Origin of the sequence: Paraburkholderia sp. UCT70 (assembly GCF_050434085.1) — a bacterium.
Taxonomy (GTDB): domain Bacteria; phylum Pseudomonadota; class Gammaproteobacteria; order Burkholderiales; family Burkholderiaceae; genus Paraburkholderia; species Paraburkholderia tuberum.
This window is the reverse complement of sequence record NZ_JBNPVZ010000003.1, coordinates 917,351-975,021: the sequence shown is the minus strand read 5'-3', so window position 1 is coordinate 975,021 and position 57,671 is coordinate 917,351. Positions and strand designations below refer to the sequence as shown.

The following is a 57,671-nucleotide window of genomic DNA, read 5'->3' as shown; positions in this document are numbered from 1 at the left end:
CCTGTTCAGCTCATATCAGATTGACGCTCAGGAAGCCTCTGCACGCTATGCGCAGGAGCCCATGTTCGACGATGAAATCCGCGCCGCGGTTGTCGACGATATCCGGCGTATCTACGCGGGCGCGCGCGAGCAACTGTCGCTGTACGATTTCAGTGTGCTTTACGGCTTGCCCACTCCGTTGCTCATCAACGAGGCGCCGTTCATCGACTGGCGCGTGCGCGCTAGTCCGGCCCTTCCGTTCGTCTCGCTTCCTCTTGGACCTTACTGCCTGCTGGTGGGTGCGCCCTCGGGCCGGAGCAGCCGAATTGGCCCAGTGGCCTGGAAGTCCGCTGCCACAATGGGACCGTTGAAGGACCACAACCGCCAAATCGCGGAGCACTCGCGTTTGTGGCTGGTGGCGACCACCGATGACCAACTCGTCGCTATACAAAGCCGCTTGGCTGCGGCCTGGAGCCCCAAGCCGGAGGATGCGAAACCCTGACGAAGTCGGCGGGAAACGCGCGGCCGGCAGTGGCCGAATCATGAGGGCCCAGGCGTTAGCGAGACAACAACCTTGCTGTAGGAAGACCCATGAAGAAAGGAAAGACAAAACTTACCCGCCATGATGCTGAGCGCCTTTTCGAGGGATTGCCCGGCGGCAACGTGAGAGTATCGGGCCGGCCCGAGAACCCATTCGAAGCAGGAGCATTCGACGTGGTCGAGCGCGTCGACGACGAAACCAAACTCTGGAAAGACAACCTCATTACGCTTCCGATGGCGATCGAGTTGCCTGTTGGCTATGAGTCGGTGTCTCGCATGCGCGAGGCGATGGTCCGGGCATGGCGCGTGAAGTGGGTGAGGGAAGGTAAAAACGAGGTTGTCACCGAGTTTCCCGAAGGATGGACAGCCGTTCGCCCGGAAAGCGGCCCCATAGAGCTGAGAGATCCGTCTGGCGTCGTCCGCGCCTTATACGGTTGGGCCGCGGATGCTGAACTCAAAATTCTGCCGCGGTATCTTATTGAGTCACAAGCGAACAGTTCAAGCGGACTAGGCAGCCTGCTTGTCCGTGATCGCGGGAACGGTCAAATTCTTGAGCGGTCATCGCGATCTGGTCCGCTCAGACCGGTACCAATCATCCAGATTGGACCAGGCTGTCAGCGTGGCTCAACTTACGCTATCCACAACATCGCGACCCGCTGCGGTACTGGAACGATTGCGAGGAAAACATCCAGAATTGAGCCGCTTTGGCGGCGCCGTTCCCGAGGCAAACTACTGCACCCGGCTTGACGGAGGCGAAAGCAGGGCTCACCGCTTGATTGCGGCCTCCGCGATCGGCCATGAAAGGTCATTCGCCAATTCTGTCCCGCGGACGTTCAGGTGACGGCTCCGAACAATATTCGGTCATTGAAAGCGCGCTGCCGCTGCCTTGGCGCGAATGGTACAACCGCGCCGATAGGTTAGTAATGCGTTCCTTAATTGGGGTCTGACAGACGGCCGTTGTCATGCTTGGACCGGTCTATCCCCGATAAAGCACGCTGAAACCAATAGTCCTTATGGAGAAGCCTGTCGTCGGCCAACTGACGACATCGAGCGCGAAAAAAGCATTGAAGTCATGAAAGTCATGAACTATATTGGTCTCCATGAAACGTTCACGCGATCTCCCGCCCGATTTCTCCTCCGACTCCGCCCGCGACAAGTTGCAGGAACCGGGGGCACATCAGCGGCCTGGCAAAATGTCCCGAAAGCTGCTGTCGACTCACAATCTCCAGAAGTGGGGCGCCGCGGCTTCGAATCCGGCGGCAGCGAAAGCCCTGCGCCGCGCCGTGCGGAGGGCGATGACGACAGCACGCCGCGCGGCCGTGGATCTCGACAAGGTTCTGGCCGAACCGTCGCAGGCGGGGCGTGCTAGTCAAGATGCCGAAGTCGGCTCGGATGAAAGGAGTTTCGCCGACTTGGTCTTCGTGTATGAGCCGGCCACCCGACGTACACCACTCGTGGTGAAGGTGAGGTTGCCTAGGGGCTCGTCGCCGCCATTGGGCAACGTCACCATCCCGATCGAGTCGCTGCGTTCACGCTCATCCACGCTGGCACACTACGTGATTCGAACACTTGGTCTCGAAGAGCACAAGGAGGCTGAGGACTATCTGGCCTTACTCTTCAGGCTGGTGTCGTTGGGCGTAAGAATGGATGAAATTTCGCTGCCCGAGCGCGAGCCAGAGGTTCGAGTGATCACCCCTGAGACGGCACACGGCGGGGCACCGGGTAGCGCGATTGATCCCCTTGCCGGCGCGCGAGAACGGGGGCGCCGATTTGCAGCCGAGGCCTATGCAAGCCCGGACAATCTCCCGCTGCTCCAGGCGAAGGTCTATGCTGGGCGAAATGAGCGGAGCATCAACGAACAGCGAAAAGCCGGCGAACTATATGCCTTGCTACCACCTGGCATCACGCGGGGTTTTCGATATCCGAAGTGGCAGTTCGATGCTGATCCGGTCAGACTGGCAGCCATCCTTCGCCCATTCGTCGACGCTAACGCAAACTGCTGGGTCATCCATTCGTTCATGCTGCGTAGGCGGGCGGAACTTGGCAACCGATCGCCGTCCGCAGTGATCCTCGACCCGCGCGCCGAGTTGGCGCCCTTGGCTTCGCTGGCTGCGCGTGATCTTGCTGGCGAACAGGGCGCATCATGACGAAGCGTGACCCGACAGATCCGGACCCGGCCGATCCGTTGGCGTGCCCGCTGCCGCCACCAAACTTTTGGCTGCGCGAGCTTCAGCTCAGGGAGTTTGACCCGTTGGTTACGCCGTTGTCCATTCCATCTGGGTCGGGTACTGCCGCTCGGCAAAGGACAAAGCGGCTGTTCACCAAGTTTGCTCAACTACGGTCGGTTCGCCTGACGATTCTCGCTATCCGGCCAGTTCACGATGCAAGGCCCGATACTCCTGCGAAAGTTTGTGTCCCGGATCGAGGTGAATGACGGGGGTCGCGTGCTGATGCGATTCGCGGATCTTCACGGACGAAGAAAGCCGCGAAGCCAGCACCACGCCAGTGCCGGATGAAGGTGTGGACGTCGTTGTGAGTGGATGGGCGAGACCCGCCGCGGACAGCAGCGAGACGGTAGCCGCATCGGGCATGCCATTGACGTCAATGGCGCCTGCTGTCGCCAGGGCACCGAGATCGCTGTCGCCCCTGCTTGCCCGACGATAAACGGCGTCGTCAGAAACGCCGGTGCCGTCAGTGTGACCGCATTGCGCTGCTGCAGAATCGTGACGACTGGCGATTGCGCAGCCAGTACATCGGTCTGATTTGCCAGCACCCGCTGGAACTGTGAGTTGCTCGGGAAACCCGCAATCCGAGGTTCCTCACATTGAAAAGTCGCCGATGTTGCTCCGGCATAGAGTAAGGCCGGTCAGATGTCGCCTCTTGCCTGATAGCCGGCGATAACGCTCGAATCGTGCGACTACGTCGCCACAGAGGGAAGCCCCCGGCGAGCAGTGCAAGCTGCTTGCCGGGGCAGGACTCAGGTCAGGTCGAAGCGGTCCAGGTTCATCACCTTGGTCCACGCCGCGACGAAGTCCTCGACGAACCTCTGCCGGGCATCGCTGCTGGCATAGACTTCGGCCAGCGCGCGCAGCACCGCGTTGGAACCGAACACCAGGTCGGCGCGGGTACCGGTGTATTTCACTTCGCCGCTCTTGCGGTCACGCCCCTCGTACAGCTCGGCCGTCGCGTCGGCGGCCCTCCATACGTTACGCATATCCAGCAGGTTGACAAAGAAGTCGTTGCTGAGCACGCCCACCCTTTCCGTGAGCACGCCGTGGCGGCTGCCGTCAAAATTGGCGCCCAGCACGCGCAGACCGCCGATCAGCACGGTCAGTTCCGGCGCAGTCAGCGTGAGCTGCTGGGCCTTGTCGACCAGCAGGGTCTCGGTCGTCGGTCCGTCCTGAACGCGGCGGTAGTTACGGAAGCCATCGGCAACGGGCTCGAGGACGGCGACCGATTCGACATCGGTCTGGTCCTGACGGGCATCGACGCGGCCCGCTGCGAACGACACATCGACCTTGACCCCGGCAGCTGCGACTGCTTGCTCGATGCCCACCACCCCGGCCAGCACAATCACGTCGGCCAGCGAGGCCTTCCCTGACGCTTGCTGGATGGCCTGCAGCTTTGGCAGCACGCCCGCAGCACGCTTGTTGACTTCCCAGTCCTTCTGGGGTGCCAGCGCCAGCCGCGCGCCGTTGGCTCCGCCGCGCTTGTCGCCGCCGCGGAACGTTGACGCCGATGCCCACGCCACCGAAACGAGCTCGCTGACCGACAGTCCGGACTCAGCAATCTCCGCCTTAAGGTGAGCGATGTCGGCGGCGCTCGGGTTGTGAACAGGCGCTGGCAGAGGGTCCTGCCAGAGCAGATCGACCGCTGGCACTTCCGGGCCGAGGTAGCGCGCCTTCGGTCCCATATCGCGGTGAGTGAGCTTGAACCAGGCTCGCGCGAACGCTTCATTGAAGGCCTGCGGATCATTGAGGAAGCGGCGCGAAATCTTCTCGAATTCCGGATCAAAGCGCAGCGTGAGGTCGGTGACCAGCATCGTCGGCTTGCGCTTTTTCGACGGGTCGAACGGGTCGGGGATGAGCTCCGGCGCGTCCTTGGCTTCGAACTGGATGGCGCCAGCCGGGCTGCGCGTCTGCACCCACTCGTACTTGAACAGATTTTCGAAAAAGTGGTTGCTCCACTGCGTCGGCGTCTGAGTCCAGATCACTTCCAGGCCCGACGTGATCGCATCGGCGCCCGCCCCGCTGCCGTGGGTGCTGGCCCAGCCAAGGCCCTGCGTCTCGAGCGCTGCCGTTTCCGGGTCCTTCCCCACATGCTCGGCCGAGCCGGCGCCGTGGGTCTTGCCAAGCGTGTGGCCACCGGCGATCAGCGCGACGATTTCCTCGTCGTCCATCGCCATGTTGCCGAACGTCGCGCGGATGGCCGGTGCGGCCGACATCGGGTCACCGCTGGCATTCGGCCCTTCCGGGTTCACATAGATCAGGCCCATCTCGGTGGCGGACAGCGGGTTCGTCGCCAACGTCTCCGGGTTGCGGTGGGTGAGCCACTGCTTTTCATCGCCCCAGTTCACGTCCTGATCGGGTTCCCACACGTCCTCGCGGCCGGCGGCGAAGCCAAAGGTGCGGAAGCCCGCGTTCTCCAACGCCACGTTGCCGGCCAGCACGATGAGATCGGCCCATGAGATCTTCTGGCCATACTTCTGTTTGAGCGGCCACAGCAGGCGGCGCGCCTTGTCGAGGCTGACGTTGTCGGGCCATGAGTTGAGCGGCGCGAAGCGCTGCTGGCCGCGAGCGGCGCCGCCGCGACCATCGACCATGCGGTAGGTACCGGCGCTATGCCAGGCCATGCGGATGAAAAGGCCAGCATAGCTGCCCCAGTCTGCCGGCCACCACTCCTGCGAATCGGTCAGAACGGTTTTGAGATCGGCCTTGAGCGCGCTGTAGTCGAGTTTCTTGAACTCCTCGCGGTAGTCGAAGCTTTCGCCGAGCGGATTGGAGCGGCTGGAATGCTGATTCAGCAGGTCGACGCGCAACTGATTGGGCCACCAGTCGAGGTTGGCGGTGCCGCCGCCCGCTATCGGCTTGGTGGCGGCGTGGAACGGGCATTTTGCTTCTTCGGGGGTAGGTGTGTCGATTGGCGTGCTCATGTGTATTCCGGGCGAGTTGGGGAAAACCCTAATAACGGTATTAATGACGCATCTCAATTGAACGCGTCAATATGGCCGACAGCTGGCTTCTGGTTGGCGAATGGGCCATGCGATCGTCGGCAAAAGCGGACGGTCGCGGAGGCGTAATTTTCAACCGCTGCGAATGGCTGCTTCGAAATGTAGCGGCAGTAGGTGCAGCCGAACATCGTCCGTTCCGCCGCCTTTGCTAAACTGACTGTGTCAGATCAGCGTTCGGCGGAAAACGTCGAACTTCGTTCTCTCGAGAATGGCTTCGCCACCATCGATGTGCGCTGCGATCTCTTCGAGTCTTGCATATTCTGCCCGGCTACCCCTCCACATCTGCGGCTGTAATACAAAGCGTAAGGATCTAAGTCGCAGTATTGCGATCAGCTTCGAAACCACCAACCCTTGAGTTTCAAATCCATGGTGGTCCTTCTCCTCAGGCGGCCGGTGCGAGATACTTCTTGCTGATCGCTGCGCCGACCGAATACTTCGGGTCGACGAAGTTGCCTAGCCTCACCTGGCCGCACTGGCTAAGCATCATGTAGGCGTCCCAGCGATCAAAGCCGTATTCCTTTTCGAGCCACAAGACCAGTTCGTGGTAGGCGATCCGCGTCGCATCTTCCAGCGGACGCGCACTGCCGATCGTCATCAGCAACGCATCGGTTTCAAGGCGCGGCCACTCGATGTGCCAGGCTTTGATCAGATCGACGTGAATCGTGGTGGTGCTGGAGAACTCGACGGCGGTGCCGCATACTTCGCCGTCGCCCTGGCAGGCGTGCGCATCGCCGATAAAGAGCCGCGCACCGGCTGAGCGCACCGGCAGATACGTGATGCTGCCCGGCCCCATGTCGGGCACGTCCATGTTGCCGCCGTGATTGTCCGGCGTGAGCGAATTGATCGAGTCGATCTCCGGCGACAGGCTTAGCGTTCCGATATGCGGCTTGTACGGGAGTGTGACGCGCTTGCTCCAGTACACCCCGTCTTCATCGACGTCGATCATGCGGGTGATTTCCGGCAACGGTTCGTTGAGCGTGGCCGTGTATTCCGTGCCCGTCAGCGCACCGAAGCGTGGAATCAGGCAGCAGGTGCCACGCGGATTGTCGCCGCGCGGCAGCATCGATTCGATGTACACGGCCACCACATCGCCTTTTTCCGCACCGTCGATCATGATCGGTCCGCTTTGCGGATTGAGAAACGGCACCTTCAGCTTCTGGCTCGGCAGGTCCTGTTCAGTGCGGATCTTGCCGTCGAAGGCATCGCGGGTCTGGACGACCACGCGATCGCCTGGCGCGACACTGAGCACCGGGGCCGAGTACGGTCCGATCGTGTAGTGGAAGGTCCCCTGACGGGCTTCCGTCAGTTCGTGCGTCTCGCGTACCTGGCCGCGTGCGACGCCGCGGGTGTGCATGATCGATTGTTCAAGCCAGTTCATCTGGATGTTCCTGTTGAAGTGTGGGTTTTCAAACTGAAGCGGTGCGCTGCTCGCGCCGCTTCACACCGAAATGAGCGATCTGACGTTATTGGCCTCCATCTGGTCGCCGCGGCCGGCTGACACTACCTGGCCGCGTATCAGCACCACATAGTCGTCAGCCACGGCCTCGGCGAAATCGAAGAACTGTTCGACCAGCAGGATCGACAGCGAGCCCTTTAGCGACCGGATTACCGCTTCAATTTCCATGACGATGGACGGCTGGATGCCTTCGGTGGGTTCGTCCAGAACCAGCAGTTTCGGGTTGGTGAGAAGCGCGCGGCCGATGGCAAGCTGCTGCTGCTGTCCGCCGGAGAGATTGCCTGCGATGCGCCGGCGCATCGTCTTGAGCACCGGAAACGTATGAAAGATATCGTCGAAGGAAAACTGCTTGCCTTGGGCAGTTGAATTGCGCTCACCCGCGTATGCACCAATACTTAGATTTTCTTCGACGCTCAGCAACGAGAAAATGTCGCGTCCCTGCGGCACGTAGCCGAGGCCTGCCTCCACGCGTCGGTGCGGCGGTGTGCGGGTCAGTGGCTGGTCGCCCAGGACGATCTCACCGTCCTTGACGGGCAACAGCCCCATGAGGCACTTCAGCAGGGTGGTCTTGCCCACGCCATTGCGGCCGAGCACCACGGTGCAGGCGCCTTCCTGCACGTTCAGCGACACGTCGCGCAACGTGTGGCTGCTGCCGTAGAACTGATTGAGTGCGGAAATCTTGAGCATGCTTATCGTCCCAGATAGACCTGAATCACGCGCGGATCGTTGCGCACCCTCTCCATCGAGCCCTCGCCGAGCAATTGCCCTTCATGCAGCACGCTGACGAGGTCCGCGATCTCGCCAACAAAATCCATGTCATGTTCGATCACGACCACGGCCCGTTCGGGCGACTTGAGCTTTGCGATCAATTCTGCGGTGCGTGCGGTCTCGTGATCGGTCATGCCGGCTACCGGTTCGTCGAGCAGGATGACGTGGGGATCAGCGACAAGCAGCATGCCGATCTCAAGCCACTGCTTCTGGCCGTGCGACAACGTTCCGGCCACGCGGCTTCCTTCGCTCGCGAGGCCGATCGTTTCCAGCACCTCATCGATACGCTGGTTCTGCTGCGCACCGAGCCGCGAACGCACCATATCGGCATAGCCACGGCCGTTGCGAATCGCGAGCTCGAGGTTTTCGCGCACACGCAATGCCTCGAAGACGCTGGGCTTCTGGAACTTGCGGCCGATGCCGAGACGTGCGATGGACGTTTCATCGAGCGCCGCGAGATTCGTGACCTTGTTCAGGAACACTTCTCCCGCTGCTGGGCGCGTCTTGCCGGTAATCACATCCATCAACGTGGTCTTGCCGGCGCCGTTCGGCCCGATGATTGCGCGGATCTCGCCATAGCGGAACTCCATCGAAAGATTGGTGATCGCAGCAAAACCGGAAAAACGCACGAACAGGCCACTGATATAGATAGCCGTGGCAGACAGGGACGCGTTCATCGGTGTGCCCCCTTGTCATCGCTGCCGGCGGACTTGAGCGTGCCCCACAGGCCGTTGCTGAAATACACCACGATCAGCAAGGTCACGCCGGCAAGAATGAACGGCCACAGAGCGGGAAGTTGCGCGGTCAGCCAGAACTTCAGTCCGTTGACCACGATCGCCCCGACGATTGCGCCGATCAGCGTGCCACGGCCGCCGATGGCGACCCACACCGCAATCTCAACGGATAGCTCCGGTGACACGATGCTCGGGTTGACGATGCCGACCTGCGGCACGTACAGCATGCCGGCAAGCGCCGCGAGCACGGCTGACAGACACCATGCAAACAGCTTCAACGTATGCGTGCGGTAACCGAGAAAGCGCATCCGTGCTTCGTCATCGCGTACAGCGATCAATGCACGGCCAAAGCCGGAGTGCGCAAGAAAGCGTACGCCGACATAAGCCGCGACGAGCAGTAGGCAGGAACACACCGCGAGGCCGATCTGCGTCGGCACATCGGCCAGTTTGTGGCCTGCGATGCTGGTAAATCCAGTCATGCCGTTATTGCCGCCCAGTCCGACATCGTTGATGAACAACAGCAACATTAGCGCGTAAGTCAGGGCCTGCGTGATGATCGACAGGTACACGCCGTTGATCCGGGAGCGGAACGTGACGAAGCCGAACGCGCCCGCCACCACGGCCGTCACGACAACGGTGACCAGTATCGTCACATCGAGACGCGAAAGCATCTTCCACAGGGCAGGGAAGTCGCTCGCGCCCATGAATTGCATGAAATCAGGCAAAACATGGGTCTCGGCGTAGGCACCGTTGAGCAGATAGATGGCCATCAGATAGCCGCCGATGCCAAAGAATATGCCGTGCCCAAGGCTCAGGATGCCGCCGTAACCCCAGACCAGATCGAGCGAGAGCGCAAGCAGCGCAAAGCACATGATCTGGCCGATCAGGTTGATGCCAAACAACGACAGATGCAACGCGTTCGACTCGGGAATCACTAAATACGCAAAGGGCAGATAGACGGCCACCAGCACCAGCATCGGTACGATGCCGATCTCGACGGTCTGGCCCATCCATTTCGTAGCGAGTGCCGACAAGGTGAATCTCCTGCGGGTGCGCGGATCGGGAAGCGTGTTCATACGCGGGTCTTCAATGCAAAGAGTCCTTGCGGGCGCTTCTGAATGATCAGGACAATCAGTAGAAGCACGGCAACCTTGGCGGCGACCGCTCCATAGAACGGTTCGATGAACTGGTTGATTTCGCCAAGCGCGAGCGATGACACGACGGTGCCGACCAGGCTGCCTGCGCCGCCCAGTACGACCACCATGAACGAGTCGACAACGAAGCCCGTGCCCATCGACGGATTGACGCTGGCGATCTGCGTGAGAACCACGCCCGCAAGACCAGCGAGGCCGGCTCCGAGGCCGAACGCGAGACGGTCGACGCGCTCGGACGGCACGCCCAGACAGCGCGCCATATCGCGCAACTGCGTCGTGGCGCGCATCAGCAGTCCAAGTTTCGTGAAGCGGACCACGGCGAAAGTCGCGGCGAAGATCAACATGGCGAGGACGATTGCGAAGACGCGGTTATAGGTCACGAAGAAGCCGGGCGCGACCTGCATGCCGCCGTTGAGGAAGCCCGGCGTGATGAATTCCACGTTCTGCGAGCCGAACAGCACCTGAACCAGCTTGATGAGGGCGATGCTGACGGCCCACGTGGCAAGCAACGTCTCCAGCGGCCGGCGATACAGAAAACGGATCACAAGGAATTCGAGCAACATCCCGCACACCGCGCAGATCACGAACGCCACGGGAATCGCCACGAAAATGTAGGCGTCGAATAATCCCGGCAGATGCGCCTGCATAAAACGTTCGACGAGATACGTCGCATAAGCGCCGATCATGATGAACTCGCCGTGCGCGAGGTTGATCACCCCCATGAGACCGAATACGATCGACAGGCCCAGTGCGGTCAGCAACAGCACGCCGGCATAGCTCAAGCCGCTGAAGAGAATCGATAACACGTTGCCGAACGAAAGCCACGTGTCCATCGAGCGGATGGCACTCTGCACTGCCGCCAGCACTTGAGGATCCGAACGCACCGAGTCTTGCGTCGCGAAGTTGGCGAGTGCGGTGCGAGCGGTCTCGCTTGGCACCTCGGCCACCGCCTTGATGGCGGCGAGCCGCTCGGCCTTCTCGGTGCTGTTCAGGCCGCGCTTGGCCAACGCGAGCGTGAGCACGGTTGCGGTTTCCGGGTCGTGCTGCTGCCTGATCGCGCGGGTAACGATGGCGGGGTCGAGCAACGCAAAGAATTTGTCGACCTGTCGCGCCGCCGCCGCGCGGGTGTCCTGCTGAGGGGCAAACAGGTCCATTTCCGCCGACGCCACCGCAAGCTTGCGCATCATCACGATGCTTGGCACATAGGGCGAATCCGCTGTCGCGTGGGTGCTCGGCTGAAGGGTCGCCGCGTCGAGCGCCGGGCTTCCCTGGAGCGTCGCCTGAGTGCCCGCCCCGCACACCAGTGCGCCGTTGCGTATGGCGTCGACGATCTGGCGAGCCCACGCCCGTTCGTGCGCATCGGCTGACACGCCAACCTCGACGAGCTGTTCCAGCGCAGCGGCCTTATCGCTGTCCGCGGCACAGAACGATGCGAGCGCCGCGGTTCGGCCTGGCGCAGGGACAGGCGCCGCGCGCGTGGAGGTGGCCCCGAGTAGCGCCAGACAAGCAATCGCGAGAAAAATCTGCCTGAAATTGATCATGGTGTTTCCATTCGATGCTGCTGCAGGGACCGGCGAGCGAGCGACCGCCGGTCCCATCTTCCTTGCGGGCGCGTCTATGCCTTACCGATATATGGGCTGAACGGCACGGGCTTCACGATGTCTTTCGACTTCCAGAGAATGTCGAAACCCTGCTTCGCATTGATCGAGCCGATCATGTCGCCGCGCCACAGGTACTGCGTGGAGGCGTCCATCTTCACGGTATAGCCCGCCGGGTCGACCATCGACTGGCCCGCGAGCGCCTTCCGTACGGCGTCGGTGCTGGTCGATTTCGCCTTCGCGGCAGCCTGCGCCCACAGGCTGATACCGAGGTAGGTCGATACCATCGGATCGATCACCATGTCCGGGCGATGCTTCAGGCTATGCGCGCTCACGTAGTTTTTCCAGTCGCTCCTGAACTGGCGGTTCTGTGGCGTATCGACGTTCTGGAAGTAGCACCAGCAGCTGAGGTGGCCGACCAGCGGCCTCGTGTCGAGACCTTCAAGGTCGCTATCCACCACGTCCAGACCGAGGATCGGAATATCGGTCGCGCGGACCCCCTGGTTGATCGCCTCCTTGAACATCGCGGGAATCGAATCGCCGACCACCGTCATCACGACGATGGCTTGACCACCCGGCTGGGCCGCAAAGTCCTTGATTTCGCGCACAATGGTCTGGAAGTTCGATTGCCCGAACGGCACATAATGTTCGCGCCATGCCGAATCCGGAATGTTCTTCGTCTTGAGATAGCCCTTGAGCATCTTGTTGATGGTGCGCGGCCACACGTAATCGCTGCCGATCATGTAGAAACGCTTTGCGCCGCCCCCTTGATCGCTCATCAGGTAGTCCATTGCGGGCAACACCGAACTGCTCGGCGGCGAATTCAGATAGACCACGTTCTTCGACTGCTCTTCGCCTTCGAAGTGAAGCGGATAAAACAGCAAACTGTCCTGCGCCTCGACCACCGGCAATACGGACTTGCGCGACACGGACGTCCAGCAGCCGAACAGCGCTGCGCATTGGTCGCGCAGGATCAGCTGTTTGGCGAGTTGCGCATACATCGGCCAATCCGAAGCCGGATCGACGACCACGCCCTGAAGCTGACGCCCTAGCACGCCGCCCTTGGCGTTGATCTGATCGATCGTCATCAACGCCGTGTCCTTTAGCAGCGATTCGCCATTGGCCATCGTGCCCGACAGCGAAAACAGCAAGCCGAGCTTGATCGGCTCGCCGGTTCCCGCAGCCAGCACAGCCTTAGGCAGAGCAGTGCCCGCAGCGGTCACCAACCCGGAACCGACTGCCGACAGGAAGGTACGTCTTTTCATTTGCTTCACTCCGACAGGGATCAGGCTTGCTAATAAAATCTGTCATCCGAGAGCGAGAAGATCTCAAATGACAAGACAGAGAATTAGTGACAAGTTGTCGCAAACGCTACAGCCCTTTGATTGCGCTGACGGAAAAAGCAACGACCAAACGGGTCTGGCAGAGGGGACATCTCGGCCGCCGGCGCGGAGAACTGCAGGAGGCCAGCCATGATGCACGCCCAGGGGTCAGGGTCTTGCCGAATCCCCCAGATGAGACAGTGGCCAGTCTCAATACGCCGGGCAGGCATGACTGACAACGGTGCGGCAGCATGAACTGGGACAGGGAAGGCGAACACGCCCATCCCCGACTCAACCTCGCAAGAAGAGTCATCAGGCGCTGCCTCCAAAAATGGGTTCAACATCATCTTCCTGTCCTCGGTGTTAAGAGTCGAAGCCGTTATCGAAGGACCAAGTGGCAAAGTCGGCTATGTTCCGCACTGTGCTATTGAATGCAGACCGTGCTCGGGTCCCCCGCTCTTTGATTGCGCCTGGAGAGACGGAGCGGAGTACGCCAGGGATACCGTCAACCGCGGGACTTGCGCGGTTCCCGATGACTGAAGAGTAGGTGCACAAAAGCCGGGAATCTATTACATGGGTGGTTGTAGTGATTCACCGATAGGGTTCGCTTGGATATACAGACGTATAAGCGGTGGTCAGCGAGAAACGGCCCCTAGTGTTCTCTCCCAATGGAATAACTTTGGATGAACGCCTGATCCTGGCGAGGATAGAATCGGCGGTGACGGTCCGTATGAAATGGGCGTTTACGACGGTTGCACACTCGACGTAGCGTTGAATGAAGAAGACCAACTGACGGCACGCTCTCGAACGAGCCGCGGCGAATTGCCTATTGGGTAACCAAGGCAAACCACGCTCGACTTGATTGAGCCAACTCGAATGCGTCGGCGTGAAGTGCATGTGGTAGCGCGAACGTTTGGCCATCGTGAAAAATAGCCGCTGCGCGATATAAAAATTCGCGCAGCGGCGTGGCCTTCGCAACCCCCACGCGTGACCGGAAACTCAGATCGCGCAGCGCGCGATGTCGAAGCGCATTTCCTCATCCGGCGGGTCGTCCGGCTCATTCGCCGGATGCATCACCTTGATCACCGAGCCCGCGTTGAGCGGCGTCAGCGCGACGAAGTACGAGTTATTCGAATCCGAGCCGACGGCGAGTTCCATCGCCGCTTTGATCTTCGGATGCTTGTGGGCACACACTCCTGTGCGTCGAGCCCCGCGGTGTTTCATGCAATACCTTGCTGAGCAACTCCGCAACCGCTTCATCGTCGTGCGTGCGCCGCGTCAAATGAAAAGCCAGTGGCGTCGAAGACGGTTTGGCTTCCTCGAGACCACGCATTCGGCGTACTGCGCCTGTGCAAGTAGTATGACCGCGACGCACCGGAGGGCGTGGCCCCCGCACCGCGGTGATGATGACGTGGAGTCGCCCGGCGACTAAGCGCATGGCCGTTGCCCGCTTAGCGCGCACCCTCGTCAGGCCGTTCGTCGGCATTGCTTGGATACCTGGACTGTCCGTAACGAATCAGCAGCACACCTAGCGCTATCAGCAAGATGGCGCCAGCCGAGGCGACAAGGTGCAGCTCGGTATTTGCGCCAGCGCGCAGGATGACATCGCGGGCGATAGAGACCATGGCTATGTAGAGCGGAAATCGCACCGGCAACTGCCCCGCCTTCAGGTATTGCCCGACCATCGCAAACACTTCGAGGTATAGAAACATGAGGAGCAAATCAGTCAGCGTAACGCCGCCGGAGTCTGTCATCTTCCAGATCAGATGCCCCATCGCCAGCGCGGTCCCGATGCCGATGGCCAGCAAGCCCACCAGTTCGGCCATCTCTATGACTTGTTCGAGCCGCCTTTTGATGCTCCGGTGCAGAGCGCCTTCATACTTCATCTACACTGCTCCTTTGAAACGTTGAAATGATATTTCGACATCGCTGCTCATCGGCGCAACTATGGCTGCACCGATTGCATGCCACGCCCGCAGCGGAGGCAGCGGGACCGGTGCAGGCCGTGCCGTTGAGAAGATGATTGATGGCCAGTGGCGATGAGCGCGGCACGGGTCGCGAGCTTCACACCGGTTCACACGGGCACGCCCATTGATAACTGCCTCCCGCTCGTTTTGAGAACGGCACGCCAGACGCTAGCATATTGGCGATGGCGCATCGATGCGTCACAGCGTCGCCACCGGTTTGTCACCGCGACATTACGAACGCTGCCTCATCTCCTCAATGCGGCCATACACCGGTCACGAAGGGAGCGGCGGCTCATGGTCGCGTGTCGCCGATCGCTGTCAGGCATAGTCCGGCCGTAGCGGCCGTTCGACACCGATGCATACATCGTGGACAACTGGCACTTCTATCAGCCATGCGTTCTCTCACATGATTGCTCAAAGTCATTTCGATGTATCCGCTCGACCTTGGCTGGGTGCGCGATCAGGCTCTCGGCGCCGCCTTCGATGAATATATGAAAGGCGATGCTACGCGCGTTGTCCTGCGAGAGAGAAATTGGCGAGATGGACCGGTTCGTCCGGACCGATCGTTTGGCTACAGCGGCGCAACCGGTCGGTCGCGTTCCCGGCCTATTGCTCGCGCGCTATCCGATCTTTCAAGATGCACTGCGATACGGCGAAACAACGTTTCGGACGCTCCCTGAATGCGCGAAGCTGGTGGCGCTCAACCGCACGACCATCGATGCGGCAGAGCAAGCTATCGCGTCGAAAATACTGGATGAAGTCGGCGTGTCCTATATCGAACTGGGCACGCGCACCGTGGATGAAGCCGTCGAGAGCTATCTTGGCAGGCACGCAGAGGGTGAAAATTTGCACGCCGAGCGCCCCTCCACATCGCTTGAAGACCTGGCCGGACAGATTCCAACTATGAACTATCCGCTGATGGCAAGGCCGCCTTGCGTGCTTCATGCCGGAGGGGGCATCTTTCTCGAGGGCTGGATGCGCTTCTTCGCATACCGTGCGCGCGGCGATCGGACGATTCCGGGTTTTGTCGCATTAACGCGGTCAAGTAAAATCCGTCGACCGCAACGCATGAGAAGCATGATGGCAAAGACGAAGGCGCCACGCAAGACGCTGCCCGCTGGCATTGGCAAGGTACTGAAGCGGCTGCACTACCCGCTGGACGTGATCCTGCTGTGCGTGCGGTGGTACGTGGCGTACTCACTGAGCCTACGTAACCTCGAGGAAATGATGGCCGAGCGGGGTATTGAGGTGGATCATTCGAGCGTGCACCGGTGGGTTATCAAGCTGCTGCCGGTGCTTGAAAAAGCATTCCGCAAACGCAAACGGCCTGTGGGCAAAAGCTGGCGCGTCGATGAGACCTACGTCAAGGTCAAAGGTCAATGGAAATACTTGTACCGTGCCGTCGACAAAACAGGTAACACGGTGGATTTCCTGCTGCGCGCCCATCGGGACAAGGCCGCGGCACGCCGCTACTTCGAGAAGGCGATTGAACAGAACGGCGAGCCCGAGACAATCACCGTGGACTGCAGCGGCGCGAATCTGGCTGCGCTTGAAGCGCTCAATGCCGAGCGTTTAACACCGATCAAGGTCCGTCAAAACAAATACCTGAACAACGTCGTCGAACAGGATCACCGTGCCATCAAACGCATCATCAAACCGATGCTGGGGTTCAAGGCTTTCCGCTGTGCGCGCATCATCCTGTCTGGCATAGAGATCGCACACATGATCCGCAAGGGGCAGTTGTGTGACGATGGCGTCGCCTCGACTACAGCCGAACAATTCTACTCGTTGGCAGTGTAAGTAGTCCTACTGATATCACGCTTTACTCAAGCTGTAATCGTTAGCGCGACAGAACCCTTTTACTTGGTCGAATCCGTGTTACGCCGCCACCCAAAAGAGTTCTCCGATGAAATCCGTCCTCGTGGCCCGCCGTATGAGTTAGATCCGACTACGCGCTCAAATTTCTATTCATGCCGACGAGGCGTCGGTCGGCTGGAGCCGCGCCTCGGCGATGATTGGGCCGGCTGGCGCACCCGAGCTTTCGATCCAGCGCTTTCTCATGGGTGCAAGGATGTACTTCGCAGATACGGCGGCAGCAATCGACACCACAGCTGCCGAGATAAAACCCAACTGGTTGCGGGTTTTCGACGGCCGTGGAATTTGTCTGCAAGCCGCGCCAGGACTGGATTTCAGGTCAGAATAGCCAGATCGGCTAAAGTCCAGATTTCTGGACGCAGCGAATGACCCGAAGCCCATACTGGCAAGAGATTCCAACAAGATTGCGCCTGGAGCAGTTCGAGCAATTTGTCTGGCCGCATCTGAGCCTGGGCCGTCGCGGACCTCCCCCCACGCTGGCCTTGCACAAGGTCTTCAACTACATCCTGCAGGCACTGTACATGGGTTGCCAATGGAAGATGCTGCCGATCGACAGGAATGCAGAAGGTCACCCTGAAATTCACTATACGCGCATCTACCGCACGTTTCGTCGCTGGCAGGCCGATGGTTGCATCGATGCGATCTTTTCGGGCTCGGTGCAGCAACTTCATCAGGACCAGCTGCTTGACCTTTCGGTCATCCACGACGACGGCACCACGACGGCGGCGAAGAAAGGCGGCGACAATCTCGGGTATAGCGGGCACAAGCATCTGAAGGGCGACAAGGTGGTGGCCTTGTGCGATCGCAACTGCAACGTCATTGCTCCATTCATCAGCGCTCCCGGCAACCGCAACGAATCACCGCTGTTGCGCGACGCGTTGCCCAGCCTCACCGCCATGGCCCGCGCCATTAGCGCGGACCTGCACGGTTCAATCGTCAGCCTGGATGGCATTTACGACTGCAGGGCCAACCGCAAGGCGATCTTCAATCGCGGCATGACCCCGAACATCCCCGAGAATCCGCGCGGACGCAAAATACCGAAGCGGGGCCGCAAGCAGCGCTACGATCCGGCCATCTTCGAGGAGCGCTTCAGGACCATTGAACGGGTCTTCGCCTGGGAGGACAAGTTCCGCCGTCTGCTGCTGCGCTTTGAACGCATCAGTGACGTTCACTACGCGTTAAAGACGCTTGCCTATACGATGATTAACCTGCGCCACTACTGCTGAACCAGCGCGGGGCTCGCACTTCACTGATTGCGGCACGCGCCGTGATTGCTCACGCCTGTTGCATTCGCATTCCTGATCATAATGCAAACTCCGATATCGAGATACCAGTCGCTTTTCACAACGATGTTCCTGGCTTCGCACGATTACCAACGGTCATCGTAGTCTTTCCGTTCGCAATGGACGGAAACGCGCAACCAGTTGTAACTAACTAACCGGCTGCCGTTGCAGTCAGCGGAAAGCGGTCACTCGTCGAAGGCAGGAAACGAGGTGGCGCGAACGACAGCAAAGGCCGAGCACGCGCCAGCCGACGTGACTGTCCGAATGGCCGTTGCGGCTTCAAAGCCGCCGGCGAGGCGGCGCTGGGTCGAACGGCGGCAGTGGGTCGGGTGCGGCCGACCGCCCGAAGGGCAGCGCCCGGCCAGGAAGGGACATTCGACATCGTGGTCTAGTTCGTTGACAATCCCCGTGGAATTGAACGATCCAGAGTCTAGGCGTACAACCAAGAATTGAACAAGCGGGTAACGCAAGAATGACATCCCAAGCAGAAATCTATTTAAAAGATTTTCACCGTCGTCGGGCGGGAGCAACGCGCCGGGCCTATGGCAATCATCCTGCGCGATCGACGCAGGCACAATACCCATCTTCCTATCATGCGCTGGCTGAACGTGTGCCGAATGATGAGATGTCGCGCACTGTGCTCGATCTGGCATGCGGTGATGGGCCACTGCTACAAATTCTGAACGACAGGGGCCACGCAGGAACGAAGTTGATCGGCATCGACATGAGCGATGGCGAGTTGGGTGCGGCTCGGGCGGTATTGCCGCAGGATGTACGGTTGATAAATGAGCGCGCACAAGAGGTGTCGCTCGATACCGGTTCCGTGGACTACGTACTGTCGCACATGGCTCTGATGTTGATGGACGACATAGAGCAGGTAATCCGTGAAATTCGCCGAGTACTGCGTAAAGGCGGTAGTTTTTCCGCTGTCGTCGGGCGGGCCTTTCTGACCGGGGAAGTCGGCGAAGTCTTTTTAGACATATTCAGACCGATTGCGAAGGCGAACCTGACACACTTACCACTCGGTGATGCGCGGACACGCAGTGAAGCCGGCTGGAGTGAACTACTCCAGCATGGTTTCGCTAATGTCGTGTTTGAAGACATCGAAATTGACTGGATGCCTACGCCGGAGCAGTTATGGTTGGACATGCTCGACACTTACGATGCCGACAGGATGTCCGAATCGGCGCGCGCGCAGTTCAAGAGCGAACTATTAGCGGCGTTTGCGCCCATGCAACGCGAAGACGGCACGTTAAATACGGGATGGGGACTGCGTCTTATTCAGGCCAGTGCTGCCTAGCGGCCACAACCGGTCACTGGACCGACGCGTCCAGATTGGTGACAATCTGGCCATCGTCGGCTCTCATTCGTTGCTGCTATGAAAATCGCTGCGCTATCTGATATCCACGGAAATCTCGCCGCGCTCGACGCCGTGCTGGAAGATATTCGCTCGGCCGGTGCGGATTTGATTGTTAATCTCGGCGACATTCTTTCTGGCGCGCTTTATCCAAGCGAAACGGCAGACCGGTTAATGTCTCTTGGTCTTCCGACTATCCGGGGCAATCATGAAAGGCAGGTACTTGCCGGCGATCGGGAGCATATGGGTCAATCCGACCGCTGGGCGCTCGACCACCTGCGCCCCGATCAACTGGACTGGATCGCAAGTTTGCCCAGCACGCTCTCTGTTGGCGAAGACGTTTTGCTGGTTCACGGGACGCCCGAAGACGACTTGACCTATTTTCTGGAAACCGTAACCCATTCCGGATGCAGGGAGGCCACGCCGGAGGAAGTCGAATGTCGCGCGGGGAATGCGGCTTCGAAACTGATTCTTTGCGGTCATACTCACTTGCAGCGCTCGATGAAACTCGATGACGGGCGTTTGATTGTGAATCCGGGCAGCGTCGGCATTCAGGCTTATGAAGATGACCGACCGTTTCCTCATCGAATGGAGATGCGCTCGCCTCACGCGCGATACGCATTCGTGACCCAGGTCGGATCGAATTGGACGGTTGAATTTCGCGCCATCGAGTATGACTGGGACGCTGCGTCGGCAATCGCGACGGAGAACGGACGGCACGACTGGGCCGTCGCTCTTCGCAGCGGCCGTTGCTAAAGCAAAGTCTTCACGCCTGATCGTCCATGAAGCGCTGTTCATAGATGAGGCCAAATGCACCGCTTTCCTATCGCGAGTTCGGCATGGATTTCACCAAAACGCTTGTAATCGGTAATTCCGGATCAGGGAAAAAGTTGGTTGTCGGAACGTCTCGCTGACAGCCTCAATGCGACATGGACTGACCTTGATCTGATTCACTGGCAACCCGGAGGCTTTAACGTTGCCCGGCAGCGGGACGAGGCAATTCAGCTTGCTCGCGAAGCAGCTAACGCCGATCGGTGGGTCATCGAAGGTATATACGGCTGGCTAGTCGCTGAGATTCAGCCAGACGCAACGGCATTAATCTGGCTAGACCTTACCGAAACCGAATGCACAGACAATATTCGGAAACGTGGCATCCGCCGCGATGGGAATGATACGTCGTTCGAGGCGCTATTGCGCTGGGCCGAAACATACCGAACCCGTGACGGTTCAAGCTCATACACTGCACACGCACGCATTTTCCAGGAATTTTTCTGGCACAAAGAGGCGCCTCGATAGCCGTGCTGAGATTGGGAGGTTCGCCAGCCTGTGGGCAGATCAGTAGATCAGGCGAATGTCCGCTTCGGCTAGCCGCGACTGTCTCTAGTGGGTCGTGAAGAGCCCGTCGTGTCGCCCGGGAACAGACATCGGTCGGCGCGTGCGCCGTTGGCCAGATCTCGCTTCCTCAACGACGACTTTGCATTGTTTGGCCGGCTCCCTGCGCTGCGCGCTTGATGGAGGCAAAGCTGGGGGGCGCAACGGGCGTGCGCCCGCGGCCAGCAGCTCTGGCAGGTCCGCATGCGTGGGCCTATGATTGCCCCATCCGCTACCGTGAGTGTCTGCGCTCCATGAGCCGTTTCCTGATCGTCGTTGGCCTCGGATGGCACTGGCTCGCGCGCATCCCGTTCGGCCGGCTGCCTGGCGACATTCATATCGTCCACGACGGATTCAACTTCCACTTCCCGATCATCACGTGCATCGTGATTTCGGTCGTGGTATCCGCACTGTTGTGGTTCTGTTCTTGCGGCGTTGAGAGCGGTGCGCGTTGGAGCACACAATGACGCCGATTGTGTAGGCGCGAAGCGGTCGGAAAGTGGATCGCGCGCTCAGTTGTTCGGAAATCTGCGGCGCCAGCGCCGACGGCAAATTCCGAATCACCGATTCGGATTTTTTCGCTCCAGTAACTGGCTGAGACCTTTCCGCTTTCCTGGACGCACTATGTCCACCTGATGCGGCGTACGCGTTCGCCTTAAGAGAATGTTTCAAAAAGAGTCGTCCGAACGCTGAAGCGTTCGCCAGCAGATCAGGCAACAGGCGAGTTTAAGGAGCCCTTCATGGATGTCGGGGTTCTGGTGCAAACGGTGAATGTGATCGGTTAGAGTGCTGCTTCCCCGATCTCATGATTCGATAATGAGCAAGCTTAAAAACATGGGCGATCTGTTCTCAGGCCGTCACTTCAACCGCGATGTGATCATTCAGTGCGTGCGCTGGTATCTACGCTACAAGCTCAGCCTGCGTGATCTCGTCGAGATGATGGCCGAGCGCGGCCTGTCGCTCGCCCACACAACGATCCTTCGTTGGGTGAAGCGTTACACGCCGGAGTTTGTCAAGCGCTGGAACCGTTTCGGCACGCCTGCGGGAACGTCGTGGCGTGTCGACGAAACGTACCTGTGAGTCCGCGGTAAATGGGTCTATCTTTATCGGGCAGTAGATCGGGCGGGTCAGACGGTTGACTTCCTGCTCAGGGCGAAACGCGACGTGAACGCGGCCAAAGCCTTTTTCAACAAGGCAATCAAACATCAGGGGCGGCCGCCGCAAACCATTACACTCGATGGCTATGCCGCCTCACACCGTGCTGTGCGCGAGATGAAGGCCGACGGCCTGATGCCCGAGGGCACGAAGGTTCGATCTTCGAAATATCTCAACAATCTGATCGAACAGGACCATCGCCATATCAAGTCCCGGACCAATGCCATGCTCGGCTTCAAGCGTTTCAGGAACGCCGCGATCACTCTGGCCGGCATTGAGTTGATGCATCGCATTAGCAAAGGCCAATTCAATCTCGCAAAGCTCGGCCTCAAAGATGCCACTGTACCCACCGTATGGAATGCGGTCCTGTCTTATCGATAAGGTATCCTTTTTATCGAGACCTTCTCGTCCAGACAGCCTATTTGCACCAGAACCGTCAAAATCACCACCCAGCATGAAGCGTCACGAAGACCGTACTGCGACATCTGAACTTTGCCTGGATACGACATTACAAGTTAGCCGCTACGGTCAAAATTTTGCTCATGGTGCTTATGTCAACACCTGGCCGCCGTCGACCACCAGGGTCTGGCCGGTGATCCAGCCCGCGTGCGAGCTGGCGAGAAACAGCACCGCGCTCGCGACCTCCGCGGGCGTCCCGAGCCGGCCGAACGGAACCGAACGCTGTATCCGTTCATACAGCTCGGGATCGGAAGTCTTGCGCTGTTCCCACGCTCCGCCGGGAAACTCGATCGAGCCGGGCGCAACCGAGTTGACACGAATCCGATCCGGCGCAAGTGTCAATGCATGGGAAGCCGTGTAGTGCACGACCGCAGCCTTGATCGCCGCGTAAGACTGGGTGCGTGGCGACGGACGCAACGCCGAGATGGACGTCACGTTGACGATGGCAGCGTTGGCCGACTGCCGCAGGAATGGAAGTGCAGCATGACCCGCGCGCACCGTTGCCATGAGGTCGACCTGGATGCCGGCCTCCCAGCCGGCTTCGGTATCCCCGCCTCCGAAACCGGACGCGTTGTTGATCAAAATGTCGATACCGCCGAGCGCATTGCCGGCGCTCGCAATGTAAGCGGTGATCGCCTCGCCGTCAGCGAGATCGCAAGCTGCGGTGTGGACCGGACGGTCATAGACGGACAACTCGGCCTCGACCGCTTTCAATGCTTCCAGGTTGCGTGCACAGACGGACACGGCGGCGCCTGCCTGCGCGAACCCGAGCGCGATGCTGCGGCCGATACCGCGCGAGCCCCCCGCGACGACGACGCGTTTGCCGTTGAAATCGAAACTCATGTTTTTGCCTCCGGGATCGTTAGACCAGCACGTGACCACCGTCGACAACGATGACCTGCCCCGTGCTAAAGCCCTGCTGCATCAGGTAAAGATACGTTTGCGCGACGTCGCTCGCCTCCCCGACCCGCTGTACAGGCATCTTCCCCGCGATATCGTCGTAGAGACTCTCGCGATCGGCTTTGCTCATGTTGTCCCACAGAGCGGTACGCAAGACGCCAGGCGCCACGGCATTCACACGCAGCGGCGCAAGCTCGACGGCCAGTGTCCGTGTGAGCGACTCGATGGCCCCGAGGATACTGGACAGGATCGTCCACGCAGGCAACGGACGCGACGAGGCCACTCCGCTCGTCAGGGTGATGGAGCCGCCCGCGCGAATGAGGGGAGCCGCATATTTAACGGCCTTGAGCGCACCCCAATAGCGCACCTCGAAGGCCCGATGCGCGGCTTCGATACTAAGCTCAGCGAGGGTTTGCAGGAACAATGATTCCCCGGCCGTGTAGACGAGGTGGTCTAGCGCTCCGATGCGTGCAAAAAACGCGCGCACTTGCTCCTCGTCGGTGAAGTCGAGTGACTCGCCGCGCGTGCCTTGAGGCAGGCGCTCAAGCGCGGCCGCGACACGCTCCGGCCTGCTCGAGGCGATGATCACTTCAGCTCCGGCATGCGCCGCAGCTTCGGCTACGGCAAAGCCAATTCCTGACGTGCCCCCGGCCACCACGACCCGGCTTTGCTGAAGAGTAATGCTGGTAGATTGGTTGTTACCCATGCTTGAAGTTTCCCTGAGAGAGCGGTCCACGCGGTGGTGTCCAACGTAACGCAGCACGTGCTGCCGAACCACAGATCGATGCGCTACCGCGGTGGCGTCCGAGTGTACGAGATTTGCCGCAATTGCGTTGAAGGCGCCACGCGGACAGTACATGTGTCCGGATCAACGCATTCGGTGGACCAGGATGACGTGAGCCTTGTCACCGCAAGCGCGACAGTCCGCCGGCGCGCTTAGTCGTGTTGAGCGGGGGGCACGTCGAGGTGTCCAACGAGCAAATCACCCTCGGGCGATGGAACATCGCTCAATCATTGAGTAGCGCCTCGAGTATCGTCACGTCGAGCGGCTGTGCGACCAGCGGTGCCAGTTCGCGAACCAGTTCCTTGAAGTGCTCGGTGCGCTCGTGCTCGGCGAGCGCTGCGCGGCTTGCCCAGCGCTCGAAGAAGACGAAACGCTCGGCGCGATCGAGGTCGCGGTGCGGCGTATAGAGCAGGCAGGGTTCTGTCGCGCTAACGATTACAGCTTGAGTAAAGCGTGATATCAGTAGGACTACTTACACTGCCAACGAGTAGAATTGTTCGGCTGTAGTCGAGGCGACGCCATCGTCACACAACTGCCCCTTGCGGATCATGTGTGCGATCTCTATGCCAGACAGGATGATGCGCGCACAGCGGAAAGCCTTGAACCCCAGCATCGGTTTGATGATGCGTTTGATGGCACGGTGATCCTGTTCGACGACGTTGTTCAGGTATTTGTTTTGACGGACCTTGATCGGTGTTAAACGCTCGGCATTGAGCGCTTCAAGCGCAGCCAGATTCGCGCCGCTGCAGTCCACGGTGATTGTCTCGGGCTCGCCGTTCTGTTCAATCGCCTTCTCGAAGTAGCGGCGTGCCGCGGCCTTGTCCCGATGGGCGCGCAGCAGGAAATCCACCGTGTTACCTGTTTTGTCGACGGCACGGTACAAGTATTTCCATTGACCTTTGACCTTGACGTAGGTCTCATCGACGCGCCAGCTTTTGCCCACAGGCCGTTTGCGTTTGCGGAATGCTTTTTCAAGCACCGGCAGCAGCTTGATAACCCACCGGTGCACGCTCGAATGATCCACCTCAATACCCCGCTCGGCCATCATTTCCTCGAGGTTACGTAGGCTCAGTGAGTACGCCACGTACCACCGCACGCACAGCAGGATCACGTCCAGCGGGTAGTGCAGCCGCTTCAGTACCTTGCCAATGCCAGCGGGCAGCGTCTTGCGTGGCGCCTTCGTCTTTGCCATCATGCTTCTCATGCGTTGCGGTCGACGGATTTTACTTGACCGCGTTAATGCGACAAAACCAGTAAAAGCCGCGATGAGTTCGTCGAACGGGGCGCCTACGTCGGCGAGTGATCGTTTTATTGATTTTTCCGTAAATCATGACAACCGTTGAGTGTCTCAAGCGTTATATTTTCAGGACGGTCCTGGAGACAAGTTGGCATGGCGCAAAGGCGAATGAGCGAAGCAGCAAAGAAGCGATTGAAGGCGGGTCGGCTGCTGCTGGCGGGCAAGGGCTGCGCCGAGGTGGCGTTGGCGGTGGGTGTGGCTCGGCAGACGGTGTACACATGGAAGCGGCTGCTTGATGAAGGCGGCATCGATGCGCTGCGAGAGGTGCGCGAGCGAGGGCGCCCGGCCCAACTCGATGAGCAACAGTTGGCGGCTGTTCGCGCCGCCCTGCTGCAAAGCCCCGTCGAGCATGGATTTGGCACTGAACTGTGGACTCTCAAGCGTGTGGGCGCGGTCATCGAACGCATGCACGGCATTCGCTTTGGCCAGACGCAGGTTTGGCGCATCCTGGGCTCACTGGGCTTTAGCCCGCAAAAGCCCGAGAAGCGGGCCATCGAGCGCAACGAGGATGCCGTGCGCAACTGGAAGCGCCGCACCTGGCCGGCCCTTAAAAAAAAGCCCGACGAGAAGGCCGGCTGATTGTCTTCGTGGACGAGTCCGGCATCAGCGAGCGCCCGACCAGAGTCCGCACCTGGGCGCCCAAGGGACAGACGCCCATCATCCAGTTTCACTTCAACTGGAATCACGTCTCGGTCATCGCCGGGCTCACGCGCACCAACTGTTTGTTCCGGCTGCACGAGGGGAGCATCAAGAAGGAAGAGATCGTCCAATTCCTCAAGGCGCTCAAGGCCCACCTGAAGCAGCCGCTGCTGGTGATCTGGGATGGCCTGAAGGCGCATCGCAGTCGTTTGGTGCGCGAGTACCTGGACCGCCAGGACGGACACATCCAGATCGCGTTCCTGCCGCCGTACGCGCCGGACATGAACCCGGTCGAATACCTGTGGGCCTGGCTGAAGCGCCACGCGCTGGCCAACTACTGCCCCAATGATCTCGGCGAACTGCACGCGAGCGCCCGCAACAAGCTCAAGAGCGCTCAAAAGCGGCCTTCGATCATTGCCGCTTGCTGGATGCAGGCTACGCTGTGGTGACGTCATGAATTATGGAAGTCTCAATAGTACGTCGACATCGGTGTTGCGCCCCTTCACCTTCTCCATATCCGCGCCTCGCTCGATTACGTTGCCGATCCAAGCCCGTTCCCGCACCAGTCGACGGTTTCGAAGACTGGGAAGCCTCGCGGCACTCCTGGAGTGGCTCGCCATCCCCGCTTTCCCGCCGCGCCAGCCGATCGCGCGTCCTGCAATGCGGCCGATCGCCGAGGCGCGTCCTATCGACCGCTTCGACGCCGAGCAAGCTGCACCTATCTGGCCCGCCACGCCGCGCGCCGACATTCCCGACGCAGGTCGCATTGCCCGAGATCGTCGCACCCGTTGCCGCCGCTCCTGCGCATCCCTGCGATGCTCGTCGCACCGATCCTGAAGAAGGCGGCGAAGCGCGCGGCGCATCAGCGGAACAAGCCGGCCGTCCTTCAGCCGTCGAAACTCGCCGTGACATGCGCCGCATACATCAAGGTCATGTACGACGTCGGGGCGGCCAAGTGAAGGCCCTGGGCATCAGCCGATGCCGAAATCTTGCGGCGCATTCCGCAACGGCGCGCAGAGACGGACGCCAAATTCACCGAGCATGAGGTCGCTCGGGCGGTTGCAGACCATGTCGAGGCGATCGGCGTTACGGTCATTGAGCCGCCCAAACAGAAGCCGGTCGTATGGCCCTTCCGCGTGTGTACGCGACCGCAACGGCTCTATGGATGTGTTGCACCTAGTCGACAGTCGATACACGGCTTCACAAAACCGCCTTATTTCGGGTAGCAGTCGCCACGTTGGCGGCGCTGTGAAAGCCCTGGACAGAAAGCGGCACCACTGACCATCGAGCAATTCAGTGTTTCGCGATTTGCGCGCGGACTGCAAACATATACTCGCTCCCTCCCTTAACAGGCAATTGCTGTCAGCCCCACCGGCTACACAACCTCAGTTGTGCTTCTCAAATCTTTGCTGTTTCTCCGATCTCCATTTTCGGAATTGATGCGTCACTCTGAAAGTACGCGGCAAGTGTGCTCTTGCCGCTTGTCCGCGACTTCTCGGCCGGGCCTGCTCACAACCTTTCATCATCGAAGTGCATATGATCCAGAAAAAACTTGTCCTTCTTTCCAGTCTGGTGGCGACGCTCTCCGCATGCGGTGGCAACGGATCCTCGACGACCGCGGCAACACCGGTTCCCGCTTCGGTCACCGCCGCTCAGACGGGCTACAAGATTTCGGTTTTTGCCAAGGCGCCCGGCGCGCTTTTGCCGGATGACCTTGTCCAGCACGGCAGCAACATCTTCGCTGTCGCGCAGGACAGCAATAACAATCCGGACGGAACCAGCGTTGCTGGCACGTCCCCGCAGAGCGAAGTTATCGAATACGATCTGAACGGAAATGTCGTCAAGACTTTCAACGTCCCGGGCCACCCGGACGGCATCATGGAGTTCGATTCACATACGGTGTGGGTCAGCACCAATGAAGACGCGGACCCGCTTCTGATCGTGATCGACACCGCGGCCAATACCCAGACAACGCTCTCTCCCGACGCTCCCACCGCACATGGTGGCGGACTCGATGACATGAAGATGCTCGGTGGGGTCGCGTATGTGAGCGCATCACATCCCACCTTGGGACCCGCTACCGCAACGGCGCCCAAAGGCGTGAGTTCGGTTCCTGCGGCTTACACCATCACCCTGAATTCGGACAAGAAAACGTTTCATCTGACTCCGGTACTCATGGGCAACGCAACGGCGACCAATATCCCGACGAACACGCCAGTCGTGCTTAACATGACGGATCCGGATTCGATGGCGACCGACCCGGCCGGGAATCTGGTTGTCGATAGTCAGGCTGACTCCGAGTTGGTCTTTGTTAAAAATCCAGGAGCAAGCCAGTCGGTGAGCGTGCTGCCGCTCACGTTGTCCAACAACCCTGCGGCGGTGGATGACACGCGCTGGGCGCCTTCAGGCAATTCGTTCATGTTGCTATCGGACAATAAGACGCAGTTCATCTATCGCATCGATGCAACCACGGGCTTTACTGCCGGAACGGCATATAGCGCGGGTTCGGGCACGCTCTTGCAGCTCAACACATCGACGGGAGCAATGACGCCGGTCTATACCGGGATGGGTTCCCCGCACGGAATGATTTTTGTGGGTCAGTAATCAGCCGGTTTCTATTTTTCCGTCGCACACCATCAAGTGCGCGGATAGGCGGCCAGGCGTTAGCAGTCGGCGAATGCCATTGACCGGCCGCTTCTCGCCGATCTGCCTCTGTTTGCGAGGCGTCATTGAATTACGGAGACTTCTAATGAAGCACAAAGTATTGTTTGCAGCGGCGCTTGCAGCACTCGGCACGACTGCAGCCCATGCGCAAAACAGCGTGACACTGTACGGTTTGCTGGATGCCGGCATCAGCTATAGCAACAACACCGGCGGTCATAGCAATGTCGCGTTGAGCAGCGGCATTATGCAAAGCAACCGTTGGGGCCTGAAAGGCGCCGAAGATCTGGGTGACGGCCTGAAGGCCGTATTCGTCCTGGAAAACGGCTTCGCGCTGGGCAACGGAAAGCTCGGCCAGGGCGGTCGCGAATTCGGCCGCAACGCCTATGTCGGCCTGTCGAGCAATACCCTCGGCACTCTGACCGTAGGTCGTCAGAACGAATTCATGTACGACTACGTCAGCCATATGTCGTTTGAAAACTTCAACGGCGCAGGCGGCAATGTCTTCGCGCACGCGATGGACAACGACAATATGATCGGTACGTTCCGCGTCAACAACGCGGTGAAATACCAGAGCCCGAACTACTACGGCCTGACCATCGGCGGCTTGTATGGCTTCTCGAACCAGGCCGGCGGCTTCGCGAACAACCGGGCATACAGTTTCGGCGCCATGTATAACAACGGTCCGATTACGGCAGCGTTGGGTTACACGCAAATCAACAACAACCTCGCTGGCTTGGGCTCGGTCACCAACGGTTCAGTCACCAACACCGGTGGCGCTGTCGATAGCAGTGCCGCCAGCACCAGCGCTGATGCGGCGCTCACCGCAGGGCGTCAGCGCACCTTCGGCGGCGGCTTGAACTACACGTTCGGCCCGGCTAACGTTGGTTTTGTGGTTACGGACACCAGGCTCAACAATGCAACGGGGTTCACCACTGGCGCCACGCCTTTGTCGCTTGCGAACTCCGCAAATGTTCATTTCACGAACTACGAATTGAACGCGCACTACAGCCTGACCCCCGCGTTGACGCTGGGCGCGGCGTACACGTACACCAATGGCAAGTTCAGCAACGCTCAGAACTCGGCGTCGCCGAAGTGGAACCAGGTCAGCCTGTTGTCGGATTACAACCTGTCGAAGCGCACGGACGTGTACGCGGTCGCCAACTGGTCCCACCTGAGCGGCGGTCTGACTCCGGCACAGGGGGGCGCGGGTCTGGCTGCATTTGAAGGCGCAAGCTCTTTTATCGGCGGCATTGCGTCAACGAAGAATCAGGTGGTGGTGGGTGCCGGTATCCGCACCCGCTTCTAGGCACTTGAGAGTTGTTGATCTAAGAGAGGCGCCGTTCGCGGCGCCTTTTTATGTAGTGATGCCGGCGGCGGAACAGGAAACCGTTTCGCCAGAAGCTCGGCGCCGCAGTCGGCCTGACCGCCCCATATCGTCCCCGATGACCCACGCCGTCCAGTGTATCGGCTGGCCGCGCCAGCGCACTGACTTCCTTCGCTGCGTGTAATTGGGTGTAATTGGCCTGGCAGTGGTTAACGTGCTGCTTGCGGCGAAGCACCCGATGAAGACCGCATCGACTTCATGCAGGCACCTTCGGTGCGAGCGTGCCGGGGCGCGAGCGGCAGTCCGCTGCATCCACGAGCGGTTGAATCCAGCCGGTTGTTGCTGGGCTTCGCGCGCCGGCGCGTCACGAGACCTTCCGGTCCATGCTCGCGCAACCGGCCAACGAGGCGGCGAACCTGCCGCGTCGTTAGCCTGAGCCGTTCTGCCGCGCGCCACGGCTTGAGTTTGCCGTCGGCAACGTCCTGAATGACCTTGAACCTGTCCAGTTCGCGCATCGTCATCGTGATCCGATTGCTCGCAGCCATCAAAGCCTCCGCGCCGGAACGCCGGTGGCCGGTCAGCTCACGCTGCGAAAAGCGGACATTTGAACTTGGCTAAACAGTCGAATCTGAACAAACCGGAAGCCCTTGTGTGGTGAGGCTCTACGGCCGAAATGCTGTTGTGGAAATTGCAGGGACCTGGCATATTATTGATTTTTCCGTAAATCATGACAACCGTTGAGTGTCTCAAGCGTTATATTTTCAGGACGGTCCTGGAGACAAGTTGGCATGGCGCAAAGGCGAATGAGCGAAGCAGCAAAGAAGCGATTGAAGGCGGGTCGGCTGCTGCTGGCGGGCAAGGGCTGCGCCGAGGTGGCGTTGGCGGTGGGTGTGGCTCGGCAGACGGTGTACACATGGAAGCGGCTGCTTGATGAAGGCGGCATCGATGCGCTGCGAGAGGTGCGCGAGCGAGGGCGCCCGGCCCAACTCGATGAGCAACAGTTGGCGGCTGTTCGCGCCGCCCTGCTGCAAAGCCCCGTCGAGCATGGATTTGGCACTGAACTGTGGACTCTCAAGCGTGTGGGCGCGGTCATCGAACGCATGCACGGCATTCGCTTTGGCCAGACGCAGGTTTGGCGCATCCTGGGCTCACTGGGCTTTAGCCCGCAAAAGCCCGAGAAGCGGGCCATCGAGCGCAACGAGGATGCCGTGCGCAACTGGAAGCGCCGCACCTGGCCGGCCCTTAAAAAAAAGCCCGACGAGAAGGCCGGCTGATTGTCTTCGTGGACGAGTCCGGCATCAGCGAGCGCCCGACCAGAGTCCGCACCTGGGCGCCCAAGGGACAGACGCCCATCATCCAGTTTCACTTCAACTGGAATCACGTCTCGGTCATCGCCGGGCTCACGCGCACCAACTGTTTGTTCCGGCTGCACGAGGGGAGCATCAAGAAGGAAGAGATCGTCCAATTCCTCAAGGCGCTCAAGGCCCACCTGAAGCAGCCGCTGCTGGTGATCTGGGATGGCCTGAAGGCGCATCGCAGTCGTTTGGTGCGCGAGTACCTGGACCGCCAGGACGGACACATCCAGATCGCGTTCCTGCCGCCGTACGCGCCGGACATGAACCCGGTCGAATACCTGTGGGCCTGGCTGAAGCGCCACGCGCTGGCCAACTACTGCCCCAATGATCTCGGCGAACTGCACGCGAGCGCCCGCAACAAGCTCAAGAGCGCTCAAAAGCGGCCTTCGATCATTGCCGCTTGCTGGATGCAGGCTACGCTGTGGTGACGTCATGAATTATGGAAGTCTCAATAATGCGTGAATCCTGCAATTTCTGACGAGGTGCGGATGGGTCCGAAGACGCCTGTGACGGAGGGAGATTTCTTCCGGCAACCGCTTCGCGAACAGATCAACCTGAAGCATCCGTTGATGCGCCTGGCTGACCTGATCAACTGGGATCGGCTGGGCGTGGCGATGTGCGAAAGCTTCGTGTCGCGCAAGGGGCGACCGGCGACATCGCCCAGGCTGATCGCCGGTCTGCTGTATCTGCAGCACGCATTTGACCTGTCCGACGAAGAGGTCGTCTGGCAATGGGTGGGGACAAAAACAAACTCTACGCACTGCATGCGCCAGAGGTCGAGTGCCTGGCAAAAGGCAAGGCGCGCACGCCGTATGAGTTCGGTGTGAAAGTGTCGATCACGACGACGCACAAGGAAGGTCTGGTCGTTGGCATGCGCTCGATGCCGGGCTTTGCGCCAGCGCGGCCATCGGGACGATCGTGCAACCGATCGCTGCGCCCGTAATGAGGAGTCGCTTCATGAGTGTAGATTCCTAAGGTTTGCTTGAGTACCTCGCCATGATCTAGCTCGCGCGCCGGTGCGCGGAGCCGGGATCTGACGAAAGGTATTTGCACTTTAGGACCTACAAAATACCCGTCCACTGCAGTTCAGTATTGCTGAAATGGTGTTGTGCTGCTCCCACGGGAACGACAGTTTCGCGCTTGTCTTCAGGTGGATTCTGGCGATAACGTTCTACCACGAAATCGACAAAACTGCGGAGCGCCACCGCCATGTACGGTTGTCCGGAATAGAGCACCCACACTGTCCGCGCGTCGCCGCACAATTCGATGTTTTCGAACACTGGCTTTAATGAGCCGTCTGCCAGCTCACCTTGAATGAGCGAGCGCGAAAGCCGGGCGATGCCGAGGCCCGCCTGGACTGCGCGCTTTATGAGCAGTGGGTTTTGCATGCTCAGAATCGGCCGTACCACTACGCGCTGCGTGCCATGCTTGTCACGAAACTCCCAGTAACGACTCGGCGCGTCCGACGCGACCAGCACATCATGCGACGACAGCTCCTCGGGGGTGCGTGGCGGCCGCCGACGTGCGAAGTACACGGGGCTCCCGACAATTACGTCCCGCGTCTGTGCGAGCGGCCGGCAAACCAGCGACGAATCACGCAGGTAGCGCTCGGCGCTGAAGCATACATCGAAGTCTGCCACCGTGACATCGGCCATGTTATCGAATACGGTCAGATGGAACTGCGTACGCTGCTCTTGCACCCGGTACGCCGCTAGTACTTCGGGCAGATCGGTCGAAGCATATAAAGAAGATGCCGCAATACGCAAAGATCCGGCGGGTTGGCCGGCAGCAGCTGCCATGCATTCGTCCATCGCCGCGAGCTGCCTGAGCAGTTCACCACAATGCTCCCGATACAACTGGCCGGCAGGCGTCAGCGACACCCGGCGAGTGGTCCGGTTGACAAGGCGCACGCTGAGATGTTGCTCGAGTACCGCCACGCTGCGAGTGACGACCGAATTCGAGATACCAAGCTGCTTCGCCGCCTCGGCGAAGTTCAGGCAGTCGGCAACCTTGGCGAAAATGCGAACGGAGGCTAATTGATTCATGGAATCGTTTCGCAGCGGTCGGGGGATTTTAGGCTAGCTCGCTCGCGAGCCGTTGGGTAGGAAAGAACAGATTGCCTGCGCATGAACGATGCGCCTCGCTTCACGGCGCGGCCCATTGACCTTACGCTACGTCACACGCATTTCTCCGCCGACAGACCGCGCGGTCTTCCGAAATCGCCGGCTTTGCCGATCCATGTGCGTCCGAGGCGGGCATTGCATGTTTCTTTGTATTCCTTACCCTAATCCTTCTTCACGAGGTCCATCACGTGCGTAGGCGACCTCAACGGGCGCAAGAAGAAAAGCGGAAAGGATTGCTATGTTCAATAAAGTCATCTTCGACTCCACGTTTGACATTCGCGCGCAGACGCAGACATTCCTGGCAGGCTTGTCACTGCACCGTTTCACTGGAAGATTGCGTTGGCGCCGCTGAAACAGGAGATACTTCTTCACCTTTGTGAGTGATCGCATACAGTGCCTTATTGCGTTCAATCGCAGCTTCGCTTGGCGGGTAGTCGTACTTCGGCGTAGGCACCAGACCATCCCGTTGCGCCTCGATGAGTTCCGCGCGAACGTCCGCCCGGGTCTTGCCAGTGGGCTGCGTCTGCGCCAAGGCACTCATCGCGATCGAACACGCAAGGACGCCAATCGCTATATGTGTTGTCTTTTTCACAGTTTTCTCCGAAGTCTCTAAGAATTTGCCAATCGGCCCGTTGATCGGATCTCATCAGGGCATGCCCGACGCAATGCACCGATGAGCCCATTGTCGTCAATTGACGTTGCTCCCAGACTGACAGCCTGATTACGATTTTGATATCTTCTTTCGGTCTTTGGCGATATTGCGGTGTGGGATGATGGCTGCGGACCCTGCCGCAACAAGGCGTTGAGGTAGGGGGCCGAACAAGGTCCGCGCTTACGCACTGCAGAGGACAGGGCAGAGGATAATCATGAACCTTGTTGATCCCCCAACAGGCCCGGATCCATGACGGTCTCTGGCGGGTATGCGACGAGGCGCGTCTTCGCCCGGTAGTCGTCGACCGCGCCGGCGGCTGGCGCGCAGGAAGCAGCTTGCCGATTGACGAACTGTAGAGCGGCCGGCGTAGTCCGACCGGAAAAGACAGCCGGATCGGCTTGCGCGTCTCGATCACGTTGATCGACTCGGCGGAGGGGTCGTCGGCGGCGAGCACGCTCAGTTGCACAATCTCGCCGTTGTCGTTGTAGAGGCCCTGAAGCACCTGGCGCGCCATGAAATTTGTCTTGACGGATGTTTTGACGCTGACCGATGGTCACTTCCGAACAGATCCGTTCATTCCAGGCCCGTGCGTGAAAGACACAACCCGCTCTCCTTCATCGCGCGCTGACCATGTTTACTTCAGCGTGCGCGACGATATCTTCGACCTGCGCCTGCTGCCCGGCGATCGCATGACCGAAGGCAGTATCGCCGACCGCTTCGGCGTTTCGCACAAACCGGCGCGCGAGGCGCTGCAGCGTTTTCAAAGCGACGGTTTGATGCGCGGCTATGTGCGCGGCGGCTGGGGAGTTGTGCCGATCGACTTCAAGCGCTTCGAAGATCTGTACGAAATGCGCAAGCTGATCGAGACGTTTTCGGTCAGCCGGCTCTTTGGGGTCGACAGCACCTTGTCCGCGACCGCCTTGCAGATGCTCGACCGACTCGACCGAATCTGGAACGTTCCTCACGCGCACCGTTTTCGCGATGACCGCGAGATGGTCGCGCTCGACGAAGCCTTCCACGAGGCGCTCGTCGTCGCCGCCGGCAATGCCGAGCTGAGCGCGGCCATGCAGCGCGTGACCGACCGCATCCGCGTGGTGCGGCGGCTCGATCTCGTCTATGGCGACTGCATCGACGACACCTACAACGAACACATTGCGATTCTCTCGGCCGTCCGTGATCCTGCGGCGGACCGCGCCGTCGAGTTATCGGGGCGGCACATAGAAGGAAGCAGGGCGGAGGTCCGCGCACTGACCACCGAGCGCCTGCAACGCGCCCGCACCGCATTGGAGCCTCACAATGCTCCGTATGCACCACCGAGGTTGCGAGGCGAAAAGCGCCCTAGACGTACCGTACTGGCGCGAAGTCGTATCGCTTTATCTGGTCATCGTGGGTCAACAACACGATTCCTTCTGCCATCGCTTGACCGACGAGGAGCCGGTCGAACGGGTCCTTGTGAAGAGGCGGGAGGGCCGCAACTTCGAACGCATGCTGTGCTTCAATCGACAGCTCTTCATAACCAGCATCAAGCAGGTTCCTGCGAAGAACGCGCGCATCGACCTGAAAGTCCTCACGGCCCAGTGCGCTTTTGATGACAATTTCCCAGATGCTGGCGACGCTGAAGTAGAGGGTGTTGTCGGCGTCCTCGATGGCAGCGCGCGCTTCGTTCGACAAGGCAGGGTCGTCAGCCGCAGCCCAGACCAGCAGATGGGTATCGAGCAACAGCCTCACTTTGTCTTACCCTCAAACATGTCGCAGATCTCGTCCGCTGCCATAGTGTCGAAATCTGGGGGTACCTTGATTTGCCCCTTCAGGAATCCGATGCGCCGCGGCGGCTTTGCGGCTTCGGCATCGATGCGCACGACCTTGACCAATGGCTTGCCGGCCTTGGCGATGACGAACGGCTCGCCGCCGTTCACGGTTTCCTCGATTAGCCGCGACAGGTTGGTCTTGGCATCGTGAATGTTGTAAATATGCATGGCAGCATCACATGAACTTAGTTTAGTGAACTTAGTTTATCCCAAACTTTTTCCTCTCGCAAATACATTCAAGGCGCTGCTTTAAGTGGCGCTTTATCACGCACGCAGCCTCGGATGGCGTGTTCGCGCCCATGCCTGCAGTGAGGTGACCAAGTTTTTGCGACCGCTGACATCATTGTCAGGGCCGCGGGAGGAGCCGGCGGAAGTCGCCCGCGTCGGAACGTCGGCCGCTCCGCTATTCGACGCGTGGGCCGGCCAGTCGCGCAGTCCGTGCTGCAGACGGGCGAAGCTTCAAGGGTTGCGCAGCATTCTGGCGATTTGACATAACGTAAATTAGCGAATATATGTAGTGTAGCGGCTAGATGATAATGTCCGCTTTTAGCCGCATAGAAATGTCCGCTTTTGATGCCGTCGTATGCTAGCCAGCTGCCGTTTTTCCGGCGCTGGAGACCTCGATGGCTGTGACAGAACGGATAACTATGACGATGCGGGAACTGGACCGACTCAAGGTCATTCAGGACGTGACGGAAGGACGGCTCAAGCCGTGGCGTGCAGCCGAACGACTCGGACTAACGACGCGGCAGATACGTCGGCTGACGACGCGGTTTCGCGAAGCTGGCGTGGCTGGACTGGTCTCGCGCAAGCGCGGCATGCCTGGCAACCGGAGGCTGGACGACAACCTGGCCCAACGCGCTTTGGCGATTGTGCGCGAGCGCTATGCTGATTTCGGCCCGACGCTCGCGTGCGAGAAGCTGCGTGAATGCCACGGCATCCGCCTGGCGAAGGAAACGGTCCGGCAATTGATGATAGATGCCCAGCTGTGGGTGCCGCGCCGTCAACGTCCGCCGAAGATCTATCAGCCACGAGCCCGTCGTGCCTGTCCGGGCGAGCTGATCCAGATCGATGGCAGCGATCACCGGTGGTTCGAGGATCGCGCGCCGGCGTGCGCACTACTTGTGTACGTCGACGATGCGACGAGCCGGCTGATGGCGCTGCATTTCACGGCGACCGAGTCGACCTTCAGCTACTTCGAAGCGACGCGTGCGTACATCGAACGGCATGGCAAACCCGGCGCGCTGTACAGCGACAAGTACAGCGTGTTTCGCAAGACTGGCGCGAACAAGGATGGCAATAGCGTGACGCACTTCGGCCGTGCCATGTACGAACTGAACATCGACACGTTCTGCGCGAACTCGAGCCCCGCCAAGGGGCGCGTCGAGCGCGCCCACCTGACGCTGCAGGATCGTCTCGTGAAGGAACTGCGGCTGCGTGGCATCAGCACCCTCGAGGCCGCCAACGCCTGGGCGCCTGCCTTCATGGCGGCCTACAACGCGCGTTTCGCCAAACCGCCCAGAAGCAATTTCGACGCACATCGGCCGCTTCGCGCTGACGAGAACCTTGATCTGGTACTCACCTGGCGGGAGCCGCGCAAAGTGACGAAGTCGCTGACGGTGCAATACGACAAGGTCATGTACCTGTTGGAGGATACGCCGGAGCACCGCAAGCTGATTGATCGATATATCGAGGTCTGGGAGTACCCGGATGCGCGGATCGAACTCCGGGTGGACGGCCGTGTTCTGACGTGCAGGCAGTACGATCGGCTGGCCGAGATCGATCAGGCCGCGGTCGTTGAACACAAGCGACTGGGCCACGTGCTTCAGGTCTCTCAGGCGATTCAGGCACAACGCGATAACCAGCGCATCGGCAAGGCACCTTCCCGAACGCATCTGGGCGCTCCAACCAAAATCCAAAGTCGTTCGACGGGCAAGAAGAAACAACGCGAGTTCACGCAGGCCGACGTCGAACATACGATCGTGGATCTTGCCCGGCAAAGACAGGCACAACCGCAACCTGCCAAACCTGGCCGACGGTCTGCAAGAGACAGTGGAACAGGCGTAAGCGCCCTGCCAGTTCAAACGCCATCCTTCGACACTGCGTGATCTTTAACCCAGGAGAAGCAAAAGCCGGAACCCTTAAACCCGGACATTTCTATCTGGCCAGAAAGCGGACATTTCAATCTGGCCTCGACATGTAGTAATCCTTAATGCATGACTAACCAACGATGACTGGCGGACACGTCAACTGGGTTCGTACGTTGGGAACAAGAACCTCAGGTCGCGATGGCCAGGATCTTCAGGAGGGGCCCATCCTGGGCAAGGTGCTCTTCGAAGCTTTCACGCGTCGTCATAGTAGTCCTCGGGGGGGCGCCTCGCGGTTTCGGCGTGTGCAGTGGCTTCGACATGTCTATGCCCATCATCTTCATGGCGTCCGTCAGCAGATCGGTCTGCAGCTTGAAATTGAGAATGTGCTCTTCGTCGTCGAACACGCCTCCCAAATCGCTGTGTATCGAGAGCACGTACCGGGCGACATGCAATGCGTGCAGAACCCTAGCTTCGTCGCTCGGCTGCCCGTCCTCTTCGAGGTCGATGGTCTTTTCAAGCCCGGGCGGCGGTGGGACGGAAACGACGTCGCTCGTCACCAGCTCGACGGCAGACGACACCAGGTGAATTTCCGGCTCGAGGAAACACCTCGCCCTCTGCGTGGCAGGTAATGCCGCTATGTTGCTGGAGCGTGCGCAGCGCGGCTTGCAGTGCATTCAGCACGAGACGATTGTCTGCTGCCTGCTGAACAGCGCGGCGAAGGGCAAGGGTCTGGCGTGTCGCGCAACTGAGGCGCCCTGAGTGCTGTGAACCGCCCCGGGTTTCCCCTCAGGATTACCCATAAGTCGCTCGCGACTGTGCGATTGAAGGGCGATGGCTTGTAAACGGTGACGACCGATGTTAACTTTGATCCGGTTCGTGATCTGTGATGTCGGGCATTGTCGGACACATCTGACCTTGATGATTGGGCAAATGAAGAGTTTGGCGCCGCCGAGCTCGGCGACGCTCGCCTGACCAGACGGCTCGTGACGCTGGCACGCAAGCTTTCGTTGGGCCCACATTGCTCTTTTCCGCAGTCGTTCAATGGTTCGGAGCTGAAGGCGGCATATCGTTTTTTCGACAACCCGCACGTGGATGTCGATGGCGTGCTGGGTGGGCACATCGGTCAAACGCTGTGTCGTATGCAACAGGTGCCAGTCGTCCTTGCTGTTCAGGACACCACCGAGTTCAATTTGTCTCATCTGCGGGCAACCGAAGGTCTGGGATATGGCTCCGATCCACATGTGCGTGGTTTCCTGATACACAGTCTGCTTGCGCTCACGCCAGAGGGGCTGCCACTCGGGGTGATCGGGATGAAGACCTGGATACGCAGGCACGAGGAGTTGGGCAAGAAACATCTGCGTGGGCAACGAACCGTACAACAGAAAGAGAGCGCGAAATGGCTCGAAGGCATCGAGCAACTGGGCGTACTCAAGACGCACTGTCCGTGCACGCATGTCATCGGCGTGAGCGACCGTGAAGGCGATGTCTATGACGTGTTCCTGGCGCAGCGGCCTGCCGGTGTCGACTGGTTGGTGCGCGCGTCGTGGAACCGACGCGTTGCTCACCCCGATCGATATTTGTGGGAAACCGTGCTGGCCTCGCCAGTGCTTGGAGAGGCGCAACTGCAGGTGCCTGCACGCGAAAACCGCCAGGCACGCACCGCACGGCTGGTTGTGCGCTGCATGCCCGTACGCCTTCGTCCGCCGCAAAATCGTCGTCGCGAGAAGCTTCCCGAAATTGAAGTGTTTGCAATTCATGCACAGGAAACGAACTTGGACGAAGGAGCAGAGCCATTGGAATGGCTTCTACTGACTTCGGTGCCTACGCAAACACACGCAGAGGCCCTCGAGCGTCTTGCATGGTATGCGCGCCGATGGACGATTGAATCGTGGCATCGTGTGCTTAAAAGTGGCTGTCGCATTGAAGCCCGCCAATTTGGCAATCTCGATCGATTCGTCCGCGCCACCGCATTGTTCGCCGTCGTAAGCTGGAGGATCCTGTACTCCATGTTGCTTGCCAGGCTTGATGGCAACCTGCCATGCGAAGTATTGCTGCAGCCAATCGAGTGGCGAGCCCTCTACTGTCGTACGCATGGCAGTACCGAAATACCTGATAAACCGCCGTCACTCGCGCAGGTCATCTTGTGGATCGCCAGACTCGGCGGATATCTCGCTCGAAAGCATGATCGTCCACCTGGTCCTACCGTCATCTGGCGTGGATTTCTTGTCCTGCACGAAATCACGATGATGTACCGAATATTCAGGCAAAACGAATAGCACCATCACATTACTTGTGGGTAATCCTGAGGGGTTTCCCGGAGGCTGTTTTGCTTGAGTCACGCCGCGATGGCGGACCCAGCGAGTTTTGAATAATAAGCGGCTTCTGCCTCAGCAGGTGGAATGTTGCCGATGGGGCCGAAGAGCCGACGATTGTTGAACCAGTCGACCCATTCGAGCGTCGCAATTTCAACGGCCTGCGGATTGCGCCACGGTCCGAGGCGATGGATCACCTCTGCCTTGTACAAGCCGTTGATCGTTTCCGCCAGTGCGTTATCGTAGGAGTCGCCCACGCTGCCCACTGACGGCTCAATGCCAGCCTCGACCAGCCGATCCGTATAGCGGATCGATACGTATTGCACGCCGCGGTCGCTGTGATGTATCAACCCGTCCTGCTGCGCCGGCTGTCGCTCGTACAAGGCCTGCTCCAGTGCGTCCAGAACGAAGTCCGTGCGCGCCGAGCTCGACACACGCCAGCCGACAATGCGTCGGGCGAACACGTCAATGATGAACGCGACATAGACGAAGCCCTGCCAGCTCGATACATAGGTAAAATCTGACACCCACAGCGCATTGGGCCGTTCGGCGGTGAATTGCCGGTTCACGAGATCCTTCGGGCACGGCGTCGAACCATCGCTCACTGTCGTGCGTACCGTCTTGCCCCGCACCACACCGCGCAGGCCCATCTGCTTCATCAGCCGCTCGACCGTGCAGCGCGCCGCGACAATGCCTTCCCGCTTCAATTGCGTCCAGACCTTGTCTGCGCCATACACCTGGAAATTTTCTTCCCACACGCGCCGGATCTCATCCTTGAGCATCCTGTCGCGCTGGGCCCGCGGCGGCACCAGGCCTGGATTGACGCGGCGGGCCACATGCGTGTAGTACGTCGACGGGGCAATTGGCAGCACCCTGCAGATCGGCTCGACCCCGTAGACGTGCCGGTGATCATCGATGAACGTGATCATCACTTCGGTCGGCGGTCGAGCTCCGCCTGTGCGAAATATGCTGACGCCTTGCGCAGGATTTCATTAACCTGGCGCAGCTCACGGTTCTCCCGCTCCAGTTCCTTGAGCCGATCCTGCTCCTGCGTGCTTGTGCCCGGGCGCAAACCCCGATCCCGCTCTTCCTTGCGCACCCAGCTACGCAGCGTTTCACCCGAGCAGCCAAATTTCGCTGCGATCGACGCGATCACTTTCCATTGCGATTCGCGGTCGCCCTGGTGTTCCAGCACCATTCGCACAGCCCGCTCACGAACTTCCGGCGAGTACCTTGGGGACTTCTTCTTGGTGTTTTCCATAGCTCCATTTTCTCAAGAAGTGGAGCCTCCGGAAATCCCGGGCCGGTTCACTGCCGCGACGATGTCGAACTTCGGCGTGTGGGCCAAGTCGACGATCCGATTGACGTCCTGCGGTCGGGTGTTGAGTCGTCGCGCCAGCTCCGACTGCGTCACCTCTTGCGCGATCATCTCGTTGGGCAGCAGCACCTTTGGTAACGCGCTGACGGGTCGGGTGATCATTTCTTCTCCTACCTTCGGTTCCGATGGAGTGGGAACGGTCTGCTTGTTCTCCAAATACATCAACAGCGCGTCTGCAGCCATGACGCGCGCTTCCTCAAGCGTGCGCCTTTGGTGATCGCCTCTGGGATATCTCGGAACGACACCACGAACGAGCCGTCGGCGCGCCCAAAAACCGCGGGATACTGACCTGATTGCTTGAGCACCAGACGGCAGGAGAGGGCGCCCGTCGGCGAACAACACCGTGCCGGCAAAGGTGCGAAAATTACCGTCGAATCCATCAGGAGCCGAAGAGGAGCGTTGATGACCGATAACACCTGTGTCCGGTGCGGAACAGTCACCCCACCGCACGACGTTGTCAGCGTTGCTTCGCCGGATGGCGGCTTCCGGTTGCTCTGTAGCCGCTGTTTTAACACTGAGATGGCGTATCTGGCGGACGTTCAAGCCTTCGAACATCCGGAGTTCACGTCCGTGCGTCTGCCCGATGCTGATGGCGTCGTACACGAGTTCCATTTCCGTAGCCTGCTGTTCGGTGACCAGCTTTCACTGGAGGCGTTCGAGCTCGCTTCGGGTGACGAGGACCGCGCAGGCTTCCGTTTCCAGCTTCTCGGTGATCCGCGGTCGGACCCGTTTGAGCTGTTGGGCGACCTGCTCCAGAAGATGAAGCGTGCCCTGGCAGTCAAACACCTGGTCGAGGATGCAGGCCATCTCGTGGTAGCCGAAACGACGGTTCGTGGACGAATCGAGTGGGACGGCAACGAGAACGACCGGCTGCCATGTGTGGTCATTGATGGCAGGCGGGTCGACTGGTCCGATTTTGGGGCGATGTTAATGGCGTTCGAAGGGTGGCAGTTCCGGATTGAACTGGTGGATCCGAGCGATGAGGCATGACCTCACGTATGGCCGTCCGCGATTCGGTCACAAGGAAACCTCGGCGGTTACCGCGTCCCACGGCGCAGTCAGACGACCTTCTTCGCGCACGATAAGGCCAGCGTTCTCCAGGATCACCACGTCCTCGTAGACACGCTTGTAGTCCCGATCCAGCGCAGTTGCCAACGCCTTCACGCTTTCTGCGCCTTCGCGATGTAGGTGACGAAGCATCTCAAGGCGCTTCGGCGACAGCGCAGCCAGCATCTCCTCGAGCGACAGAAACGTCACGTGCCGCTCTTCGACATGCTCGCCTGCCTGCGCACGGTTGAATGCCGCCGCGAACCGACGACCCATATCCCGCGCGCCACCAACATGCACATTAAGTTTGCTCATGATTCACCTCGCTCACGTTCTACATCATCCAGAAAATCAGCCACCATCTGCTCGGGCGTCGAGAATGCGTACGGCTCTTCCCGGTCGCGGTAGTGCCGGTGATCGCCTTTGCCCCGTTCGTTGTCGTAGCCGATGATTCGCTGACCTGCACGACCATAAAACAGGCTGTACTTGAGGCCGTGCGGTCGTTCGCCGTCGCTCTCCGGTAATCGCCAGATGCGCATTTCGAGAATGGCTCCATCCGGGTAGATGGTTCGATCCTCGAACAGGAGTGTGGCCTTCTTCTTCATATGGTGCAGGATGCCATACGACGATTATGGCGTCAAACGCCATAACAGGGCGCGGCTCTTCGGGGTTCCGAAATCGATGCAGCGGTCGCCACAGCGGATTGACTGAAGAAGTCCGCGAGAACGTCCGGCGCAGGATTGTGGCTTCAAGGTTGATGTGACGCTCGATGTAAACCCGCCAAAAGAAAACGCCCACGTTGTTCATGCAGGCGTTTCCGTGGCCCCGCTACCGCGCCCCCAATCAACGGTCTTCCCGTCCGTACTCCTTCGCGGCCGGCTTCCGCGCGGCTCCCATCCAGAATAGGACGCGCATAAAATCAGAGATATTTGCGAAGTGTGATTGCTGGCCACTCCATCCATCATCGTGCCGCAGCGGCGGTATGTGCTGAAGTGGACGATCGACGTGACATCGCGATCGAATGAGGGTCCGATGGTTCTGATTTTGCAACTGGCTGCTATGGAAAGAAAACTATCGCCATTGTGTAAAGGCGAGTCTCGCGAACGTCGACCCCATGTGCACGGCGCGCATGCGGCAGCGGCGACCGCGCCCGCGTTCCTCGCACTACGGCGGTTGCCGTCCGACTACGACTTTGTGTGCACCACGACGCCGTGCCGGTCAACCGTCGGCAAAGGCTAAACTGAGCTGAATGATCTCAGAGTACGAAGGGCCCGGCTGCGTCTGGCCGGGAAACGGCTGATCGTCCGGATGCGGACGATCTCTGCAAGTGTGGTCTCGTTCATCTCTTCGACGAGAGCAGATTCGATGCTCTTGACTTGAACCGGAACTGTCCGAAGGACTGAGCATGTCCATGAAGCCTTCTGAATTTCACATTGGTCTCGAATTCACGTGCGGCCCGTTTTGGTGGCGCTGCACAGACATCGGTACGCGTACGGTGACCGCCATCCGGCTCGTCGAGGATGATCCAGTCTGGTACGAAGGTCCGCCGTACATGGTCGATGAAGTAGTTCTCGACGAGGCCGAACTGGAAGACGCGCATCGAAGCGAAGCCGAAAAGATTCGCGCGAGCATCGATGAGGCGCGCCTGCCAGGCCATCCCGGCTTTTCTCATGCGGCGCTATGCCGGATGATGGACGAGAAGCTCGACAGTGGTCCGTACCCGCACAAGCGTTTATTGCAGTTCGACCGCGTGCGAGCCGATGGCGAGATCCTGCATCCGTACGCCGCGCGTCGAGATGGACGAAGTGATGGTCGCTCCTGGATCATTAGGCTCTATCTACCGTTCACGAACGAATGGGCGGAGCTGGAGGAAAGCGAGTTTCGCGCGCTCACCCTGTCCACGCCGGCTGCCATCCGCAATCGAGCGAGGAAATTGTAAAGGGCGTAGTGAGATCGACTATGCCGTCTGAGCGGGCCAACGGATGAAACTACAGACGTGGCTGATCGGGCATCCGCCCGAACTTATAAATAAACTACATACAGAAAAATTGATAATTTATATTATGTCAAATACATGCCGGCGAAATTGCATCGCCGGTTGCCTCCGGACCGTTAATGGTTTAAATTCGGTCCTCAACCCCCTTCGACCCGGAGCGCCAAATGCATCTCGCGGACCATGTGAAGCCAATCAGCTACCTTAAAAGCGAAGCTGCGCAAATCGTCAAAGACCTGACTGATTCGGGCGAACCACTCATCATCACGCAGAATGGCGAAGCGAAGCTCGTCGTCCAGGATCTACGAACCTACGAATCGACGCAGCAAACCCTCGCGCTCCTGAAAATTCTCGCGATTGGCCAGAAGCAGATCGAGCGTGGTGATCACATCGATGGTGACGAGTTCTTTGCAGAGCTAAACGAGCTCGACCGTCAAGAAAAGCTCCGCTGATGGCGGGACCCTTGCTGAAATACCGGATTCTCCCTACCGCGCGAATCGGCATCGACGAACTGAGAAGCTATGTCGTCCGCACGTTTGGTTGGGAAACATGGCGTCAGACATCCGCGCAACTGCAGGAAACGATCAACCACATTCGCCAGTTTCCCGCTAGCGGTCATGCGCCTGCCGAGCTTGAGGGCTTCTTCGAGGATGGTTTCGGACAGGCTCTTTCCGGCAAAAACCGGATCATCTACCAGATCCGCGACGATACCGTCTTTGTTCATCTAGTGGTCGACGTGCGACGCGACCTGCCCTCCCTGCTTCAGAGAATCGTGCTTCGCCTGATGTAAAAGGTCTGGACTCGACAACTGGGTCGCTTCAGACCGGACCGGCTCGCAGCCCAACCACGCGGCACGCCGCGAGCGTTTCGTTGAATTCAACCTCGAAGCAGAGCAAAGTACGCAGAGACGCGGCCGCGTACCGCGTACACTTTCTTTCCATCGGGCGTCGGACGCCTCAAAAGTCGAGAGCCCGCATACCGCCTGCGCGCCGATAGGACAGGCGCGGGTGGCACCCGCCGATGCTCCTTTGGAGGGCGGTCAAACATCAAGTCAAAATCGGTGAATCCGGTGCTCAGTCGTTGCCGCCGGGGCCGCCGTATTTGTGAGGAGCGTCCTCGGTGACGCCCACGCGCGGGAAAGTCCTATTTTGCGCCACGTGGCTGGACGTCTTTGCGAGGAAAGCTGGGAACGGGAAGGCCAGCGAGCACCCCCGTGGCCCGTGCGGCGCGGCAGCCAGCAACCGGATGTTCATGCTGTGCGGCCGACGCGCCGATCCAGACTGCGTTCGCGCATCTTGCACAGGATCCACCGTGGACGAAGATGATTGCTGCGGCAATTCGCGAGCAGTTCGGACAAGGACGCAAGGTGCCGGTTCTCACCGAACGGACGGATCATCTCGAAAACATGCAGAGTACTTTGAATAAAGCAGTCGAGCCGCTTTTCGTGCTGCACGTGCGTCTCGCGAAAAAAGCGCGTGCGGCGCAGCTTGCCGCCCTTGACGCGCTGTCCGATGACGTACCTCGCGTCGTCCTAGCCACTGGCAGGCTCGTTGGCGAGGGATTGACCGGCTTGGCCGAGAACGCCCAGAAGCGCGACATCGAGTGCGCGTTCACCCAGCTCATCACACGTTTCCGGCTCGAACTGGGCGCCGGCTTCGCGTTCGTGGGGCGTCAGTACCGGCTGGACGTAGGCGGCGACTGTTTGTCGTCGTTCTGGTTTTCTACCATCTCAACCTGCGTTGCTATGTCGTCGTCGAACTTAAAACGACGCCGTTCAAGCCCGAATATGCGGGCCAGCTGAACTTCTACCTGGCCGCGATCGACGCGCAGGTCAAGGCGCGCGAGGACCACCGACCATTGGCCTGCTGCTGTGTAAGGAAAAGAACCGGCTCGTGGCCTTGCCGCCGGAAAAAACCTTCGACCTGGTCGTAATATCCGGGCAACTCCTGTGCGACAAAGCGCAAGGCGAGACGTCTTCCGAGATCGAGCTCGTTCTTGTGCAGTATCGCAAAGATAGCGATCTGACGTTTCAACGTGCTCAGGAATCTCCTCGTCGAACGCGTCGCTAGAATCAGAAATCCAATAGATCATGCCCGTATCAAGCGAGACGTACGCGTTATGTTCCGTTGGCGCCGCAAAGCTGACGAAGTCGAAAGCAGAGAAAGATCATCGTACCTCACTGCGACCTCCCCCCACTGCGGCTCGTACCATTTTGCAGAGATCCTCAGGCTCCATATCTTTCAGCAGATAGCCTGCGGCACTGGCCTCCAGCGCAGCGTCGAGATCAAGTCGACTATCGGATACGGTCAGCATGATGAATCGGGTTTGCGAACCGGCTGAACGCGCCGCCCTGATCAAGGTGATACCGTCGATATCTCTCATGTGAAGGTCCACAAGCGCGACATCAGGTGTCATTCGCATGATCATATCGATTCCGTCCCTTCCGCAACTGTCCTCTGCCAGGACGGTTACACGCAGGTCGCTGTTAAGTAGTTGGCTCACGCCTCTTCGAGACAGGGCATGGTCGTCCACAATGACGACACTGATCTGCCCGGTCATTCTGACCACTTGGTTCTCGTGCTTACGCGATGTTCATTGCCCGTTCGACCTGCCCTATGAGCGCAATTAAGCCGCAACGGAATAAAGATACCGCCGGACGCACACAACCGTCCGGCGGGCATAGACGAGAAAGAAAATGCCCTCACGTGCTATCTCACAACGGCACGGGCAATGAATCCCATCTTGAACAGCCGCAGCACGGGCCTCGGCGTGTCCATAGCGCGTGGCTTGTGCCGAGTAGCGCGGCTGCGCCGTACCACCAACGCCGCTCAATGCCGCATCAAGGACCACAACAGCAGCGCCAGCAACACCACTACCACGACCTGCCAGAACAGCACCGGATCGCTCTCGAGCAAGGGCTTGCGTCGAACCGGCGCCATCGCATCCCGACCGCTCGAAAAACGATCGAGGTCAGCGCAGACTTCGAGCACGTCCTGATACCTGCGCGCCGGATCGGGCTGCAGCGCTTTCTCCAGCACCAGGTCAAGCCATTGTGGTGCGTCGGGCCGGTACTGATAGAGCGGCACGCGGCCATTGAAGCCGTAGGGCAGCTTGCCGCCGCTGAACAGCCGGTACAGGGTCACGCCATACGCGAACACCTCGGAGCGCGCATCGCCCTTTGCGCCCTTCATCAACTCGGGCGCCATATAAGCGGGCGAGCCCGGTGCGGCGTCGGGGCCCGGCAATTGCATGCCCGGCATATAACCGAAACCGAGATCGAGCAGGCGCGTGCTATCGCCCCGCATCACCAGCACGTTCGCGGGTTTGATATCGCGATGGAAGATATTGCGGCGATTCAGCACGTCGATCGAATGGCCCAGCTGCCGCGCAATCTCGAGCGCACGCGGCAGCGCCATGGGCTGAGGCGCCGCCAGTAGTTTTTCGAGCGTGACGCCTGCGCCGAGTGGCATCACCACATAGAGCCTGGTTTGCCGGTCGGCATCGACCGGCATCGGCGCAAGCACGCCATCGTCGCCGATCTTGCCGGCCAGCCAGCGCTCGCGCACGATCGACTGGCGCACGTTCTCGTCCTGCTCGACACGCGGCTTCGGGAACTTGAGCGCCAGCGGAGTGTTCGGATCGGCCAGATCGTAGCCGCCAAAAATCCGCGAATAGAAGCCATCGCTCAACACCCTCTTGAGCAGATATCCGTCGATCACTTCGCCGGCGTCGGGCACCGCCGGAATCGGCAAGGTGCCGACCACCCGCTCAAGGTAACCGATATCGAGCAAAGGCAGGTCGCCCACGTCGAGCACCGCGCTTGTCACGTCGTCTTGCGTGCCGCGCGCCACTGCCAGCGCGCCGAGCCGGCGTGCCGCTTCGAGCGCACCGCCGCGCGTCGCCAGCACCGTCTGCAGTTCGCGCATCGGCACGCGGCGATAGAGTCCGTCGGAGCACATCAGCAGGCGGTCGCCCTCGCGCAGTTCAAGAGTTTCGATGCGAGTCACCAGCGTCGGATGCATGCCGACCGCTTGCGCCACATAAGAACCGAAGGCGACCGGCACCACGTCGTCGTCACCGAGTTGGGTCAGTTGGCCATCGCGCAGCAGATAAAGCCGCACATCGCCGGCCGCTACCAGATACGCGGTAGCGCGCCGCACGATCAGCGCCGCAAAGGACGCGGCCATCTGCTTCAGTGCAGGGTCGACGCGGCCGATCTGGTGCAGCCAGCCGTGGATTGCTTCGAGCGCGCGCGCAGCGGCCACGCCGGGCTGCAAGGTGTCGGCGAGCCCGTAATAGGCATCGATAAAGGTTCGCACCGAGAGTTCGGCCGCGACCCGTCCGCCCTTGCTGCCGCTCACGCCATCGGCAAGAGCGATCACGCTGCCACGCGCGGCGCGCTCCGCCAGATCGCCGAGCATCACACCGACGTAGTCTTCGTTGATGTGATCCTGCCCGCGGGCGCAGGCAGGGAAAGAAACACAACCAATCGCGAGCGAGGCGCACTCGCCGCGCTCCGGCCTCAACTGCAGATCGATTTCCTGGCCGCCCATTCCGCGACCGCTAACGAGCCTTCCCTCGGGATCGTCCGGCATTCGCCCCGTGCTGGGTGCGGGCAAACTATCCGGAAAGAAGGGTTCACTCATTTACTTTTTGCCGTGGGTCATCACGTCGCTGGTTTCCAGATCGTGCTCGATCTTTTCGAGCACCTGCGGCGAGCGCTTCTTGAGCATCAGCAACCAGGCTGCGCCAACCAGCATATACGCAACGAACAAATACGGCAGGATGTTATACGGATAGTCGGGCACCGGATACACGCTGCCGATCACCGCGCCGACCATCGCCAGTGCACCGAGCACGCCCCACACCACGTTACTCGTCTTGAGCTCGCCCTGTTTCTTCAGGTAAACCGGCGCCGCGACGGCGACCAGGAAATACACGACCAGGAAGCCAAAGGTCGCAAACGTACTGGTATAGCCGAAGGTGTTGAGCGGACCCGTGCCGAGCATCGCGATACATACCACGAAGGTCACGATGGAGGAAAACGCAACGGCCAGGTACGGTGTCTGGTGCGTGCGATGCACCATGCCCATCGAGCGGTGCACGAACTGATAGCGGCCCATCGAATACAGCAGGCGGCTGGACGAGTTGATGCACGCAAGCACGCACGAGAACGCACTGACCGAGGCAATCAGATAAAACACCGGACCGAGCGGCGAGGCGCCGACGCTCGTGAGCAAGGTGCTGAGCACGGCCGAATCGCCGCCGAGCTTCGCTGCGTCGTCGTGGTAGGCGATCGTCATCGAATAGGCCACAAACATAAAGAACAGGCCCGACAGGATCACGCACCAGACCACCGCACGCGGAATGACGCGCAGCGGGTTCCTGGTTTCCTGGCCGAGCGAGGCCGCGCTCTCGAAACCCACGTACGAGAAGATGCCGAGCACCATACCCTGCGCCATGCCCTTGCCGCTCACGCCCTGCAGCCCCAACTGCGTATGGTCGATGATATGGTCCGGATGCAGTGCGAGCACATAGATCAGCACACCGCCCACGATCACCACCGAAGCGGCTTCGATTGCCAGCGACAGGCGCGAGGAGAGCTTCACGTCACGTGCCGAGAAGAACCAGGCGAGGCCGACAAAGACCGTGTAGACCGCCCACGACGGGACATTGATACCCCAGGCCGTAAAAGCGTTCTGCACGAACACGACGCCCGCGGCGCCAACCCCCATTGCCGTGCCCACGTAGGCCGCGATCAACCCCCAACCGGCAATGCCACCCGCCATCGGCCCAAGCGCGCGAGAGATATAGATAAAGAACGACCCAGCCGACGCGATCCGGCTCGAGAGCGCGATGATGCTCATGCTCACCAGCAATAGCCCGAGTGTCGAAAGACCATAAATCAACCAGGTCCCCGCGCCGGCCAGCGCCGCGATCGCGGTTACGTTGATCGACGGCGTGAAAGTTGGTGAAAGGTTCGCGATGGATTGGCCGATGACCTCGGGAAAACCTAAGGTACCGGCACGCAGGCCACCCGATGATGCCGGCGCTGCTTGTGTGGTGCTTTGCGGAGTGCTCATATTGGGCTCCTGATGGATTGGTGAATCAAGGTTGAATGCACCCAACTCTTCCACAGTCAAAAAACGCAAAACAACTCAATTCATGTGGTCCATCCGGGAATCCACGAAGTACCCGCGAGCGGAATGCGCGCCATCGCCGCGGCTTCCACAGTCAGGGCAACGAGATCCTCGGGCTCCAGGTGATGCACGTTCTGCTTGCCGCAGGCCCGCGCGATCGTCGTCAGCTCCATGTTCAGCGTCTTCAGGTAGTTGCGCACGCGGCGCGAGCCTTCGTCCGGCTGAACGCGTTGTTCGAGCACGGCGTCCTGCGTCGTCACGCCGACCGGGCATTTGCCGGTGTGGCAGTGATGGCAGAAACCCGGCGACGTGCCGAGCGCGGCATAGTCCGCCGTCGCCGGATGCAGCGCGCCGTTCTGAAAGTACGTATCGCTATTGCAGCCGAGCGCCATCAACATGCCCTGCCCGATCGCGACCGCGTCGGCGCCCATGGCGAGCGCCTTCGCCACGTCCGCGCCGGAGCGAATGCCGCCCGACACGATCAACTGCACCGTGCCCTTCATGTTCAGGTCTTCGAGCGCATCCACGGCCTGACGAACCGCGGCCAGCGTCGGAATACCCACGTTCTCGATAAAACATGTCTGGGTGGCGGCGGTGCCGCCCTGCATGCCGTCGATCACCACCACGTCCGCCCCGGCGTGCACGGCCAGCTTGACGTCGTTGAACGTACGCGTCGCGCCGACTTTCACGTAGATCGGTTTTTCCCAATCGGTGATTTCGCGCAATTCCTGAATCTTGATCGCCAGATCGTCGGGACCGGTCCAGTCCGGATGACGGCTCGCCGAACGCTGGTCGACGCCCGCGGGCAGGGTGCGCATCGAGGCCACGCGCGGGTTCACCTTCTGCCCGAGCAGCATGCCGCCGCCGCCCGGTTTAGCACCCTGCCCGATCACGACTTCGATCGCATCGGCACGGCGCACGTCGTCGGGATTCCAGCCATAACGCGACGGCAGGCACTGATACACCAGCGTCTTTGACGCGCGGCGCTCTTCCTGCGTCATGCCGCCGTCGCCGGTCGTGGTGGATGTGCCCATCGCGGTAGCCGCCTGGCCGAGGGCTTCTTTCACGTTCGCCGACAGCGCGCCGAAGCTCATGCCCGAAATCGTGATCGGAATATCGAGCACGACCGGCTTCTTCGCGAAACGCGTGCCGAGCACTGTCTGCGTCGCGCATTTCTCGCGATACCCTTCGAGTGGATAGCGTGACAGCGACGCGCCAAGGAACAGCAGATCGTCGAAATGCGGCACGCGGCGTTTCGCTCCCAGACCACGAATTTCATAGAGGCCGCGCTGCGCGGCGGCGTGGATATAGTCGATCGTCTTGCGGTCGTAGCCTTGCGACTCTTCCTGCTGCAAGCGGGCGAAATGGATGGGTTTGGCTTCCATGGGGACCTTCTTGATGAACTCGGTGTTCGGTTGCGGGTTCAACCCGCGCTCGATATGTCTGGTCAATATTCCTGGTCCGCGTCAGCGTTCCAGTGGTAGAGCGTGCGCGCCGATGCAATGCGCTTGAACGAGCGCGGATCGTGATCGAGGCCCGCCGCGTCGAGCAACGCTCCGACCGCCGCCACGTCCGCGTCGGTCATCGGTTCGAACTGCGCGTCCGCGCCGAGCGATTTCACTTCGCCACGCACATAAAGCACGGCTTCGTACAATGAGTCGCCCAAGGCATCGCCCGCATCGCCGCAGATCACCATGCGCCCCGCCTGAGCCATGAAGGCCGAGAAACTGCCCACCGAGCCGCCGACCACGATGTCGCCGCCCTTGAGCGAAATCCCGCAGCGCAAGCCCGCATCGCCGTCGATCACGAGCAGGCCACCATGTGCGGACGCCCCCGCGCCATTCGATGCAAATCCCTTCACGTGGACCTTGCCGCTCATCATGTTTTCCGCGACGCCGGTGCCCGCGCTGCCCTCGACGACGATCGTCGCGAGCTGGTTCATGCCGCCCACGTAATAACCGGCGTGTCCTTGCACCGTGACCGTCGCGTGCGCGTTGATGCCCACCGCGATGTTGTGCGCCCCGTTCGGCGACGCGATGTCGACCTTCACGCCTTCGAGCGCTTCTTTCGCGCCATGCAGGTACTGGTTCAGTTCGCGGACCGACGACCCCTCAAGGTCGAACTTCATGCTTTCCATACATACATCTCCTCGGGTGCGGGTTCGAATACCCTGGCGTTTTTGATGTCCGGCAAATGCGCGAGCGAGCGGAACTCGGAAGCGATCGCCACGTAGTCGTCGTTTTCTGCGACCACTGCGGGTTTGCACGCGAACGGATCGCGAATCAGCGCGAGTTCGGTCGAGGTGCCCATCAGGAACGTGTAGAAGCCGTCGAGCTCTTCGAAGCCCTTCTGCAACGCGACCGGCAGTTCATCGCCTTCGCGCAGCCGCCATTCGAGGAAGCGGCACGCGGCTTCGGTATCGTTGTCCGTCTCGAAGCGGATACCTTGCGGCTCCAGCTTGCGGCGCACGCCATGCGCATTCGACAGCGAGCCGTTATGCACGAGGCAAAAGTCTTCGCCGGCCGTGAACGGGTGCGCACGATCGGGCGTGACCGCTGACTCGGTCGCCATCCGCGTATGGCCGACGAGATGCGAGCCGGTCAGCTTCGAGAAGTCGTAACGCTGCGCAACCTCGGCAGGCGAGCCGATGTCCTTGTACAGATCGATCGAGCGTCCGGTGGACAGCAGGAACAGCTTCGGAAAACGCTCGGTGAGCCATGCCTTCACAGCGTCAACATTGCCGTTCACGGTCAGCACCGCGTGATTGCCCTTCGTCTCCACCCGCGCATTCACGTCGATCGCGCCGTTCAGCGCATCGAGCAGCGCGTTCCAGTCGAAGCCGTCGCCGGCTTCCGTAAAGCCCGCATACAGGCTCAGCTTGCGCTGGCTTTCGCCGACCGCACCGCCGAACACGGCGAGTCCGGCCGAGTCAGGGCCGCGCTCGGTCATACCGATCAGCATCGGCACCATCAATTGACCGAGTTGCGCGCGCAGTGCCGGCGTCTTGACCAGCAAGCCTACAATTCCACACATAGTCGTACCCCCTTAGAAGAATTCCAGATAACTTTTCATTTCCCAGTCCGAAACATGGCGCATGTACTCGAGCCATTCCATTCGTTTGAGCTTGATGAATTCGTCGGCGACGGGGCCGAGCGCATCGCAGATCAGCCGATCACTTTCGAGTGCGTCGAGCGCCTGTTCGAGGTTCTGCGGCAGGATGCCGATCTGGTGCTCGCGCAACTTCGCGGGCGACCAGTCGTAGAGGTTTTCATTGGCCGGTGCACCCGGCGACAATTCACGTTCGACGCCGTCGAGACCCGCCGCGATCACGGCGGCCGTCGCGAGATACGGATTGCATGCGCCGTCGGGCAGACGCAGTTCGATGCGCTCGCCTGGCATGCGCACCATCGTCGAGCGGTTGTTGTCGCCGTAGCTGATGTAGGCCGGCGCCCACGTCGCGCCCGTCAGCGAGCGGCCCACCACGAGACGCTTGTACGAGTTGACGGTCGGATTGCATAGCGCGGCGAGTGCCGGCGCATGCGCGAGCAGTCCCGCAGTGAACTGATAGCCGAGCGTGGATAGCCCCATGCCGAGCTTGTCGCTTTTGTCCGAGAACAGATTGCGTTCGCCGTCGCCGATCGACATATGCATGTGCATGCCGTTGCCCGGACGGTTCGCGAAGGGTTTGGGCATGAACGAGCAGATCATGCCCAACTCGTTCGCGATCTCGGATGCAGCCATCTTGAAGAACACGTAGTGATCGCACGAGGTCAGGCAATCGGTATACGTGTAGTTGATTTCGAACTGGCCGTTCGCATCTTCGTGATCGATCTGATAGACGTCGATGCCGACCGAGCGCATCGATTCGGTGAGCCTTTCCAGGAAGACGCGAGTGCGCGACAGTCCCTTGTAGTCGTAGCACGGCTTGGCGAGCGTATCGCTCGGGTCGCACGGTTCGATCGCGCCCGTCACCGAGCGCTTGAGCAGCGAGAACTCCGGCTCCAGTCCGGTGAAAAGCGTCCAGCCGCGTTGCGTCATGCGCGCGACCTGCTTCTTCAGCGTGACGCGCGAGTCGTATGCCCACGGCAGCCCATCAACGTGGCCGTCGCAGACGATTCGCGCGAGACCGTCCTGCCAGGGCACCGGCGTGAGCGTCGACAGATCGCCCACCGCCATGTAGTCCGGACCGTTCGGCTCGATCCCCACGCCCCAGATCGCGAAGCCCGCAAAGCCGGCGCCGGCCTTCAGTACGCCCTTCAGATGCGCGACCGGGACCGACTTGGCCTTCGCGACCCCGTGAATATCCACGAATTGCGCCAGCACGTATTTCACGCCGCGTTGCGTGAGGTAGTCCTGCGCCTCTTCAGCCGAGCCAAAGCGGGGCACGCTACCCAACTCGTTGACCGGCAGCTTGCTCGCATCGTTCAGGTTCATCGTCACTCCTTGCATCACCATCGCTGGCTGATTGGCGAGTCATGCCCCATTGCACGACCCCACTGCGAGCCTGTTCGCAGCATCAATACAAATTTATTACTGTGCAACAATATTTCCCAACAAGAAACATTCAGCGCGCAATGCGGCCTTTCTTATCTGCTACCCTCACGCCTTTCAACGAGGTTCAACCATGCAAAACGGCGAAGACAGCAAAAACTCGCTCGAACGCTATCTGGGCGCGACGATCCGCGAACTTCGCCAGCGCCACGGGCTGACGATCGCCCAGGTGTCGGAGCAGGCCGGGATCAGCCGCGGCATGCTCTCGAAGATCGAGAACGCCCAGACTTCCACCGGGCTCGACGTGCTCAACCGGATCGCCAATGCGCTCGGTGTGTCGATGTCCACCCTGTTCCGCCGCTTCGACGTTCCCGAAGGCGGCGCCCAACTCGTGAAGAAGGGCGAAGGCATGGAGGTGGTCCGTAAAGGCACCAAACGCGGCCACACCTATCACCTGCTTGCCTACGACCAGGGCCCCAAAAAACTGTTCGAGCCGTTCCTGATCACGATGGACGACGAATCGGAAACCTTCCCCGTCTTCGAACACCAGGGCACCGAGTTCATCCACATGCTAAAGGGTGTCATCGAGTACCGGCACGGCCAGCAAACCTACATCCTGCATCCCGGCGACACCCTCACCTTCCAGGCCGACGTGCCCCACGGTCCCGAGCGGCTGATCGAAATGCCGATCCAGTTTCTGTCCATCTTCGTGTACGGCGAAGGTGACCGGGACTGATGCGCCTTCAGTCGCCGCTACTTCTTATGCAACCTCCATGCCATGATTACCAATGGGAACATAAGATTCACGATGGGAAACACTTTGGGCGAACCGACGGCATGAAACGGGTGACTTCCGCGGATCCTCACCGCGTCAAAGCAGTGCGGTTTACCGACCTGCGCGGTGCCTCGCTGCACAGGAACGGCACCTCGGGTTCAGATACATCAACAGCATTACTTATACAAAGTGGTCACAGGTGCTCGAGCGCATTCAGCGCGCCGCCCACCATGCGCTGTAGCGTGGGTTGAAGAACCGCCGCGCGTGCGTCGTGATAGGAGAACGGCGCGTCTTCATTCATGTAGATGCACTGACACATTTCAAGCTGAACCGCGTGGATACCGCGCTCGGGTTCGCCATAGTGACGCGTGATATAACCACCCTTGAAGCGGCCGTTCGCGACCCACGTGTAGGCGCTGTCCGCAGCGGCTCGTTCGGCTGCGTTTTGCACGAGCGCGTTTGCGGTGCGGCCGTCTTGCGTCCCAAGATTGAGATCCGGCAACTTCGCGTCGAAAAGGCGCGGCAGTACGCTCGCGATCGAATGTGCTTCCCATAGCAGTACATTCGGATGCCGCTCGCGCAGCCTCGCCAACTCCGCTTGCAATGCCGTGTGGTATGGCTGCCAATAGGCAGCCACGCGGCGTTGCTTCTCCGCCTGATCGGGTTCCTGACCGGGCCGGTAAACCGCTTCGCCCCGAAACGTTTCCGTTGGACAAAGGCCCGTCGTCGTTTGGCCGGGGTACAGACTCTCGTCGTTCGGCGGCCGGTTCAGATCGATCACGTACCGGGAAACGCGCGCGCCCAGCAAAGTCGCGCCCAGCGATTTCGCAAAGTCGTAGAGACGGTCGAGATGCCAGTCGGTGTCCGCTACACTCAGTGCCACCTCCGAATACCCATGATTCAGCGACGACGGAATCTCCGTGCCGAGATGCGGAATCGAAATCAGCAACGGCGCATCGCCACGATGCAAGTTGTAAAGCTCAGTCATCGTTGACTCCTTCTAATTTTTTTCTCAGCGCAGCGCGCCATCGGGCAAATGCGGCAATACGCGGGCCAGCGCCGGCCGGATGCTGTGATCGAGCACGCCACGTGTGAGTGTGATGATCTCCGACGCGAAATCGTCCCATTCACCCTGACGATGCAGCAGAAAAAAATCACGACGCCCAAGACGGCTATCGGGCAGCGGCAATACGGCAATGTCGTCGAGATAATGACGCGCCTGCCACAAACAGAGCGGCGTCGAAATGGCAAATCCGAGCCCTGCGGCCACGAGACTCAATAGTGGATCGGTCGCGTCGAATTCATAGCGCCGCGCGCTCTCTATGCCAAGATGCCGCGCGAACCGCTCAACCTGCTGGCCGATCACGGAGCGCGCCGTATAGCGGATTAGCGGCAATTCCAGTGCGAGCGTGCGCCAGTCGACGTTCTTGCGCTGATCGAGATAACGTCGCGCCACGACGGCCACGAAGGCTTCCGAAAATAGCGGGACTTCGACAATCCGTGCGTCGCTCAATAACGTCTGCGTGCAGATCGCCACGTCCAGTTCACGGTCGTGCAACTGCTTGCTGAGGCCCGGCGTCAGACCAGACCAGAGCGAAATCTGCCGCGCCGAGCCCGATACCGCCCGGATCAGTTCGGGCCCCACGGTGGC

Annotated in this window: 50 protein-coding genes, 10 pseudogenes and 1 other annotated feature (2 of these 61 running past the window's edge); of the genes and pseudogenes, 25 read left to right on the top strand and 35 right to left on the bottom strand. The window is 60.0% G+C overall.

The window, feature by feature from the left end; translation table 11 throughout:
• The 3 genes and pseudogenes from OKW41_RS22445 to OKW41_RS22435 form a co-directional block, all read left to right on the top strand.
• A protein-coding gene (locus tag OKW41_RS22445) for a hypothetical protein (protein WP_429573985.1) crosses the window boundary here: on the top strand, positions 1–481 show its 3' portion. The gene continues 323 nt to the left of window position 1, outside the view; the window shows 481 of its 804 coding nt (coding positions 324–804); the start codon falls outside the window, past its left edge; its stop codon occupies positions 479–481.
• Positions 482–570: 89 nt separating this feature from the next.
• Positions 571–1,217 (top strand): annotated as a pseudogene (locus OKW41_RS22440) (hypothetical protein).
• Between the two features lie 597 nt (positions 1,218–1,814).
• The gene (locus OKW41_RS22435; RefSeq protein WP_429573984.1) at positions 1,815–2,666 is read left to right on the top strand and encodes a hypothetical protein; all 852 of its coding nucleotides are present in this window, start codon (positions 1,815–1,817) and stop codon (positions 2,664–2,666) included.
• Between the two features lie 216 nt (positions 2,667–2,882).
• Here OKW41_RS22435 and OKW41_RS22430 read toward each other — a convergent pair.
• From OKW41_RS22430 to OKW41_RS22380, 11 genes and pseudogenes are all read right to left on the bottom strand, one after another.
• Positions 2,883–3,017 (bottom strand): annotated as a pseudogene (locus OKW41_RS22430) (ParA family protein); the annotation flags it as partial.
• 36 nt (positions 3,018–3,053) lie between these two features.
• Positions 3,054–3,292, bottom strand: a pseudogene (locus OKW41_RS22425) (hypothetical protein); the annotation flags it as partial.
• A 204-nt stretch (positions 3,293–3,496) separates the two neighbouring features.
• Positions 3,497–5,671, bottom strand: a complete 2,175-nt coding sequence (gene katG / locus OKW41_RS22420; protein WP_429573983.1) for a catalase/peroxidase HPI — start codon at positions 5,669–5,671, stop codon at positions 3,497–3,499.
• 460 nt (positions 5,672–6,131) lie between these two features.
• The gene (locus tag OKW41_RS22415) at positions 6,132–7,127 is read right to left on the bottom strand and encodes an acetamidase/formamidase family protein (RefSeq protein ID WP_429573982.1); all 996 of its coding nucleotides are present in this window, start codon (positions 7,125–7,127) and stop codon (positions 6,132–6,134) included.
• A gap of 60 nt (positions 7,128–7,187) precedes the next feature.
• Positions 7,188–7,892: an urea ABC transporter ATP-binding subunit UrtE gene (urtE, locus tag OKW41_RS22410; protein ID WP_429573981.1), complete on the bottom strand. Its 705-nt coding sequence runs from the start codon at positions 7,890–7,892 to the stop codon at positions 7,188–7,190.
• 2 nt (positions 7,893–7,894) lie between these two features.
• Entirely contained in the window at positions 7,895–8,650 is a 756-nt protein-coding gene (gene urtD, locus OKW41_RS22405; RefSeq protein ID WP_429573980.1) for an urea ABC transporter ATP-binding protein UrtD, read from the bottom strand.
• The gene (urtC, locus tag OKW41_RS22400; protein ID WP_429573979.1) at positions 8,647–9,741 is read right to left on the bottom strand and encodes an urea ABC transporter permease subunit UrtC; all 1,095 of its coding nucleotides are present in this window, start codon (positions 9,739–9,741) and stop codon (positions 8,647–8,649) included. The genes urtD and urtC overlap by 4 nt, the downstream gene beginning before the upstream one ends.
• A 38-nt stretch (positions 9,742–9,779) precedes the next feature.
• A complete protein-coding gene (gene urtB / locus OKW41_RS22395) occupies positions 9,780–11,402 on the bottom strand; it encodes an urea ABC transporter permease subunit UrtB (protein WP_429573978.1) in 1,623 nt (540 codons plus the stop codon).
• A gap of 74 nt (positions 11,403–11,476) precedes the next feature.
• Complete coding sequence (locus tag OKW41_RS22390) at positions 11,477–12,724, bottom strand: urea ABC transporter substrate-binding protein (protein WP_429573977.1); 1,248 nt, start codon at positions 12,722–12,724, stop codon at positions 11,477–11,479.
• 1,056 nt (positions 12,725–13,780) lie between these two features.
• On the bottom strand, positions 13,781–13,975 hold the full coding sequence (locus tag OKW41_RS22385; protein ID WP_429574393.1) for a hypothetical protein: 195 nt from the start codon (positions 13,973–13,975) through the stop codon (positions 13,781–13,783).
• A gap of 257 nt (positions 13,976–14,232) precedes the next feature.
• On the bottom strand, positions 14,233–14,667 hold the full coding sequence (locus OKW41_RS22380; RefSeq protein ID WP_187639207.1) for a phosphate-starvation-inducible protein PsiE: 435 nt from the start codon (positions 14,665–14,667) through the stop codon (positions 14,233–14,235).
• A 1,158-nt stretch (positions 14,668–15,825) separates the two neighbouring features.
• Between OKW41_RS22380 and OKW41_RS22375 the strand changes: the two genes are divergently transcribed.
• From OKW41_RS22375 to OKW41_RS22350, 6 genes and pseudogenes are all read left to right on the top strand, one after another.
• Positions 15,826–16,548, top strand: a complete 723-nt coding sequence (locus OKW41_RS22375; RefSeq protein WP_429573970.1) for an IS6 family transposase — start codon at positions 15,826–15,828, stop codon at positions 16,546–16,548.
• Between the two features lie 440 nt (positions 16,549–16,988).
• The gene (locus OKW41_RS22370) at positions 16,989–17,849 is read left to right on the top strand and encodes an IS5 family transposase (RefSeq protein ID WP_429573976.1); all 861 of its coding nucleotides are present in this window, start codon (positions 16,989–16,991) and stop codon (positions 17,847–17,849) included.
• Between the two features lie 529 nt (positions 17,850–18,378).
• Positions 18,379–19,206, top strand: a complete 828-nt coding sequence (locus OKW41_RS22365) for a class I SAM-dependent methyltransferase (RefSeq protein ID WP_429573975.1) — start codon at positions 18,379–18,381, stop codon at positions 19,204–19,206.
• Positions 19,207–19,284: 78 nt separating this feature from the next.
• Entirely contained in the window at positions 19,285–20,019 is a 735-nt protein-coding gene (locus OKW41_RS22360) for a metallophosphoesterase family protein (RefSeq protein ID WP_429573974.1), read from the top strand.
• A gap of 755 nt (positions 20,020–20,774) precedes the next feature.
• Positions 20,775–21,101, top strand: coding sequence for a DUF2905 domain-containing protein (locus tag OKW41_RS22355; protein WP_429573973.1), 327 nt, complete (start codon positions 20,775–20,777; stop codon positions 21,099–21,101).
• Positions 21,102–21,450: 349 nt separating this feature from the next.
• A pseudogene (locus tag OKW41_RS22350) lies at positions 21,451–22,170 on the top strand (IS6 family transposase).
• A gap of 168 nt (positions 22,171–22,338) precedes the next feature.
• Here OKW41_RS22350 and OKW41_RS22345 read toward each other — a convergent pair.
• From OKW41_RS22345 to OKW41_RS22330, 4 genes are all read right to left on the bottom strand, one after another.
• Entirely contained in the window at positions 22,339–23,091 is a 753-nt protein-coding gene (locus OKW41_RS22345) for an SDR family NAD(P)-dependent oxidoreductase (protein ID WP_429573972.1), read from the bottom strand.
• Between the two features lie 19 nt (positions 23,092–23,110).
• A complete protein-coding gene (locus OKW41_RS22340; protein WP_429573971.1) occupies positions 23,111–23,854 on the bottom strand; it encodes an SDR family oxidoreductase in 744 nt (247 codons plus the stop codon).
• A 301-nt stretch (positions 23,855–24,155) separates the two neighbouring features.
• Positions 24,156–24,344, bottom strand: a complete 189-nt coding sequence (locus OKW41_RS22335; RefSeq protein ID WP_429574361.1) for a putative quinol monooxygenase — start codon at positions 24,342–24,344, stop codon at positions 24,156–24,158.
• Between the two features lie 60 nt (positions 24,345–24,404).
• Positions 24,405–25,127: an IS6 family transposase gene (locus OKW41_RS22330; RefSeq protein WP_429573970.1), complete on the bottom strand. Its 723-nt coding sequence runs from the start codon at positions 25,125–25,127 to the stop codon at positions 24,405–24,407.
• A 195-nt stretch (positions 25,128–25,322) separates the two neighbouring features.
• On the opposite strand from OKW41_RS22330, the gene OKW41_RS22325 reads away from it, so the two are divergent.
• The 4 genes from OKW41_RS22325 to OKW41_RS22310 all read left to right on the top strand — a co-directional run bounded on the left by OKW41_RS22325 (position 25,323) and on the right by OKW41_RS22310 (position 29,838).
• Positions 25,323–26,317, top strand: a protein-coding gene (locus OKW41_RS22325) for an IS630 family transposase (protein ID WP_429573966.1) whose coding sequence is annotated in 2 segments (ribosomal slippage) — positions 25,323–25,788 and positions 25,788–26,317 — 996 coding nt in all. Because the reading frame shifts where the segments join, the coding sequence is not laid out codon by codon here.
• Between the two features lie 366 nt (positions 26,318–26,683).
• On the top strand, positions 26,684–26,827 hold the full coding sequence (locus OKW41_RS22320; protein ID WP_429573969.1) for a hypothetical protein: 144 nt from the start codon (positions 26,684–26,686) through the stop codon (positions 26,825–26,827).
• Between the two features lie 577 nt (positions 26,828–27,404).
• The gene (locus tag OKW41_RS22315; RefSeq protein WP_429573968.1) at positions 27,405–28,472 is read left to right on the top strand and encodes a hypothetical protein; all 1,068 of its coding nucleotides are present in this window, start codon (positions 27,405–27,407) and stop codon (positions 28,470–28,472) included.
• A gap of 145 nt (positions 28,473–28,617) precedes the next feature.
• Positions 28,618–29,838, top strand: coding sequence for a porin (locus OKW41_RS22310; protein ID WP_429573967.1), 1,221 nt, complete (start codon positions 28,618–28,620; stop codon positions 29,836–29,838).
• Positions 29,839–30,179: 341 nt separating this feature from the next.
• Here OKW41_RS22310 and OKW41_RS22305 read toward each other — a convergent pair.
• Positions 30,180–30,401, bottom strand: a pseudogene (locus OKW41_RS22305) (helix-turn-helix domain-containing protein); the annotation flags it as partial.
• 243 nt (positions 30,402–30,644) lie between these two features.
• On the opposite strand from OKW41_RS22305, the gene OKW41_RS22300 reads away from it, so the two are divergent.
• The 3 genes and pseudogenes from OKW41_RS22300 to OKW41_RS22290 all read left to right on the top strand — a co-directional run.
• A protein-coding gene (locus OKW41_RS22300) for an IS630 family transposase (protein WP_429573966.1) occupies positions 30,645–31,639 on the top strand; the annotation gives its coding sequence in 2 pieces (ribosomal slippage) (positions 30,645–31,110 and positions 31,110–31,639; 996 coding nt in all).
• A gap of 60 nt (positions 31,640–31,699) precedes the next feature.
• Positions 31,700–31,903 (top strand): annotated as a pseudogene (locus OKW41_RS22295) (IS5/IS1182 family transposase); the annotation flags it as partial.
• Positions 31,904–31,950: 47 nt separating this feature from the next.
• Positions 31,951–32,100: pseudogene (locus OKW41_RS22290) on the top strand (IS5/IS1182 family transposase); the annotation flags it as partial.
• A 172-nt stretch (positions 32,101–32,272) separates the two neighbouring features.
• Here the strand turns inward: OKW41_RS22290 and OKW41_RS22285 are convergent.
• The 3 genes and pseudogenes from OKW41_RS22285 to OKW41_RS22275 all read right to left on the bottom strand — a co-directional run.
• Positions 32,273–33,256, bottom strand: a complete 984-nt coding sequence (locus OKW41_RS22285) for a LysR family transcriptional regulator (protein WP_429450028.1) — start codon at positions 33,254–33,256, stop codon at positions 32,273–32,275.
• A 388-nt stretch (positions 33,257–33,644) separates the two neighbouring features.
• Positions 33,645–33,926: a DUF4148 domain-containing protein gene (locus tag OKW41_RS22280; RefSeq protein WP_429573965.1), complete on the bottom strand. Its 282-nt coding sequence runs from the start codon at positions 33,924–33,926 to the stop codon at positions 33,645–33,647.
• Positions 33,927–34,338: 412 nt separating this feature from the next.
• Positions 34,339–34,500, bottom strand: a pseudogene (locus OKW41_RS22275) (IclR family transcriptional regulator); the annotation flags it as partial.
• Positions 34,501–34,576: 76 nt separating this feature from the next.
• Here OKW41_RS22275 and OKW41_RS22270 point away from each other — a divergent pair.
• Positions 34,577–35,314, top strand: a pseudogene (locus tag OKW41_RS22270) (GntR family transcriptional regulator); the annotation flags it as partial.
• Positions 35,315–35,324: 10 nt separating this feature from the next.
• On the opposite strand, the gene OKW41_RS22265 reads toward OKW41_RS22270, so the two are convergent.
• Together OKW41_RS22265 and OKW41_RS22260 are read right to left on the bottom strand one after the other, a co-directional pair.
• Entirely contained in the window at positions 35,325–35,714 is a 390-nt protein-coding gene (locus OKW41_RS22265) for a type II toxin-antitoxin system VapC family toxin (RefSeq protein WP_018420319.1), read from the bottom strand.
• A complete protein-coding gene (locus tag OKW41_RS22260) occupies positions 35,711–35,962 on the bottom strand; it encodes a type II toxin-antitoxin system Phd/YefM family antitoxin (RefSeq protein WP_429573964.1) in 252 nt (83 codons plus the stop codon). Before OKW41_RS22260 ends, OKW41_RS22265 begins: the two co-directional genes overlap by 4 nt.
• A gap of 455 nt (positions 35,963–36,417) precedes the next feature.
• On the opposite strand from OKW41_RS22260, the gene OKW41_RS22255 reads away from it, so the two are divergent.
• Positions 36,418–37,902 (top strand): ISNCY family transposase, encoded by a 1,485-nt coding sequence (locus OKW41_RS22255; protein ID WP_429573963.1) that lies wholly within the window; start codon positions 36,418–36,420, stop codon positions 37,900–37,902.
• A gap of 170 nt (positions 37,903–38,072) precedes the next feature.
• Here the strand turns inward: OKW41_RS22255 and OKW41_RS22250 are convergent, their stop codons facing one another.
• Positions 38,073–38,462 (bottom strand): hypothetical protein, encoded by a 390-nt coding sequence (locus OKW41_RS22250; RefSeq protein WP_429573962.1) that lies wholly within the window; start codon positions 38,460–38,462, stop codon positions 38,073–38,075.
• A gap of 318 nt (positions 38,463–38,780) precedes the next feature.
• Here OKW41_RS22250 and OKW41_RS22245 point away from each other — a divergent pair, with 318 nt between their 5' ends.
• The gene (locus OKW41_RS22245) at positions 38,781–40,160 is read left to right on the top strand and encodes an IS4 family transposase (RefSeq protein ID WP_429443705.1); all 1,380 of its coding nucleotides are present in this window, start codon (positions 38,781–38,783) and stop codon (positions 40,158–40,160) included.
• A gap of 59 nt (positions 40,161–40,219) precedes the next feature.
• Here the strand turns inward: OKW41_RS22245 and OKW41_RS22240 are convergent.
• Together OKW41_RS22240 and OKW41_RS22235 are read right to left on the bottom strand one after the other, a co-directional pair.
• Positions 40,220–41,457, bottom strand: a protein-coding gene (locus OKW41_RS22240) for an IS3 family transposase (RefSeq protein WP_246530497.1) whose coding sequence is annotated in 2 segments (ribosomal slippage) — positions 40,220–41,154 and positions 41,154–41,457 — 1,239 coding nt in all. Because the reading frame shifts where the segments join, the coding sequence is not laid out codon by codon here.
• Positions 41,051–41,167 (bottom strand) — a sequence feature (AL1L pseudoknot). Its footprint overlaps the gene before it by 117 nt.
• A 12-nt stretch (positions 41,458–41,469) precedes the next feature.
• Entirely contained in the window at positions 41,470–41,757 is a 288-nt protein-coding gene (locus OKW41_RS22235) for a hypothetical protein (protein ID WP_429573961.1), read from the bottom strand.
• Between the two features lie 219 nt (positions 41,758–41,976).
• On the opposite strand from OKW41_RS22235, the gene OKW41_RS22230 reads away from it, so the two are divergent.
• Positions 41,977–42,564, top strand: a complete 588-nt coding sequence (locus OKW41_RS22230) for a DUF7713 domain-containing protein (protein WP_429573960.1) — start codon at positions 41,977–41,979, stop codon at positions 42,562–42,564.
• Between the two features lie 27 nt (positions 42,565–42,591).
• Here OKW41_RS22230 and OKW41_RS22225 read toward each other — a convergent pair whose 3' ends face one another.
• Together OKW41_RS22225 and OKW41_RS22220 are read right to left on the bottom strand one after the other, a co-directional pair.
• Positions 42,592–42,897: a helix-turn-helix domain-containing protein gene (locus OKW41_RS22225; RefSeq protein WP_090812574.1), complete on the bottom strand. Its 306-nt coding sequence runs from the start codon at positions 42,895–42,897 to the stop codon at positions 42,592–42,594.
• A 35-nt stretch (positions 42,898–42,932) separates the two neighbouring features.
• Entirely contained in the window at positions 42,933–43,226 is a 294-nt protein-coding gene (locus OKW41_RS22220) for a toxin-antitoxin system TumE family protein (RefSeq protein WP_090812573.1), read from the bottom strand.
• A gap of 806 nt (positions 43,227–44,032) precedes the next feature.
• Between OKW41_RS22220 and OKW41_RS22215 the strand changes: the two genes are divergently transcribed.
• The 4 genes and pseudogenes from OKW41_RS22215 to OKW41_RS22200 all read left to right on the top strand — a co-directional run.
• Positions 44,033–44,560 carry a hypothetical protein gene (locus tag OKW41_RS22215; protein WP_429573959.1) on the top strand — a complete coding sequence of 176 codons (528 nt, stop codon included), beginning with the start codon at positions 44,033–44,035 and terminating at the stop codon, positions 44,558–44,560.
• A 221-nt stretch (positions 44,561–44,781) separates the two neighbouring features.
• Positions 44,782–45,066: a type II toxin-antitoxin system Phd/YefM family antitoxin gene (locus tag OKW41_RS22210; RefSeq protein ID WP_027193673.1), complete on the top strand. Its 285-nt coding sequence runs from the start codon at positions 44,782–44,784 to the stop codon at positions 45,064–45,066.
• Between the two features lie 11 nt (positions 45,067–45,077).
• Positions 45,078–45,404 (top strand): type II toxin-antitoxin system RelE/ParE family toxin, encoded by a 327-nt coding sequence (locus tag OKW41_RS22205; RefSeq protein WP_429447765.1) that lies wholly within the window; start codon positions 45,078–45,080, stop codon positions 45,402–45,404.
• A 777-nt stretch (positions 45,405–46,181) separates the two neighbouring features.
• Positions 46,182–46,512: pseudogene (locus tag OKW41_RS22200) on the top strand (PDDEXK nuclease domain-containing protein); the annotation flags it as partial.
• A 268-nt stretch (positions 46,513–46,780) separates the two neighbouring features.
• On the opposite strand, the gene OKW41_RS22195 reads toward OKW41_RS22200, so the two are convergent.
• From OKW41_RS22195 to glnT, 7 genes are all read right to left on the bottom strand, one after another.
• Entirely contained in the window at positions 46,781–47,173 is a 393-nt protein-coding gene (locus OKW41_RS22195; RefSeq protein WP_429447767.1) for a response regulator, read from the bottom strand.
• Positions 47,174–47,442: 269 nt separating this feature from the next.
• Positions 47,443–49,260, bottom strand: a complete 1,818-nt coding sequence (locus OKW41_RS22190; RefSeq protein ID WP_429573958.1) for a bifunctional protein-serine/threonine kinase/phosphatase — start codon at positions 49,258–49,260, stop codon at positions 47,443–47,445.
• Positions 49,261–50,697, bottom strand: coding sequence for an APC family permease (locus OKW41_RS22185; RefSeq protein ID WP_429573957.1), 1,437 nt, complete (start codon positions 50,695–50,697; stop codon positions 49,261–49,263).
• Between the two features lie 80 nt (positions 50,698–50,777).
• Positions 50,778–52,139 (bottom strand): FMN-binding glutamate synthase family protein, encoded by a 1,362-nt coding sequence (locus tag OKW41_RS22180; RefSeq protein WP_429447771.1) that lies wholly within the window; start codon positions 52,137–52,139, stop codon positions 50,778–50,780.
• A 62-nt stretch (positions 52,140–52,201) separates the two neighbouring features.
• Positions 52,202–52,891 carry a protein glxC gene (locus OKW41_RS22175; protein ID WP_429447773.1) on the bottom strand — a complete coding sequence of 230 codons (690 nt, stop codon included), beginning with the start codon at positions 52,889–52,891 and terminating at the stop codon, positions 52,202–52,204.
• Positions 52,879–53,787 (bottom strand): class II glutamine amidotransferase, encoded by a 909-nt coding sequence (locus tag OKW41_RS22170; protein ID WP_187638208.1) that lies wholly within the window; start codon positions 53,785–53,787, stop codon positions 52,879–52,881. Before OKW41_RS22170 ends, OKW41_RS22175 begins: the two co-directional genes overlap by 13 nt.
• Before the next feature lie 12 nt (positions 53,788–53,799).
• Positions 53,800–55,188 carry a type III glutamate--ammonia ligase gene (glnT, locus tag OKW41_RS22165; RefSeq protein WP_429447775.1) on the bottom strand — a complete coding sequence of 463 codons (1,389 nt, stop codon included), beginning with the start codon at positions 55,186–55,188 and terminating at the stop codon, positions 53,800–53,802.
• 190 nt (positions 55,189–55,378) lie between these two features.
• Between glnT and OKW41_RS22160 the strand changes: the two genes are divergently transcribed.
• Positions 55,379–55,981: a helix-turn-helix domain-containing protein gene (locus OKW41_RS22160; RefSeq protein ID WP_187638207.1), complete on the top strand. Its 603-nt coding sequence runs from the start codon at positions 55,379–55,381 to the stop codon at positions 55,979–55,981.
• A gap of 232 nt (positions 55,982–56,213) precedes the next feature.
• Here OKW41_RS22160 and hutG read toward each other — a convergent pair whose 3' ends face one another.
• Together hutG and OKW41_RS22150 are read right to left on the bottom strand one after the other, a co-directional pair.
• Positions 56,214–57,008 (bottom strand): N-formylglutamate deformylase, encoded by a 795-nt coding sequence (gene hutG / locus OKW41_RS22155; RefSeq protein ID WP_429573956.1) that lies wholly within the window; start codon positions 57,006–57,008, stop codon positions 56,214–56,216.
• Positions 57,009–57,032: 24 nt separating this feature from the next.
• A protein-coding gene (locus OKW41_RS22150) for a LysR family transcriptional regulator (protein ID WP_429447780.1) crosses the window boundary here: on the bottom strand, positions 57,033–57,671 show its 3' portion. 327 nt of this gene lie beyond the right edge of the window; the window shows 639 of its 966 coding nt (coding positions 328–966); the start codon falls outside the window, past its right edge; its stop codon occupies positions 57,033–57,035.

Coding starts and splice junctions, on each gene's coding strand:
- OKW41_RS22320 (WP_429573969.1), top strand. CDS start 26,684: ATGCTCGTCGCACCGATCCTGAAGAAGGCGGCGAAGCGCGCGGCGCAT.
- OKW41_RS22340 (WP_429573971.1), bottom strand. CDS start 23,854: ATGGGTAACAACCAATCTACCAGCATTACTCTTCAGCAAAGCCGGGTC.
- OKW41_RS22220 (WP_090812573.1), bottom strand. CDS start 43,226: ATGAAGAAGAAGGCCACACTCCTGTTCGAGGATCGAACCATCTACCCG.
- OKW41_RS22435 (WP_429573984.1), top strand. CDS start 1,815: ATGACGACAGCACGCCGCGCGGCCGTGGATCTCGACAAGGTTCTGGCC.
- OKW41_RS22210 (WP_027193673.1), top strand. CDS start 44,782: ATGCATCTCGCGGACCATGTGAAGCCAATCAGCTACCTTAAAAGCGAA.
- hutG (WP_429573956.1), bottom strand. CDS start 57,008: ATGACTGAGCTTTACAACTTGCATCGTGGCGATGCGCCGTTGCTGATT.
- OKW41_RS22380 (WP_187639207.1), bottom strand. CDS start 14,667: ATGAAGTATGAAGGCGCTCTGCACCGGAGCATCAAAAGGCGGCTCGAA.
- OKW41_RS22160 (WP_187638207.1), top strand. CDS start 55,379: ATGCAAAACGGCGAAGACAGCAAAAACTCGCTCGAACGCTATCTGGGC.
- OKW41_RS22170 (WP_187638208.1), bottom strand. CDS start 53,787: ATGTGTGGAATTGTAGGCTTGCTGGTCAAGACGCCGGCACTGCGCGCG.
- OKW41_RS22190 (WP_429573958.1), bottom strand. CDS start 49,260: ATGAGTGAACCCTTCTTTCCGGATAGTTTGCCCGCACCCAGCACGGGG.
- OKW41_RS22375 (WP_429573970.1), top strand. CDS start 15,826: ATGATGGCAAAGACGAAGGCGCCACGCAAGACGCTGCCCGCTGGCATT.
- OKW41_RS22175 (WP_429447773.1), bottom strand. CDS start 52,891: ATGGAAAGCATGAAGTTCGACCTTGAGGGGTCGTCGGTCCGCGAACTG.
- OKW41_RS22390 (WP_429573977.1), bottom strand. CDS start 12,724: ATGAAAAGACGTACCTTCCTGTCGGCAGTCGGTTCCGGGTTGGTGACC.
- OKW41_RS22415 (WP_429573982.1), bottom strand. CDS start 7,127: ATGAACTGGCTTGAACAATCGATCATGCACACCCGCGGCGTCGCACGC.
- OKW41_RS22255 (WP_429573963.1), top strand. CDS start 36,418: ATGGCTGTGACAGAACGGATAACTATGACGATGCGGGAACTGGACCGA.
- OKW41_RS22315 (WP_429573968.1), top strand. CDS start 27,405: ATGATCCAGAAAAAACTTGTCCTTCTTTCCAGTCTGGTGGCGACGCTC.
- OKW41_RS22225 (WP_090812574.1), bottom strand. CDS start 42,897: ATGGGTCGTCGGTTCGCGGCGGCATTCAACCGTGCGCAGGCAGGCGAG.
- glnT (WP_429447775.1), bottom strand. CDS start 55,188: ATGAACCTGAACGATGCGAGCAAGCTGCCGGTCAACGAGTTGGGTAGC.
- OKW41_RS22180 (WP_429447771.1), bottom strand. CDS start 52,139: ATGGAAGCCAAACCCATCCATTTCGCCCGCTTGCAGCAGGAAGAGTCG.
- OKW41_RS22345 (WP_429573972.1), bottom strand. CDS start 23,091: ATGAGTTTCGATTTCAACGGCAAACGCGTCGTCGTCGCGGGGGGCTCG.
- OKW41_RS22365 (WP_429573975.1), top strand. CDS start 18,379: ATGACATCCCAAGCAGAAATCTATTTAAAAGATTTTCACCGTCGTCGG.
- OKW41_RS22230 (WP_429573960.1), top strand. CDS start 41,977: ATGACCGATAACACCTGTGTCCGGTGCGGAACAGTCACCCCACCGCAC.
- urtD (WP_429573980.1), bottom strand. CDS start 8,650: ATGAACGCGTCCCTGTCTGCCACGGCTATCTATATCAGTGGCCTGTTC.
- OKW41_RS22355 (WP_429573973.1), top strand. CDS start 20,775: ATGGAGGCAAAGCTGGGGGGCGCAACGGGCGTGCGCCCGCGGCCAGCA.
- OKW41_RS22185 (WP_429573957.1), bottom strand. CDS start 50,697: ATGAGCACTCCGCAAAGCACCACACAAGCAGCGCCGGCATCATCGGGT.
- OKW41_RS22310 (WP_429573967.1), top strand. CDS start 28,618: ATGAAGCACAAAGTATTGTTTGCAGCGGCGCTTGCAGCACTCGGCACG.
- OKW41_RS22235 (WP_429573961.1), bottom strand. CDS start 41,757: ATGGCTGCAGACGCGCTGTTGATGTATTTGGAGAACAAGCAGACCGTT.
- OKW41_RS22330 (WP_429573970.1), bottom strand. CDS start 25,127: ATGATGGCAAAGACGAAGGCGCCACGCAAGACGCTGCCCGCTGGCATT.
- OKW41_RS22260 (WP_429573964.1), bottom strand. CDS start 35,962: ATGCATATTTACAACATTCACGATGCCAAGACCAACCTGTCGCGGCTA.
- katG (WP_429573983.1), bottom strand. CDS start 5,671: ATGAGCACGCCAATCGACACACCTACCCCCGAAGAAGCAAAATGCCCG.
- OKW41_RS22215 (WP_429573959.1), top strand. CDS start 44,033: ATGAAGCCTTCTGAATTTCACATTGGTCTCGAATTCACGTGCGGCCCG.
- OKW41_RS22195 (WP_429447767.1), bottom strand. CDS start 47,173: ATGACCGGGCAGATCAGTGTCGTCATTGTGGACGACCATGCCCTGTCT.
- OKW41_RS22285 (WP_429450028.1), bottom strand. CDS start 33,256: ATGAATCAATTAGCCTCCGTTCGCATTTTCGCCAAGGTTGCCGACTGC.
- urtB (WP_429573978.1), bottom strand. CDS start 11,402: ATGATCAATTTCAGGCAGATTTTTCTCGCGATTGCTTGTCTGGCGCTA.
- OKW41_RS22360 (WP_429573974.1), top strand. CDS start 19,285: ATGAAAATCGCTGCGCTATCTGATATCCACGGAAATCTCGCCGCGCTC.
- urtE (WP_429573981.1), bottom strand. CDS start 7,892: ATGCTCAAGATTTCCGCACTCAATCAGTTCTACGGCAGCAGCCACACG.
- OKW41_RS22370 (WP_429573976.1), top strand. CDS start 16,989: ATGACCCGAAGCCCATACTGGCAAGAGATTCCAACAAGATTGCGCCTG.